We start from the raw sequence: 55326 nt of genomic DNA on the forward strand, positions 1-55326 counted from the left end.
CGCTTAAGTCGTCGCTGCTGTGTTCTGTCAAACCGCCGGTGCGTGAGTGCCGGCGGTTTTTTTTCGTCGGCAGGCGCGCGCTGCACGGGGGGGGCGCCACCGTTGCGTGGCAGATCGGCTGCAAGGTCGCCGCACGGCTGGGGAAATGTGAACGACTGCTGGATGATTTATTGGTTCGAGGCAATAATAGAGCCATGATCTTCGCCTCGTTCCGTCCAATGTCCGTGTTGCTCGCCGCTGCCTGTGGCGCCGCCTGGCCGCTTGCGCGCGCGGTCGATTTGAACGGGCTGGTCGATCTGCGCGCCAGCACCGTCAGCAGCGAGCGCAGCTGGTCCCACGGGGGCTTTGGCAAGCTGGGCGAGGATGGCGGTAGCGGGGTCGTGCTGGGGCAGGCAATCCTGGCCTTGCAAGGCGATGTCAGCCACAGCCTGGCCGCCACGGTGGTGTTCAATGCCGACAGCCAGCGTCGCCATCGCCTGGATCTGCAAGAGGCCACGCTGGCCTGGACGCCAGTGCCGACGGCCGCGTGGAAGTGGACGGCGCGGGTGGGCGCCTTCTTCCCCGAGATCAACCAGGAAATCGATTACGACCGCCACGAGTGGACGCCGACCCGCACCATTTCCGCATCGGCCATCAACAGCTGGATCGGCGAAGAGTTGCGCATCAAGGGCGCCGAACTGGGCCTGCGCCACCTCGGCCGCCTGGGCGGATCGCCGCACGATGTCGGGCTCACCGTCGCGCTGTTCGGCGGCAACGATCCGGCCGGCACCCTGCTGGCCTGGCGCGGCTGGGGCGTGGGCGATCGCATCAGCGGCCTGAGCGAAACGATCGTGCTGCCCGATTTGCCGGTCTACCGGGCCGGCGGCGCCATCGACAGGCAGACCCGGGCAACCCACTTCTTTCGCGAAATCGACGGCCGCGCGGGCTTTTATGGCAAGCTCGATTACAGCTGGGCCAGCACCCTGGCAGTGAGCGCCATGCATTATGACAATCGTGGCGATCCCCTGATCGTCAAGGCGGGGCAGTACAGCTGGCGTACCCGCTTCGATCACCTGGGCGTCCGGCTCGCCTTGCCGGCGCAATGGGAGCTGTTGGCGCAATGGATGAGCGGCAATACCGTGATGGGCCCGCATGCCGTCGACGTCGACTACCGCGCCGCCTATGTGCTGCTGGCCCATCGGCTGGGGGCCGGCAGGCTGGCGCTGCGCTACGACCGCTTTCGCACCAGCGCAGACGATATCCTGCCATCGGATCCGAATGACGAGCACGGCAACGCCCTCGCGCTGGCCTACAGCCATCCCCTGGGCGCCAGGCTGTCGCTGGTGGGCGAACTATTGTCGGTGCACAGTTGGCGTGGCGCCCGTCGTCAGCTCAGCCTGGCCGCCGGGCAGCGCAGCAGCAGTGCGACCGTCGCGCTGCGTTACCAGTTTTAACACGAAGGGCCCTGCGCGGCCAGTTGCCGCGCCAGCCGTACACCGAGCGCGAGCAGGGTGAGGGTGGGCGGCAAGCCCCACGGTCCCGGGATCACCGAGGCATCGCACACATACAGATTGTGCGCGCCCGCCCGCAGCGCGCTGTCGACGCCATCGCCGATGCGCACGCTGCCGCCCGGGTGCGCGGCGAAATGGTGGCTTTCGAAGATCTGCGTTGCGCCCGCGTGGCGCAGCACGGCGCGCGCCATCTCGACGCCACGCGCCAGTTTTGCGCGGTCGTTCGCGTGCAGACGCTTCGACACCCAGCGCGGGCCGATGGCGCCGCCCACCTGGTCGCCGATCTTGACCATCACCGACAGGGTGCGCGCGTGGGCGAACAGGCGGTCGACGCGGCCGGCCTGCAAGGTAAAACCCTGGTACATCGGCGCCGGCAGGGCCAGGTCGGCCAGCGAAATACCATCGTCGTCGAAGCGCACGCCGGCCGCCATCGGCACTTCGGCGCCGGCCACTTCATCCGCGTTCAGTGCGAGATCGTCGACCGTGCCCATGACAGCCACCACCGGGTCGCTGAAAAAGCCGCTGCGGGCCGCCCGCAGTCCCGACGCATGGAGCAGGCGCGGGCTGCCGATGCCGCCGCCGGCCAGCACCACCACGCCGGCATGGGCAAGGTGGCTGCGGCCGCCGCGCGTGAAGGCGACGCCGGTGGTGCGGCCGCGCTCGATCAGCACCCGCTGCACGGTGGCCTTGTCGCGCAACTCGGCGCCGGCCGCGATGGCCTGCTCGATAAAATCGCGTGCGGTCCACTTGGCGCCGAACGGGCAGCCGTAGACGCAGCGCCAGCAGCCGGCGCGGCACAGCGCGGGGCGGATCATCTTGTCGCTCTTGTGCCAGTCGAAGCCGGCGGCGCGGGCGCCGTCCATGATGCGGCGCGCCATCGGCCCGACCAGGGCATCGGGCAGGGGAGCGATCGGCAGTTCGGCGCGCAGGCACGCCAGGGCGTCGCTCAGGTCGATGCCATGGGCGGCGAACAGGGCGGCGGGCGGCGCGGCGGCGGTGGCGAAGTTGACGGCCGAACTGCCGCCCACGGTCACGCCCTGCACCAGCAGCGAAGCGTCGCGGTCAATGTACAGGCCGCGCCCGGGGATGGCGGCGATGGCGGCCATCTGCGCCAGGGTGCCCGCCAGCGGCGCCGCGCTGCCCTGTTCGAGCACCAGCACGCGCCAGCCGTGGCGCGCCAGTTCGCGCGCCACGGTGGCGCCGCCGGGGCCACTGCCGACGATGATGGCGTCATGGGTAGGAGGCGTCATGGCGGCAGTGTAGCAGGGATGCGCGCTGGCGCCTTCGATGCCGCGCCCATGAAAAAAGCCGGCCACGGGGCCGGCTTCGCAGGGGCGCGACGGTATTACTTGTCGCTGACCGTGAAGTCGCCGAACGCCTTCAACTGCTCGCCCACCTGCGCCTTGTCGCCGACGACGACAATCGACTGGTTCTCCGGCGCGAAGTATTTTTTGCCGATGCCGCGCACCTGCTCGGGCGTGACCTTCTGGATCAGCGGTACGTACTGGCCGAGGAACTCGGCCGGCAGGCCGATCAGCCAGTTGGTGGCCAGGGTGCTGGCGACGGCGCGCTGCATCTGGTTGCTCAGCAGGTAGCCGCCGGCGACGTAGCGCTTGTTCATCGCCATTTCCGCCTCCGGCACCAGTTCGGTGCCCAGCCGCTTGTACTCGTTGAAGAACTCCGTGAGCGCCGCGCCCGAGACGGCGTTGCGCACGTCGGCGCCGCCGATGATGCTGCCACCCTCGCGGTTGACACGGGCGCCCGCCGAGGCGCCGTAGGTGTAGCCCTTTTCCTCGCGCAGGTTGAGGTTGACACGGCTGCTGAAGCCGCCACCGACGATGGTGCTGGCCAGGCGCATTGGCACGAAGTCGGCGGTGCTGGCGGCGATCCCCGGGCTGCCCAGGCGGATCGTCGACTGCACGCTGCCGCCCCGTTCGAGCAGGATGCGCTGGGGCTTGGCGCTGGCGGGTGCCGCCGGCGTGGCTGGCAGCGGCGCGCCCTCGGATTTCCAGTCGCCGAAGGCCCGCTGCGCCAGCGCCATGGCGTCAGCCTGCTTGATGCGGCCGGTGATCACCAGCAGCGTCTGATCGGGACGGAAGCGGCGCGCATGTTCGGCGCGCAGCATGGTGTCGGTCGAGCTGCTGATCGATTCGACGGTCGGCTGCACGCGGCCATACGGATGGTCGCCGTAGACGGCCTTGGCGATGGCGCGCTCGGCGCGGAAGCCCGGCGTCGCTTCCTGTACCTTCAGCGATTGCAGGGCGTTGGCCTTGGCCAGTGCCACTTCCTTTTCGGGGAAGGCGGGCAGGCGTGTCACTTCGGCCAGCAGGCCCATCATGTCAGCGGCGCGCGAGGTGACCGCGTTGGCCAGCACCAGCATGCCGTCGACGTTGGTGGTGGCGGCCACCGAGCCGCCCATGCCCTGGGCCGCTTCGGCGATCGCGCGCGAATCGCGCCGGGTGCTGCCTTCGTTGAGCAGGCCCGCCATCAGGTTGGCAAAGCCGGGGTGGTCCTTGTCATCGGCGCTGTAACCGGCGCCGCGCACGGCCAGCACGTAGTCCACGCGGGGCACGCCGTCGCGTTCGACGACCCACACCTGCAGGCCGTTGGCCAGGGTTTTTTTGGCGATTTTCGGCGCCGGGATCGGCTTGTCCTTGCCGTAGGCCGGCATGGCGGCGGGCAGCTTGACGTCGGCCGCCTGGGCCGATGGCGCAAACGCGGTGGCAATGGCCAGGGTGATCAATAATGTTTTCATCGCGCTCTCCTTATTTCTTTTCGATGGCTGGGGCTGCGGACGGCGCGGCGGCCACTTTCGGCACCGGCTTGCGGTCGATGACGGTGCGGTTCGCCGCCGTCAGGTAGGTGGCGGCGGCGCGCTGCACGTCGCTCGAGCTGACTGCCTCGATCCAGCCGGGAATCTGGTTGACCACCTTGGCGTCGCCCCACAGGGTCTGCAGCTTGGCCAGGGTGTCGGCGCGGTTGATGAAGCTCTCGAGCTTGTTGTTCCAGTCCGCCAGCATGCGCGTCTTGGTGCGCTGCAGGGTGGCCGCGTCGATGCCGTTCTTGACGACCTTGGCGATTTCTTCGTCCATCGCCGCCAGCAGGGCGTCGGCGCTGCTGGTGGGCTTGTAGACGGCGAACACGGTGAACAGGGTGGGGCCATCGAATTCCCACGGGCCCGTCAGGCCGTACAGGTTGTCGAGGTTGAGGGCCAGTTCGCGGCCCTTGACCAGGCCCTGGTAGAACATCGAGGCGTCGCCGCCGGCCAGCACTTCACCCAGCACCGCCATGGCGGCCTGGTCGCGGCTGCCGCGCGCCGGCATTTTCCACGCCGCGGCAAGCGCCGGCGCCTGCGCCAGGGCATCGCTCTGCTCGATGCGCTTTTCCTTGGTGTTGAGGCCTTCGGTGAAATCGCTGCCGGGGGGCACCGGGCGCTTCGGGATGCCGGCGAAATATTTTTTGGCCAGTGCAAAACCCTGCGCCGGCGTGACGTCGCCGGCAATGGCCAGCACGGCGTTGTTGGGTCCATAGTAGTCGCGGTGGAAGGCGCGCACATCGTCCAGGCTGGCCCCCTCGAGGTCTTCGAAGCTGCCGTAGCCGTCGTGGTTGTTTTCCCACTTCTGGAACGCCTGCTGGCTGATGTCGATCCACATGAAGCCGCCGTAGGGCTGGTTTTTCACGTTGACGCGGATTTCTTCCTTGACCACGTCCTGCTGGTTCTTCAGCGAGGCGGGGCTGAAGTCGAGTGTTTTCATGCGGTCCGCTTCGAGCCACATGATCGAGTCGAGTGCCGACACGGGCGCCGTTTCGATGTAATTGGTGAAGTCCGGTCGGGTCGAGCCGTTGTTGCGCCCGCCGCCGCCCGTGATGGCCTTGTCGAACACGCCTTTCGGTGCGTTCGGCGTGCCCTGGAACATCAAGTGTTCAAACAGGTGGGCAAAGCCGGTGCGGTTTTTCGGCTCGAGCCGCATGCCCACGTGGTAGACCACGGAGACGCCGACGGTGGGCGAGCTGTGGTCTTCCGAGACGATCACGGTCAGGCCGTTGTCGAGCTTCTGCGTGGACACGGGCAGGGTCCACTGGTCGGGGGTGGCGGCGTAGGCCGACAGCGACAGGGACAGTGCCCCGAGCAGGGCGGGGATGGTGCGTTTGCGCATAATTAACATGATGACTGACCTCGTGACTGAGCTCGATTGATGTGTACCCATGGTCCGGCGCCGCCCTTGATGGCGGTCGGTGCCGCGTGGATGGCTGGCGGCGTCGGAGACACCCTCGCGCCAGCGCGGTTGCGCATTATCTTAGCGAAAAAATACGTCGCTGCGGTAATAGATTGATATGCATGTCTCTCCGCGCGCATACTTGATGCGCGCCGCATGGGCGCGGGCGGATCCTGGGGTGCGCGCCACTTTGGACGCGCCTGCGCCGCGCTGGTGCCCACCGCCGCTGGCAAGCGCCGGCGGCGCGCCACGGCGGTGCGAAACACGCGCCGTTCGCCGCTTTAAATATGGCACGAAATATGCACGCCTCAGCCCCATAACGAAGGAGACATCATGGCCGCCCAGCTCAGCATCGATTCCGTCCCCGTTCTTGCCAAGCCGGAGGCCGCCGCGCGGTGCGCGAGCGCCAGCACGGTGGCGGACCCGCCCGGCGTGGCCGGCGCCGGCGCTGAACTTTCGAGCGATGTGTTCGGCGCCCTCATCAACCTGTCCGGGCGCCGCCGTTTCACGTCGCAGCGGGTGGTGCTGTACGCGGTGCTGGCCTCGCTGGGCCATGAAGGCGCCGAGGCGACCGCACGCGCCACGCTGGCGCAACTGCGCGAGGCGCATACCACTTTGATGGAAGGCAAGGGCAGCCTGCCGGGGGTGTTCAGCGGCCAGTTGCACGACGCCTACTTCGGCACCTTGCAGGGCGACCGGAATATCCGCGCCTTCATCAGCCTGGCTGAACGCACCCTCGACGCCATCGCTGGCAGCGGCCTGGGGGCGCCCGTGCTGCTCGATCAACTGGTGCACAGTGCGACACCGCTGCTAAGCGTGCTCAACGGCCTGACCCTGGTCTACGAAGAGCAGGCCAAGCGCCACGCCCAGCTGCGCCGTCGCCAGTTGCACGAGGTGACGGCGCGCCTGGGCATCATCAGTCACCAGGCCCGCCAGTTGGCTTTCAATGCCCAGGTGGCGGCGGCGCGCGCGGGTGAGCAGGGGCGCGACTTCGGCGCCGTTGCCGCCAGCATGACAGAGGTGACGGCGGCGCTGGCCATCCTCGTGCAGGAGGCGTCGGGACGCTCGCTCTGAGCCCCGGGCGGCCAGCGCATGCGCCAATGCAGGCGGGCCGGCACCCGCTTTTGTGTCGTTGAGCAGGCGTTTTATGCAGTCCATCGCAATCCGGTGGAAATACCGGCATGCGGGAGCTACAGTTCCCTCATACCAACTCCACGCCGAAGGATCTGCGCCATGCATCTCGCCAAACATAGGGACACCGTGCTGCTCGCCGCCCTGGCCCTCGTTGCCGCCAGCGGCATCGCCACCGCCGCCGTGGCTGCGCGCCAGGCGCCCGTGAGCGCCAGCGCGGCAGTCATTGCCGCCCCCGTCAGCGGCCCGGTGCAGGTCGTCACCATCGTCGGCAAACGCCAGCGCCGCCTGTGAAGGCCGGCGCCTTGGCGCAACGCGGCAACGCCACACCAGACAATCGACAACAACAAGATCGGAAACAGCCCATGCAGCATTTGATTACCGTCGCCATGGCCCTGTGCCTGGTCGCCGGCGGCGCCCTCGGCGCCGACGAGCGCACGTCCGCCGACGCCAAGGCCGGCAACGAGGGCAGCATCAGCGAAGCGCGTCCCGTCGATGCACGGGTGGTACGCATCAAGCTCGACGGCATCATCGACCTCAAGGTGCGCCAGGGCGCCGTGGCCGAACTGGTGCTCATTGGCGAGCGCAAATTGGTCGTCAAGACCAGCACCGTGCAAAACGGCGACACCCTCGTCATCGACACCGAGAACCATCGCGTCAAGTTCGGTGGCCGCAAGCTGCTGCGGGCCGAGCTGACCCTGCCGCGCTTGCGCGAATTGCGCTCCGACAGTGTCGGTTCGACCGAAGTGTTCGGCTTTAGCGGCGACGAAATCGATCTCGTGCTCGATGGCGCCGGCGCCTTGAAAATGGTCGCAGACTACAAGGCCGTCAACGCTTCGCTGGGCGGCATCGGCAGCATGAACATCCAGAGCGGCAACAGTGAGCGCATCGACCTGAACCTGCACGGGGCCGGCATCATGACCTTGATCGGCCGCACCCGGTTGCTGAAGGCCTCGCTGGGCGGCCTGGGCAGATTGGACGCCGAGAAATTCCAGGCCGACACGGTCGAACTCGACATGAGTGGCCTGGGCAATGCGAGCGTGATGGCGCGTCAGAATGCGGTGCTCAACTTGTCAGGCATGGGCTCGGTGACGGTCTACGGCAAGCCGCAGCACCGCTCGGTCAGCATCGATGGGCTGGGCAAGGTCAGCTGGAAGTAAGGCAGGGGCAGTTTCGGCAAGAACAACAAAATGACGACGAAAAAAGCGCATCGAGGGACATGAAAAAACACTTATTGGCCGTCGCCCTGGCGTGCGGCCTGGGTCTGGGAATGCCAGCCCCGGCACTGGCCGGCTTTGCCGAGGGCGCCAGCGCTTACAACGGGGGCCGTTACGATGTCGCCCTGCGCGAAATTACCCCGCTGGCCCGGGCCGGCAACGCCGACGCCCAGCATTTGCTGGGCTTGATGTATTACATGGGACGGGGCGTCAAGCGCGACTACAAGCTGGCGCTGGAATGGCACCGCAAGGCCGCCCTGCAAGGCAAGGCCGATGCCCAGTACGTGGTGGGCGCCATGTACTACACGGGCAACGCCGTGCCCCAGGATCAGAAAGTGGCCGTGCAATGGTTTCGACGTGCCGCCGAGCAAGGTCACGCCGACGCCCAGTATGCGCTGGGCTTGATGGTCCGCTACCAGGTTGCCGGCATGCCGCAGGACATGGTCATCGCCTACATGTTGTGGAACCTGGCCTCGGCCGGTGGCAACAACAATGCCACGGCGCAGCGCGCCGCCGTGGCACGCCTGATGAGCCAGGAGCAGATCGAGGAGGCGCAGGCGCTGTCGCGCAACTGGAAGCCGGGCACCGCCTTGCCGGCAAACTCGCGCAGCGGCGTCGTGCCGGGCAATTGAGGGGCACGCGCGGGCGGTGCCCGGCCGTTTTATTGTTCCATGCCCACGACCGCCTGGCTGGCTTGTTCCATGCCCGTCACCGCTGCGCTCGTGCCGCCGAACCAGCTCAGTGGCAGGGCGTTGCCCATGGCTTGGTAACCGGCGTTGTTGGGATGCAGGTGGTCGGCGCTGTCGTAGCTGGGATTGAGGCGGCGCGGGTTGGCCGGGTCGCGCAGCAGTTGGTCGAAGTCGACCACACCGTCGAACTCGGCGCTGGCGCGGATCCAGTTGTTGGCCGCCTGGCGCACCAGCTCCTTGGCCGCCGTGTAGTAGCTGGCGCCTTCGAAGGGCGGCAGGGTGCCGGCGAACACGGCGATGCCGCGCGCATGGGCGCGGGCGATCAGCTGGCGGTAGCCGGCGATGAGCTCGTCGGCGCTGACGGGCGACGAGGTGGTGCTGTTGAGGATGTCGTTGGTGCCGCTCAGGACGAACAGGAAGCGCGCGCCGGCGGTGGCCAGCACATCGCGGTCGAACCGCTCGAGCGCGCTGCGGCCGCCCAGCGAGCCCGTCTGCAGATTGCTCAGCAGGTTGTTGCCTGCAATGCCGCGGTTGACCACGCCCAGCCGGCTGTTGCTGCCGCCCGCGCTTTGCAGGCGCCGCGCCAGCCAGTCGGGCCAGCGGTAGTTGTAGTTGCCCCAGCTGCGCAAGCCGTCGGTGATGGAGTCACCCAGTGCGATGAAGGCGCCGCCGTTGCTGACATCGACCTCGGTGAGGAAGGGCCATTGCTCGGTGGTGCTCTGGGTGGGGAAGCTGGTGGCATTGACAAAATTGCCCGGCGCCGAGATATAGCTGATTTGCGTCGCCGCCGCGTGCAAGGTGCTCACGCGCGCCGCACCCGGCAGATAGAGGCTCACGGCCAGGTCGGCCAGCGCCGGCACCGTCAGTGCGACGGGGTCTGACAGGGCCGCCGCGCCCGGCGCCAGCGCCACGCTGGTGGCGCCGCTGAAGGTGAGCGTGCGGTCGCTGCCGGCGGCGATGGCGGCGGCGCTGCCCGCGCGCAGGGCGATGTGGGCGCTGCCGACGCGCAGGATGGTGCTGCCCATTTCGTTGGACAGGCGGATGCGCACGCGGCTGCCGCCCACGCTGGTATGGACGATCAGGCGCAAGGTCTGGCTGTTCAGTACCGCGGTTGCACTGTCGAGCGGCGGGCCGGCCGGGCCGGCGCCCCAGGTGCCGGCCCACTGCTCGGTGCGCCAGTCGGGGATGGTCTGGGCTGTGGCGGGCGCCATCTGCAGGCAACCCAGCAGAAAAAGCAGCACGAGAAACAGCCGGGGCAGCGCGGCGAACGCCGGCAGGGCGGGGCGGCGCGCGCGCAATAGCCGGCGCGGCGTGAAAATAGACGACATCATTGCGGTCTCCCATGTGCTGGCGAACCCAGCGTTGACGTATGCACCATGCATACGCCGTGACAGCTTCAATGTACGGCCAGCGTTCGCCGTCGGCTAGACGGCACCGCACAATGTGTTGAGCCAGATCTAACGCAGGACCGAAGGACGGCAGGGGTTGCTTGCTGTAGGGCAGTACGGCAGGTGGTGCGCCTGCGTCCGGCGCAGACAAAAATCGCCCGCTCTCCCGCCTGGCGCCGCCGGATGCCGCCTGATGCCGCCTTACGCCGCCGCGGCGGCCCGACGGCGGCCCGACGGCGGCCCGATGGCGGTCGACTGGCACCGCGCCAACGTTTCATTTATTCAAAAGCAACCCACAAGGTTTGACCAGTTTCCTCGGCGGCGGTTAAAATAGCGGGTTATACCAAAACTGGACCCACCCCATGCGTCGCAAACTCGTTGTCGGTAACTGGAAAATGAATGGCAGCCTGGCCGCCAACGCCGCCTTGCTCGACGCCCTCAAGGCGGGGCTGGGCCAGCACGCCGCTGACAGCGCCGTGTGCGCGCCGGCGCCTTACCTGGCCCAGTGCCAGGCGGCGCTGGGCGGCACCCCGCTGGCGTGGGGCGCGCAGGACGTCTCGGCCCATGCCAGCGGCGCCTTCACGGGCGAAGTCGGCGCGGCCATGCTGGCCGACTTCGGCTGCAGCTACGTCATCGTCGGCCACTCGGAGCGGCGCGCCATGCACGCCGAATCGAGCGAACTGGTGGCGAAAAAAACCGTCGCGGCGCTGGCGGCAGGCCTGACGCCGATCGTTTGCGTGGGGGAAACCCTGGCCGAGCGGGACGCCGGGCAGACCTTTGCCGTGGTTGGCGAACAACTGGGCACCGTGCTCGGCCTGCTCAGCGACGCCGACGCGGCGCGCCTGGTGCTGGCCTATGAGCCCGTGTGGGCGATCGGCACGGGCCAGACCGCCACTCCCGCCATGGCGCAGGAGGTGCACGCGCAACTGCGGGCCCAACTGGAACAGAAGAGCGCCGGCAAGGTGCAGATTTTGTACGGTGGCAGCATGAAGCCGGACAATGCCCGCGAATTGATGGCGCAGGCCGACATCGACGGCGGCCTGATCGGTGGAGCCGCATTGAAGGCAGTCGATTTCCTGGCCATCATTGCCGCCGCCGGCTAAGAAATGAACGGCGCCGCTTCCATGGCGTCCGAACCAAATTTAAAACTCGCAGTCAAACTAGAAATGGAAACGCCATGAACACCTTGTTCAATCTTATCGTCGTCGTACAGGTTCTGTCGGCCCTGATCATCATCGGCCTGGTGCTGATGCAGCACGGCAAGGGTGCCGACATGGGCGCCGCCTTCGGTTCCGGCGCGTCGGGCAGCCTGTTCGGCGCCACAGGCTCGTCGAACTTCATGTCCAAGTCGACCGGCGTGGCGGCGGCCGTGTTTTTTGCGTCGACCCTGGCGTTGGCGTATTTCGGCACGCAGCGCGGTCCCATCGCCGGCGCCGGCGTCATGGAGCGGGTTGCCCCGGCCAAGCCGGTCACGGGTAGCGGGGCAATTCCTGCCACCACCACGGCGGCGCCAGCACCAGTCGCACCCGTCACCGGTTCGGCTGCCGTGCCCGCCACCGCGCCAGTGGCGCCGGCGGTCGTGCCAGCGGCCCCAGGTGGCGCCGTGCCGAAGTAATCATTATTGCGCGTCATGCTTGAAGGCCGTGTTTGCGCGGCATTGCAGTAAGGCCGCCCGCGGGGCGGCTGGCGGGGCGGACGGCCTGCAAGTGAGGCGCTGCGCCGGAAGTGCAGCAGTTCGGTAGTTTTGCAGCTTTGTAGTTTTGTAGGTTTGTAGTTTTGTCGTGCGGTGGTATCGGTGGCATGCCTGGCCTTTGCGGCGCCAGGCTGGTGTGAGCGCGTCAAGGGCGGTTCAGGGCGCTGCACCAGGGTGACTGTATTGACGAAAAAAGATATTATGCTTAGCAATTAGGCAGCCTGTCGTCAATCAGGCACGGTGCCCCAATAAGTTTTAAATATAAGCTGTTATTTCCCTGCGCTAGCGCAAGTTTGCCATTGAAAAATAGTGGTAACGCGGGTTAGAATAGCTGTCTCAACGCCGACGTGGTGAAATTGGTAGACACGCTATCTTGAGGGGGTAGTGGGAGAAATCCCTTGCGAGTTCGAGTCTCGCCGTCGGCACCAAGAAATACTAGAAGCCAGCAAGGGCTGTGCGCCTGAGCTGGCTTTTTTACGATGGTCAGTCGCTTTATCCTGCTTGCATTATGATCAGGGTCGGGCGACAGGGCACTGCAAGCGCGCAGTGGTTCATTAACCGATCAATCAACAAGGGCTCATCCACGTGAACCTCGAATCATATTTCCCCGTTCTTTTGTTTATCCTGGTCGGCATCGGCGTTGGTGTCGTGCCGCAGGTGCTGGGCAAGCTGCTCAGCAAGAGCGCGCCGGATGCCGCCAAGCTCTCGCCGTACGAATGCGGCTTCGAAGCGTTCGAGGACGCCCGCATGAAGTTCGACGTGCGCTACTACCTCGTTGCAATCCTGTTTATTTTGTTTGATCTGGAAACGGCGTTTTTCTTCCCGTGGGGCGTGTCGATGCGCGAACTGGGCTGGTCCGGTTTTGTGACGATGATGGTGTTCATCGCTGAATTCGTCGTCGGATTTTGGTACATCTGGAAGAAAGGTGCCCTTGATTGGGAATAAGCCATGGCTATTGAAGGCGTATTAAACGAAGGTTTCATTACCACCACAGCTGACAAGCTGATCAACTGGGCCCGCACCGGATCGATGTTTCCGATGACGTTTGGCCTGGCTTGCTGTGCGGTCGAGATGATGCACACGGGCGCGGCGCGCTACGACATGGACCGTTTCGGCGTCGTCTTCCGTCCCTCGCCCCGCCAGTCCGACGTCATGATCGTCGCCGGCACCCTGTGCAACAAGATGGCCCCGGCCCTGCGCAAGGTCTACGACCAGATGCCCGAGCCACGCTGGGTCATCTCGATGGGCTCGTGTGCCAACGGCGGCGGCTACTATCACTATTCGTACTCGGTGGTGCGCGGTTGCGACCGCATCGTGCCGGTCGATGTCTACGTGCCGGGCTGCCCGCCGACGGCCGAGGCCCTGCTCTACGGTATCTTGCAGTTGCAGAACAAGATCAAGCGCACCAACACCATCGCACGCTAAGAGGCGACTACCATGACAACCAAACTCGACCACCTGCAAGCGGCGCTGCGCGCGGCACTCGGTGACAACGCCGTCGTCACTGCCGCCCTGGGCGAAGTGACGGTCGTGCTCAAAGCGGCCGACTACCTGGCGGCCATGCTGACGCTGCGCGACGATCCGACCCTGCAGTTCGAGCAACTGCTCGACCTGTGCGGCGTCGATTACTCCACCTACGGCGAAGGCGCGTGGGATGGCTTGCGTTTCGCCGCCGTCTCGCACCTGCTGTCGATCGAACACAACTGGCGCGTGCGCGTGCGCGTGTTTGCCGAAGACGAAGACCTGCCCGTGCTGGCCTCGGTGGCCGGCATCTGGCGTTCGGCCAACTGGTACGAGCGCGAAGCGTTCGACCTGTACGGCATCCTGTTCGAAGGCCACAACGACCTGCGCCGGATTCTCACCGACTACGGTTTCATCGGCCACCCGTTCCGCAAGGACTTCCCCGTCACGGGCTATGTCGAAATGCGCTACGACCCCGAGCAGAAGCGTGTGATCTATCAACCCGTGACGATCGAGCCGCGTGAAATCATCCCGCGCGTGATCCGCGAAGAAACCTACGGTCTCAAATAATGGCTGAACTTAAGAATTACACCCTCAACTTCGGTCCCCAGCACCCTGCGGCCCACGGCGTGCTGCGCCTGGTCCTCGAGCTCGACGGCGAAGTGATCCAGCGCGCCGATCCGCACATCGGCCTGCTGCATCGCGCCACCGAAAAGCTGGCCGAAACCCGCACCTACCTGCAGTCGGTGCCGTACATGGACCGTCTCGACTATGTGTCGATGATGGCCAACGAGCACGCCTACGTGCTGGCGATCGAAAAGCTGCTGGGCATCGAAGCGCCCGTGCGCGCCCAGTACATCCGCGTAATGTTCGACGAGATCACGCGCCTGCTCAACCACCTGATGTGGCTGGGCGCGCACGCGCTCGACGTGGGCGCCATGGGCCCTTTCCTGTACGCGTTCCGCGACCGCGAAGACCTGTTCGACGTCTATGAAGCGGTGTCGGGCGCGCGCATGCACGCGGCCTACTACCGCCCGGGCGGGGTGTACCGCGATCTGCCGGACGCCATGCCCAAGCACAAGGCCTCGATCATCCGCAGTGCCAAGGCCATCGACGCGCTCAACGAAGCGCGCCAGGGCTCGCTGCTGGACTTCATCGACGACTTCTCCAAGCGTTTTGTCACCTACGTCGACGAATACGAAACCCTGCTCACCGACAACCGTATCTGGAAACAGCGTACCGTCGGCGTCGGCGTGGTCTCGCCCGAAGCGGCCAAGGCGATGGGCTTTACGGGCGCCATGCTGCGCGGCTCCGGCGTCGAGTGGGATCTGCGCAAGAAGCAGCCCTACGCCGTCTACGACAAGATGGAATTCGACGTGCCGGTCGGCACCAACGGCGACTGCTATGACCGTTACCTGGTGCGCGTGGAAGAAATGCGCCAGTCGAACCGCATCATCAAGCAGGCGTCCGCCTGGCTGCGCGCCAACCCGGGCCCGGTGATGATCGACAACCACAAGATCGCGCCGCCAAACCGGGTCGACATGAAGACCAACATGGAGTCGCTGATCCACCACTTCAAGCTGTTCACCGAAGGCATGCACGTGCCCGCCGGCGAAGCCTACGCGGCGGTGGAACATCCGAAGGGCGAGTTCGGCATCTACATCGTCTCCGACGGCGCCAACAAGCCCTACCGTTTGAAGATCCGCGCCCCCGACTACGCCCACCTGCAAAGTCTCGACGAGATGGCGCGCGGTCACATGATCGCCGACGCCGTCACCATCATCGGCACCCAGGATATCGTCTTCGGCAGTATCGACCGCTAAATAGTATTGACCAAGCAGGCACACACAATGTTGTTAACTGAGCATTCAATCAAGAAAATCGATCGCGAGGTCGCCAAGTACCCGCCGGACCACAAGGAATCGGCAGTGATGGCGGCATTGGCCATCGCCCAGGACCAGCACGGCTGGCTGCCACCGGAACTGATGGCGGAAATCGCCGACTACCTGGGCATGCCCGCCATCGCCGTGCAGGAAGTGGCCACGTTTTACAATATGTACAACGTCAAGCCCGTCGGCAAGCACAAGATTTCCGTGTGCACCAACTTGCCGTGCGCCCTGTCGGGCGGCGAATCGGCCGGCCAGTACCTGCAAAAGAAGCTCGGTATCGGCTACCGCGACACCACCGCTGACGGCCTGTTCACCCTGGTCGAAGGCGAGTGCATGGGCGCGTGCGGCGACGCACCGGTCATGCTGGTCAACAACAAGCGCATGTGCAGCTGGATGTCGCACGAAAAAATCGACGCGCTGCTCGAGGAACTGAAGAAATGACCTCCCTCCATAATCGTCACATCAAACCGCTGATTCTCGCTGGCCTCGATGGCAAGAACTGGCACTTGCAGGATTACGTCGCGCGCGGTGGCTACACGGCCCTGCGCCGCATCCTCGAAGAAAAAATCACGCCGGAACAGGTCATCGCCGAACTGAAAACCTCGTCCCTGCGAGGGCGCGGCGGCGCCGGTTTTCCTACCGGCCTGAAGTGGAGCTTCATGCCGCGCCAGTACCCGGGCCAGAAATACCTCGTCTGCAACACCGACGAAGGCGAGCCTGGGACCTTCAAGGACCGCGACATCATCCGTTACAACCCCCATGCACTGATCGAAGGCATGGCCATCGGCGCTTATGCGATGGGCATCACGGTGGGCTACAACTACATTCACGGTGAGATTTTCGCCGAGTACGACCGTTTCGAAGAAGCACTGGAAGAAGCGCGCGCCGCCGGCATGCTGGGCGACCGCATCATGGGCAGCGAGTTCACGTTCCAGTTGCACGCTTTCCACGGTTACGGCGCCTACATCTGCGGCGAAGAAACCGCGCTGCTCGAGTCGCTCGAAGGCAAGAAGGGCCAACCCCGCTTCAAGCCGCCATTCCCCGCCTCGTTCGGCCTGTACGGCAAGCCCACCACGATCAACAACACGGAAACGTTTGCTGCCGTGCCGTTCATCATGAACATGGGCGGCGAAGCGTACGCCGCACTGGGCAAGCCGAACAACGGCGGCTCGAAGATCTTTTCGATCTCGGGCGACGTCGAGCGTCCAGGCAACTACGAAGTCCCGATGGGCACGCCATTTGCCACCCTGATGGAACTCGCGGGCGGCATGCGCGGCGGCAAAAAGATCAAGGCCGTCATCCCCGGCGGTTCGTCGGCGCCCGTCGTGCGCGGCGACGTCATGATGGACACCGACCTCGACTACGATTCGATCGCCAAGGCCGGCTCCATGCTGGGCTCGGGCGCCGTCATCGTCATGGACGAGACGCGCTGCATGGTCAAGTCGCTGATGCGCCTGTCCTATTTTTATTACGAAGAATCGTGCGGCCAGTGCACGCCATGCCGCGAAGGCACGGGCTGGATGTACCGCATGGTCCACCGGATCGAGAACGGCCAGGGTCGTCCCGATGACCTGGACATGCTCAACTCGATCGCCGACAACATCCAGGGCCGCACCATTTGCGCGCTGGGCGATGCGGCTGCGATGCCGGTCCGTGCGTTCGTCAAGAATTTCCGCGAAGAATTTGAATATCACATCGAGCACAAGCACTGTCTGGTGCCTGCTTATATCTAAGGCCAGAGCACACTCATGGTTGAAATTGAAATTGACGGCAAGAAGGTAGAAGTCCCACCGGGTTCGATGGTGATGGACGCTGCCAACAAGTTGGGAACCTACATCCCGCACTTCTGCTACCACAAGAAATTGTCGATTGCGGCGAACTGCCGCATGTGCCTGGTCGAAGTGGAAAAGGCCCCCAAGCCATTGCCCGCTTGTGCCACGCCCGTATCGGCAGGCATGATCGTGCGCTCGAACAGCGCCAAGGCCGTGCAGGCACAGAAGTCGGTGATGGAATTCCTTCTCATCAATCACCCGCTCGACTGCCCCATCTGCGACCAGGGCGGCGAATGCCAGTTGCAGGATCTGGCGGTCGGTTACGGCAAGTCGAACTCGCGCTACGACGAAGAAAAACGCGTCGTACCGCCGAAAGACGCCGGCCCGCTGATCTCGATGGCGGAAATGACCCGTTGCATCCACTGCACCCGTTGTGTACGTTTCGGCCAGGAAGTGGCCGGCGTGATGGAACTGGGCATGCTGGGCCGCGGCGAACACGCTGAAATCACCTCCTTCGTCGGCAAGACCGTCGACTCCGAAGTGTCGGGCAATATGATCGACCTGTGCCCCGTGGGCGCGTTGACCTCGAAGCCGTTCCGCTACAGCGCCCGTACCTGGGAACTGTCGCGCCGCAAATCGGTCTCGCCGCACGACTCGCTGGGCTCGAACCTGATCGTGCAAGTCAAGGGTGGCGTCGTCATGCGCGTGCTGCCACTGGAAAACGACGCGATCAACGAATGCTGGCTGTCCGACAAGGACCGCTTCTCGTATGAAGCGCTCGATTCCGACGAACGCCTGACCAGCCCCATGATCAAGCAGGGCGGTCACTGGCAAACCACCGACTGGCAGACGGCCCTCGAGTACGTCGCCCACGGCCTGCGCAATATCAAGCACGAGCACGGCGCCGACGCCATCGCTGCCGTCGCCACGCCCCATTCCACGCTGGAAGAATTGCACCTGTTGCAAAAAGCCATGCGCGGTTTCGGCTCCGACAACGTCGACTTCCGCCTGCGCCAGACCGACTTCGCCCTCGATGGCAAAGTCATTCCCTGGCTGGGCGTGCCGATCGCTGAACTGAGCAGCGTCAAGCGGGCCCTGGTCATCGGCTCCTTCCTGCGCAAGGACCATCCGCTGGTCGCCACGCGCCTGCGCGCCGCCGTCAAGGCCGGCGCCAAGCTGTCGGTGATCCACGGTGCGGACGACGAGTTGCTCATTCCCGTTGCGAACAAGATCGTCGCCGCGCCGACCGACTGGCTCGCCGCCATCGCCGGCGTCGTCGCCGCCGTGGCCAAGGCCAAGGAAATCGCCGCGCCGGCTGGCTTTGAAGCCGTCAGCGCCGACGACAAGGCCGGCGCAATTGCCGCCAGCCTGCTGGGCGCCAATGCCGACACGCCTGCCGTGATTTTGCTGGGCAATGCGGCGCTGTACCACCCGCAAGCGTCGCAACTGCACGCCGCCGCCGAATGGCTGGCCACGGCCACCGGCGCCAAGCTGGGCTATCTGGTCGACGCCGCCAACGCGGTGGGCGGGCACATCGCCGGCGCCACCTCGCCAAACGCCGCCTCGCTGTTCGCAGCGCCGAAAAAAGCCTATCTGTTGCTCAACGCCGAGCCTGAGCTCGACGCTGCCAACCCGCAGCAAGCCGTGGCCGCCTTGCAGGGCGCCGAGATGGTCATCGCCATGAGCGCTTTCCGTCACGGCCTCGACTATGCCGACGTGCTGCTGCCGATCGCACCGTTCTCGGAAACCTCGGGCACCTTCGTCAATTGCGAAGGCCGCGCGCAAAGTTTCAACGGCACCGTCAAGCCGATGGGTGAAGCCCGTCCGGCCTGGAAAGTGCTGCGCGTGCTGGGCAACCTGCTGGGCCTGTCCGGTTTCGACTACGACACCTCGGAAGCGATCCGCGACGACGTGCTGGGCAAGGGCAACATGGACGTGTCCGCGAAACTGAGCAATAGCGCCAACATTGCGCCTGTCGCCGCCGCCTTTGGCAGCGTCGCTGGTCTGCAACGCCTCGCCGACGTGCCCATCTATTTCGCCGACGCCGTGTCGCGCCGTTCGCCGCCGCTGCTGCGCACGGCCGACGGGCAGGCGCCGCTGGCTTACCTGCCAGCCGCGCTGGCCGCATCGCTGGACGTCAAGTCGGGCGATACCGTCAAGGTCACGCAAGGCGCCGGTTCGGCCGTGCTGACTGCCAAGGTTGATGCCAGCCTGCCGGCCAACACGGTGCGCGTCGCTGCCGCGCACCCGTCGACCGCCATGCTGGGCGCCATGTTCGGCGCCATCGAGGTAGTCAAAGCCGGGGAGGGCAAATAATGGCGCTGTCAGACATGATTGTTACCGCCCAGGCCCACGGCACCGCTTTGCTGGGCGCCAATGGCTGGCTGTTCGTCTGGACCATGATCAAGATCCTGTGCGTGCTGTTGCCGCTGATGGGTCTGGTTGCTTACGCCACCCTGTGGGAGCGCAAGCTGATCGGCTGGATCCAGATCCGCGTCGGCCCCAACCGGGTCGGCCCTGCCGGCCTGCTGCAGCCGATCGCCGATGCGATCAAGCTCTTGTTCAAGGAAATCGTCGTGCCGGCCAAGGCCAGCAAGGCGCTGTTCATCCTCGGCCCCATCATGACGATCGCCCCGGCGCTGGCCGCCTGGGTGGTGGTGCCCTTCGGCCCCGAAGTGGCGCTGGCCAACGTCAACGCGGGCCTGCTGCTGCTGATGGCGATCACCTCGCTGGAAGTGTACGGCATCATCATCGCCGGCTGGGCCTCGAACTCGAAGTACTCGTTCATGGGTGCGATGCGCGCTTCGGCCCAGATGATCTCGTATGAAATCCCGATGGGTTTCGTGCTGGTCGTGGTGCTGATGGTGTCCGGTTCGCTGAACTTCTCCGATATCGTCGCCGGGCAACAGCACGGCATGATGGTCGACAAGGGCCTGTCCTTCCTGTCGTGGAACTGGCTGCCCTTGCTGCCGCTGCTGGTGGTGTACCTGACTTCCGGCCTGGCCGAGTGCAACCGTCACCCCTTCGACGTCGTCGAGGGCGAGTCCGAGATCGTCGCCGGTCACATGGTCGAATATTCGGGCATGTCCTACGCGATGTTCATGCTGGCCGAATACGCCAACATGATCCTGATCGGCGTGCTGGCCTCGATCATGTTCCTCGGCGGCTGGGCTGCGCCGTTCAGCTTCCTCGACATCGGTGGCGCCTTCGGCGGCTTCTTCTGGCTGTTCTTGAAGACCTTCCTGATCGTCTCCCTGTTCGTCTGGGTCCGCGGCACCTTCCCCCGCTACCGCTACGACCAGATCATGCGCCTGGGCTGGAAAGTGTTCATTCCGCTGACGCTGGTGTGGCTGGTCCTGGTCGCAGGCTGGATGCAGACATCCTGGAATATTTGGAAGTAAGGAAAAGCAATGGATCGCGTAAAAGATTTTTTCGGCAGCATGATGCTGACCGAGCTGTTCAAGGGCATGGCCCTGACCGGCAAGTACATGTTTTCTCGCAAGATCACGGTGCAATATCCGGAAGAGAAGACCCCCATGTCGCCCCGTTTCCGTGGCTTGCACGCACTGCGCCGTTATCCCAACGGTGAAGAGCGTTGCATCGCCTGCAAACTGTGCGAAGCGGTGTGCCCGGCGATGGCCATCACCATCGAGTCCGAGCAGCGGGATGACGGCTCGCGCCGTACCACCCGTTACGACATCGATCTGACCAAGTGCATCTTCTGCGGTTTCTGCGAAGAGTCGTGCCCCGTCGATTCGATCGTCGAAACCCACGTGCTGGAATACCACGGCGAAAAACGCGGCGATCTCTACTACACCAAAGAGATGCTGCTGGCCGTGGGCGACCGCTACGAAAACGACATCGCCGCCGCCCGCGCGGCCGATGCCAAGTACCGTTAATCAAAAGAGCCCGTACCTCATGGAATTTAAAACTGTTCTGTTCTACGCGTTCTCGGCCATCATGGTGCTGGCCGCCACGCGCGTCATCACCGCGCGCAACCCGGTCCACGCCGCACTGTTCCTGGTGCTGGCCTTCTTCAACGCGGCCGGCCTGTGGCTGCTGCTCAAGGCCGAGTTCCTGGCCATCGTGCTGGTGCTCGTGTATGTGGGCGCGGTCATGGTGCTGTTCCTGTTCGTCGTCATGATGCTCGACATCAACACCGACCGCATGCGCGAAGGCTTCTGGGGCTATCTGCCACTGGCCTCCGGTATCGGCGCCCTGATCGTGCTGGAAATGGCGGCCGTGTTGTGGCGCGGTTTCCTCGGTTCGGTGCAGGAGCCTGCCTCGGCCGGCCACATCGGCGGCACCAAGGAATTGGGCCTGCTGATCTACACGAAATATATTTATGGCTTTGAAATTGCCGCAGTGATCTTGCTTGTGGCGATCATTGCTGCCGTGGCACTGACCCTGCGCAAGCGCAAGGACACCAAGGCCATCGATCCCGGCGCCGCCGTGCGTGTCAAGCGCAACGACCGCCTGCGCATCGTCAAGATGGCCTCGGTCGACCAGCCGGCGCTCGACGCCGCCTCGACCGCTGCCGCCGCCGCTGCCGCCGACATCCCTGCCAAGGAGCCAAAATGACCTTATCGCTCGCACACTACCTGATCCTGGGGGCGATCATGTTCGCCATCTCGATCGTGGGGATTTTCCTCAACCGCAAAAACATCATCGTGCTGCTCATGGCGATCGAATTGATGCTGCTGGCGGTCAACCTGAACTTCGTCGCCTTCTCCCATTACCTGGGCGATCCGGCAGGGCAGATCTTTGTCTTCTTCATCCTGACCGTTGCTGCCGCTGAGTCGGCCATCGGCCTGGCGATCCTGGTCGTACTGTTCCGTAATCTGGACACGATCAACGTGGAAGACCTCGACAGCCTCAAGGGCTAAGGTTTGCATCGTTTTGCAACTTCATTCATATAAATAACGATTAAGGTTCAACATGGCGGGGCAAATTCTCAACCCTAACTTGCTGCTGGCAGTGCCACTGGCGCCGCTGGTCGGCTCGGCAATTGCCGGTCTGCTTGGCACGAAGTTCTTCGGCAACGTGGTCGGCCGCAAGGTTTCGACGGCAGCATGTATTCTTGGCGTGCTGATCGCATTGATCATCTCGGTGCATACCCTGTTGCTGGTCAACGACGGTTACTCCTTCAACCAGACCATCTACACGTGGATGACGGTGGGCGCGCTGAAAATGCAGGTCGGCTTCCAGATCGACGCCCTGTCGGCGATGATGATGTGCGTGGTGACCTTCGTGTCGCTGATGGTGCACATCTACACCATCGGCTACATGGCGGAAGACGAAGGCTACAACCGCTTCTTCTCGTACATCTCGCTGTTTACCTTCTCGATGCTGATGCTGGTCATGGCCAACAACTTCCTCCAGCTGTTTTTCGGCTGGGAAGCGGTGGGCCTGGTCTCGTACCTGCTGATCGGTTTCTGGTACACCCGTCCGACGGCAATTTTCGCCAACATGAAAGCCTTCCTGGTCAACCGCGTGGGCGACTTCGGCTTCATTCTCGGTATCGGCCTGCTGCTCGCTTACGGCGGTTCGCTGGATTACCAGGAAATCTTCGCCAAGCGCGAAGCGCTGGCGACGATGCAAGTGGCCGCCACTGGCTGGCCCCTGCTGACGGCGGCCTGCATCTGCCTGTTCATCGGCGCGATGGGCAAATCGGCCCAGTTCCCCCTGCACGTGTGGCTGCCTGACTCGATGGAAGGCCCGACCCCGATCTCGGCGCTGATCCACGCGGCGACGATGGTTACCGCCGGTATCTTCATGGTCTCGCGCATGTCGCCCCTGTTCGAACTGTCGGACACCGCCTTGTCGTTCGTGCTCGTGATCGGTTCCATCACGGCGCTGTTCATGGGTTTCCTGGGCATCATCCAGAACGACATCAAGCGCGTCGTCGCCTACTCGACCCTGTCGCAACTGGGCTACATGACGGTGGCACTGGGTTCGTCCGCCTACTCGATCGCCGTGTTCCACCTGATGACGCACGCCTTCTTCAAGGCGCTGCTGTTCCTGGGCGCCGGTTCTGTCATCATCGGCATGCACCACGACCAGGACATCCGCAACATGGGCGGCCTGCGCAAGTACATGCCGATCACCTGGATCACGTCGCTGCTCGGTTCGCTGGCCCTGATCGGCACGCCGTTCTTCTCCGGCTTCTACTCGAAAGATTCGATCATCGAAGCGGTCCACGAGACACACATCTGGGGCGCCGGCTTTGCCAATTTCGCCGTGCTGGCTGGTGTGTTCGTCACCGCCTTCTACTCGTTCCGCATGTATTTCCTGGTATTCCACGGTAAAGAGCGTTTCGGTCAGCCGCACGCCCATGACCATGGCCACGACGCCAAGCACGACGCCAAGCACGACGCCAAGCACGCTGACAAGCACGATGCCCACGACGCGCACGCCGAAGACGACCATGACGACCACGCCCACCATGGCCTGGCCCCGGGTCAGAAGCCGCACGAGTCGCCGTTCGTCGTCTGGTTCCCGCTCGTCATGCTGGCGATCCCGTCGGTCGTGATCGGTTACCTGACCATCGGTCCGATGCTGTTCGGCGACTTCTTCAAGGGCGTCATCTTTGTCGGTGAAAACCACAAGGCGGTCGAACTGCTGAAAGAGGAATACCACGGTCCGCTGGCCATGGCGATTCACTCGCTGACCAGTCTGCCGCTGTGGCTGGCCATCGGTGGCGTTGCCTCTGCTTACTACTGCTACATGATCAACCCGCGCGTTCCCGCCTGGTTCTTCAAGCACTTCCACGCCGTCCACACGCTGCTTGAGAACAAGTACTACATGGACAAGTTCAACGATGTCGTGTTCTCGGGCGGTGCCCGCCTGATCGGCAACGGTCTGTGGAACGTGGGCGACAAGGGCCTGATCGACGGCCTGATCGTCAACGGCAGCGCCAAACTGGTGGGCTGGTTCTCGTCGATCGTGCGCACTGCGCAGACCGGCTACATCTACCACTATGCGTTCGTGATGATTCTCGGTGTGCTCGCCACGCTGATGTATTTCTTCCCGTTCTGGCACGCTTAAACTAGATACGCAAAGATCAACAACATGATGTCTAACTACCCTCCGTACCTGAGCCTGGCGATCTGGCTCCCGATCCTGTTCGGCGCGATTGTTCTTGCAATCGGCCGCGACAGCAACCGCGGCCTGACCCGCTGGGTCACCATGCTGGGCTCGCTCGTGAGCCTGGCCGTGACGATCCCGCTCGTCATGCATTTCGACAATGCCGCGCACGGCATGCAGTTCGTCGAATCGACCCCGTGGATCGGCCGCTTCAACATCCTCTACAGCCTGGGCGTGGACGGCTTGTCGCTGTGGTTCGTGCCGCTGACCGCTTTCATCCAGTGCGTGGTGGTGGTGTCGGCCTGGCAAGTGATTGAAGAGCGCGTGGCCCAGTACATGGGCTCCTTCCTGATCCTGTCCGGCCTGATGATCGGCGTGTTCTGCGCGCTCGACGGCCTGCTGTTCTACTTCTTCTTCGAAGCGACCCTGATCCCGATGTTCATCATCATCGGCGTGTTCGGTGGCGCCAACCGCGTGTATGCGTCGTTCAAGTTCTTCCTGTACACCTTCTTCGGTTCGCTGCTGACCCTGATTGCCATCATCTACCTGTACAACAAGTCCGGTGGCAGCTTCAGCATCCTCGAGTGGCACGCCCTGAAGTTGAGCATGCGCGAGCAGATCTTCATCTTCCTCGCCTTCCTGATGGCGTTTGCCGTCAAGGTGCCGATGTGGCCCGTGCACACCTGGCTGCCGGACGCCCACGTGGAAGCGCCAACGGGCGGCTCCGTCGTGCTGGCCGCGATCATGTTGAAACTCGGTGCGTACGGCTTCCTGCGGTTTTCCTTGCCGATCGCCCCTGACGCCAGCCACTACCTGGCCAACTTCATCATCACCCTGTCGCTGATCGCCGTCATCTACATCGGCCTGGTGGCGCTGGTGCAGAAAGACATGAAAAAACTGGTCGCGTACTCGTCGATCGCCCACATGGGTTTCGTCACGCTGGGCTTTTTCGTCTTCAATGAAATGGCCATGCAGGGCGGCATCGTGCAAATGATTTCGCACGGCTTCGTCTCCGGCGCCATGTTCCTGTCGATCGGCGTGCTGTACGACCGCATGCACTCGCGCCAGATCGCCGACTACGGCGGGGTGGTCAACCGCATGCCGAAATTCGCCGCCTTCTTCGTGCTGTTCTCGATGGCCAACGCGGGCTTGCCTGCCACCTCCGGCTTCGTCGGCGAGTTCATGGTCATCCTGGGCGCCACCCAGTTCAATTTCTGGATCGGCCTGCTGGCCGCCACCGCCCTGATCCTGGGCGCGGCGTACTCGCTGTGGATGGTCAAGCGGGTGGTGTTCGGCCCGATCGGCAACAAGCACGTGGACGAATTGACCGACATGAACGGCCGCGAATTCGGCCTGTTCCTGGTGCTGGCCATTGCCGTGATCGCAATGGGTCTGTACCCGGCGCCGTTCACCGATACGATGCAAACCTCGGTGGCCGACCTGCTCAAGCATGTCGCCATCAGCAAACTGCCATAAATCAAAATGATCCACACCACAAATCCCAATCTGGTCCCGCTGTACGCGGAAATCTTTCTGACGGTGGCCGCGTCGGCGATCCTGCTGATCGACATGTTCCTGTCGAAGCGCGCGGTCGCCTACTACCTGTCGCTGCTGACGCTGGCCGTCTGCGCCATGTTCAGCTGGGCCGACTACAGCGCCGGCACCACCGTGTACACCTTCGGCACGATGTTCGTGTCGGACCCGATGTCGAACCTGCTCAAGCTGTTCACCTACCTGACGGTGGGCATGACCTTGATCTATTCGCGCCAGTACGCCGGCGAGCGGGGCATGTTGTCCGGTAACCTGGGCGGCGAGTTCTACGTGCTGGCCCTGTTTTCGATGCTGGGCCAGATGGTGATGATTTCGGCCAATAACATGCTGATCATCTACCTGGGCCTGGAGTTGATGTCGCTGTCGCTGTACGCGCTGGTGGCCCTGCGCCGCGATCATGCGGTCTCGACCGAAGCGGCGATGAAGTACTTTATTTTGGGCGCGCTTGCTTCCGGCTTCCTGCTGTATGGCATTTCGATGATCTACGGCGCCACCGGTTTCCTCGACATCAGCGAGATTTCCAAGATCATCGGCAGCGGCACCGTCAACAAGACCATCCTCACGTTCGGCATCGTCTTCATTGTTGCCGGCCTGGCCTTCAAACTGGGCGCCGTGCCCTTCCACATGTGGGTGCCCGATGTCTATCAGGGCGCACCAACGGCGGTGACCTTGCTGCTGGGCGGCGCGCCCAAGCTGGCCACTTTTGCCATCGTGATCCGCCTGCTGGTCGAAGGCTTGCTGCCGCTGGCCATCGAGTGGCAGCAGATGCTGCTGGTGCTGGCCGTGCTGTCGCTGGCAGTGGGTAACCTGACCGCCATCGCGCAGACCAACCTCAAGCGCATGCTGGCTTATTCGACCATCGCGCAGATGGGCTTCGTGCTGCTGGGCCTGATGACGGGCGTGGTGGGCACCAGTTCGCTCAACATGAACACCGCCTACAGCGCCGCCATGTATTACGCCATCACCTACGTGCTGACGACGGTGGGCACCTTCGGCCTGATCATGATGCTGGCGCGCGCTGGTTTTGAAGCGGAAGAAATTGCCGACTTCAAGGGCCTGGGCAAGCGCAGCCCATGGTTCGCCATCGTCATGACCGTGTTGATGTTCTCGCTGGCCGGCGTGCCGCCGATGATGGGCTTCATGGCCAAGTGGGCCGTGCTGCAATCTGTCGTCAACACCGGCATGGTGTGGCTGTCGGTGGTGGCGGTGATGTTCTCGCTGATCGGCGCCTTCTACTACCTGCGCATCGTCAAGACCATCTGGTTCGACGAAGCGGTCGACAGTTCGCCCATCGCCGTGCCGGCCGACATGCGTGCCATGCTCTCGCTCAATGGCCTGGGCGTGGTGGTGCTGGGCGTGGTGCCAGGCTCGCTGCTGACGGCGTGCCTGCACAGCATCAGCAAGACCTTGAGCAGCTAAGTTGATGATTGCAAGCGCATGAGTATCACCCTGGCGAGCTGGCTGCTGATCGCAGTGGCCGTGCTGCTCGCCAATTTGCCCTTTCTCACTGACAATCTGTTCGGTGTGATTCCCCGTCGCAGCCCCAAGCCCTTGTGGCTGCGCATGGTGGAACTGGCGCTGTTTTATGTGCTGGTGGGCTTGTTGGCGCGCCTGCTCGAAGGCCGCATCGGCAGCGTGTTCGCGCAGTCCAAAGAGTTTTACATGCTCACCGTGCCCCTGTTCGTCACCCTCGCTTTTCCCGGCTTCGTGCTACGCTACCTGAGCAAACGTTCACGCTGAACGTTTTTCACTGTTTATTCCAGGAGCCTGCATGAGCGACCGCCTTTCCGAAACCCGCATCGATGGGGCCTTGGCCTACGACGGCCACTTCCTCAAAGTCAACCGCGACCGCGTGCGCCTGCCCGATGGCGCCGAGACCCACCGCGAGTACATCCGTCATCCGGGCGCGGTGGTCATTTTGCCCCTGTTCGACGATGGCAGCGTGCTGCTGGAACGGCAATTTCGCTATCCGAACGCGCGCATTTTCACCGAATTCCCCGCTGGTAAAATTGATCCCGGTGAAGATCCGCTGGCCTGCGCCAAGCGCGAACTGGAAGAAGAGACCGGTTACACGGCATCGCGCTGGGATTTTGTCTGCACCATCCACAACGCCATTGCCTACTCGGACGAGCATCTCGACCTGTACCTGGCGCGCGACTTGCGCGCCGGTGTGGCGCGGCTCGACGAGGGCGAGTTCCTGGAAACGTATACCGTCACCGTGCCGGCCCTGCTCGAGATGGTCAAACGCGGTGAAGTCAGTGACGTCAAGACCATCATCGGCGCCTTCTGGCTCGAAAAAATCCTCGCCGGCACCTGGCAAGCTGGCTGATCGCCGGCGCACCCACGATGCCACCTGACGCCATGCTGGCACGATGGACGGGCGCGGCCTTTATCCTGGCGCTGGCGACATCGGCGCAGGCCGCCACCGCTTTTCAGACCCGCTGTGAAAACAGCATCGGCGCCACCGTCGCCACACTCGAATCGGGCAACAAGGGCTGGTCGATCGACAATAGCCTGACCTTGCGTACCTTGACGGCGATGAAAGGGCAGGGCACGGCCAGCGGTTTTGTGCTGGGCTTGACGCGGGCCGAATCACGCATCGCCATCGGCCTTGAAGGCAAACTGCTGCTCGATCCGACCAGCGGCTACGAGTGCGTGGCGCCGAAGGTGCTGGTGAAACTGTTTTACCTGCCGATCGTGATTTACGTGGGCAGCGAGTTCGTGCCCGGCACCTGCGCGTACGAGGAAATACTTTCCCACGAGATGAGGCATCTCAAGGTCTACCTCGCCCATCTGCCGAAAGTGGAAGCAGCGGTGCGCGCGGCGCTGGACCAGCGCTTTATCGCCAAGCCCTTGTATGCGCCGGCGGGGCAGGCCAAGGCGCTGCTGCAGCAGGAAATGGACCGCCGCTGGATGCCCTTCATCAAGGCATCGCTGGCGCAAGTGGAACCGCTGCAGGCGGTCATCGACTCGCCGCAAGAATATGCCCGCCTTAGCAAAGTTTGCAAAGGTGAGGTACAGTCCCTTTTGAGCCGCAAACGATCGTAAAGAACAGCAGCATGCACAGTCTCTCCCCGCGTTATTTCGCCTTGATCCCGGCAGCCGGCGTGGGCGCCCGCATGCAGGCCAGCGGCCCCAAGCAATATCTGCCCCTCGCCGGCAAGGCCATGCTCTCGCACACCCTCGGCGCCTTCGCCGGCGCCGCCTCCATCGCCCACAGCTTCGTCGTCGTCAGCGCCGACGATGGCCTGATCGACGCGGTGGTGGCGCCATTCGATGCGCACGCCTCCGTGTTGCGCTGCGGCGGCGTCACCCGCATGGATTCAATTTTAAACGGCTTGCAGGCGATGGCGGGCACGGTGTCGGATGATGACTGGATCCTGGTCCACGACGCCGCCCGGCCCGGCCTGACGCCCGCCCTGATCGAACAGCTGATCGACACCGTCGGCGCGCACCCGGTGGGCGGCCTGCTGGCCCTGCCCGTGGTCGATACCGTCAAGCATGCGGGCAACGGTGACGGCGGGGCAGCGTCCTTGCGCACGGTGCCGCGCGATGGCCTGTGGCTGGCGCAGACCCCGCAGATGTTCCGCTTTGCGCTGCTGCGCGAGGCCTTGACCAGCGCCCGCGAAGGCGGCGCGGCCGACGCCATCACCGACGACGCCAGCGCCATCGAAGCGATCGGCCTGGTCCCCGTGCTGGTCGAAGGCCATCCCTGCAATTTGAAAGTGACGCTGCCACGCGACATCGAGATCGCCTCGATGTACCTGGCGGCAGCGGCATCCACCCCCACCCAACCGTGAACTGACATGGCACTCGCATCCTACAACCCCGCCCCCCCGTTTCGCATTGGCACCGGCTATGACTGTCACGCCCTGGTCGCCGGCCGCAAGCTCATTATTGGCGGCGTCACCATCCCGCACCGGGTGGGCCTGTTCGGCCATTCCGACGCCGACGTGCTGCTGCACGCCATCATCGACGCCATGCTGGGCGCCGCCGCGCTGGGCGACATCGGCAAGCATTTCCCCGACACGGACCCGATGTTCGCCGGCGCCGACTCGCGCACGCTGCTGCGCGAAGTGGCGCACCGCGTCGTCGCCACCGGCTACACCATCGGCAATATCGACGCCACCATCATCGCCCAGGCGCCGAAGATGGCGCCGCACATCGCCCAGATGGTCTCGCGCATCGCCGAGGATATTGGCGTGTCGCCCCAGCAAGTCAACATCAAGGCCAAGACGAACGAAAAACTCGGTTACCTGGGCCGCGAAGAGGGCATGGCGGCCGAGGCGATCTGCCTGCTGATCAAGGCGCCGGCCCTGTAGCGGGCGCCGCGGCGGTCGGCCTGCGCGTGAGCGTGCTGCCCGCGCAGGCGGCCGAGACGCAGGCGATGCCAGCGCATTGCAGCGCGCTCAACACTTCGCCCAGGATCAGCCAGCCGGCCACGGCGCTGACCGCCGGCGAAGCACTGAGCAGCACGCCGAACACATTGGCCGGCAAGTGGCGCATGGCAAACATGTCGAGCACATACGGCAACATGCTCGATAAAATGGCGATACCGAGCCCCACCGCCAGTACCGCCGGCGCCAAGAGCAAGGTGCCCGCCTGCACGGCGCCCAGCGGCACGATGAACAGGGCGGCGACGAGCATGCCGGCGGCCACCGCCTGGTTGCCGTGCCGCGCCACGCGGGCGCCGGCGAAAATGTACAGTCCCCAGCACAGGGCCGCGCCCAGCGCGTAGGCGACCCCGGCCGGATCGAGGCGGCCGTGCACGGCCCCCAGCGGCAGCAGCGCCAGCCCCAGCAACGACAAGCCGATCCACAGGAAATCGATGGCGCGGCGCGAGCTCACCAGCGCCGCGCCCAGCGGACCGATCACTTCGATGGAAACGGCGATGCTGACGGGAATGGTGGAAAAGGCGCGGTAGATGAGCAGGTTCATCAGGCCCATGGTGAGGCCATAGGCGAGCAGATCGCGCCAGCTGGCGCGGCCCCACAGTTGCCATGGGCGGAACACCAGCGCCAGCACCAGCGCCGACAGCCCCAGCCGCAGCGCCGCCACCCCCTCGGCGCCCACCAGCGGAAACAGCGATTTGCCAATCGCCGCCCCGGTCTGTACCGATACCAGTCCCAGCAGCGCCGCCAGGGTGGGGGCCGCTGCGCCTTGCTGCCAGCCTGAATGGTTCCCTCGATCGCTGTCACGCACTGTCGTCATTCTCCAAAGGAACAGTGCGCCAGCTTACACGGGCGCGGCCTAACGGTCGAGTCTGGTTAGATTGGAAACACCAGGCAGGTGGTGGTGGCATACGCGAGCAGCTTGCCGGCGGCATCGAGCAGGCGCCCTTCGGCGATCGCCGTCTGGCCACCCAGGTGGATGACCTTGCCTTCGGCGCGCACGGGCCCCGTGTTCACGGTGATGGCGCGCACATAATTGATTTTCAGTTCCAGCGTGGTGTAGCCGCGGCCGGCCGGCAGCAGGCTGTGGATGGCGCAGCCCACCGCCGTGTCGAGCAGGGTGGCGGCATAGCCGCCATGGACGGCGCCCAGGGGATTGTAGTGTTCGGGACCGGGGGTGCCCTGGAACACGGCATGGCCGTCGACCGCCTTGAGCGGCGTCATGCCCATCAATTCGCCGATGGGGGGCGCCGGCAACTCGCCCCGGCTGATGCCGGCGAGGAAATCCTCGCCGCTGCGCCCGCTCAGCGCCTCGCGCCCGGCCACGCCGGGCGGCGCCAGCCGGGCGCGCATCAGCGCAGCCTCATCGATCCACGCCTGCTTGACGCTGTCCGTATCGTTCATGGTCCGCTCCTTCAATTATCAGTGTAGCTACACTATAGCCGAAGAAGCGGCCGCCGATTAGAAGCGCAGCCGCACGCCCATCACCAGGTTGCGGCCCGGCAGCGGCACCACGTCTTTCAGCACCGAGGTGGAAAAGCGGATGTCTTCATCGAGCAGGTTCTTCACCAGCGCAAAATAAGTGACGTCGTTCTGGCCCACTTTCTGGGTGTACGACACGTTCAGGTCGAGCTGCGTGTAGGCGTCGGTGGGCGTACGCTCATACGCGGCCAGCCGCTCCTGCTTGAGGGCGTGCAGCACTGACACGCCCGCGCGCCACGGACCCTGGCGGTAGCCGACATCGCCGCCGAGGCGGGTGGCCGGTTGCAGGGGCAGGCTGCCGGCGCCGTCCAGGCTGCCGCGGGAGCGGTCGACAAAACTGTGCCAGGAGACGCCGTCGTGGCCCAGGTTGTAGCTCAGTTCAGCCTCGGCGCCGCGGATGGTGGCATTGGCCTGGCGGAACTGGCGGCGCCGCAATGCGTCGCCGGGATTGCCTTCATCGTCGAGCAGGGTGCCGTCGATTTCGCCGTAGACGAAGTTTTTCACCTTGTTCTGGAACAGGTTGGCCTTCCAGCGCCACAGGCCGGCGGTTTTCTGCAGCGACAGTTCGAGGTTGCGCGAGGTTTCCTTGGCGAAGTTGGCATTGCCGATATCGAAGGTGTTGGTCGAATCGTGCGGGCCGCCCGCGTACAGCTCGTCGGCGGTGGGGGCGCGCTGCGCCACCGACGCCGTCAGTCCCGTCGAATAGCCGGCCGTGAACGGCCACAGCGCGCCCACCGAATACGAGCTCAGATTGAAGCGGCGGCCGATATTGCCCTGCGGGCTGCGCTCGACCTTCTCGTAGCGGGCGCCGGCATTGATGTCGAGCGGACCGACCCGGCGTTCTTCCACCAGGAACAGGGCCTGCGACGTCGACCGGGTGGCCGGCACCGTGTTGGGCGAACCGTCGCTGGCGTTGAGCGCGGCAAAATTGGTGTTTTCCGTTTGCATGCCGAAGGTGCCGTGCCAGAGCGCCACCGGCTGGTGCGTGAGCTCCCAGCGGGTTTCCACGGCGCGGTTGGTAAATTTGGTCTGCGGCACGCCTTCGAGGTCGAGCTCACTGTGGCGGTAGTCGGTGTAGCCGCTCTTGAACTTGAACGTTTCAAAGCCGGGCAGGGGATTTTTGACCAGGCTGTCGATGTCGTAGCGGCGCTGCTTCATGGTAATTTGCGACGCCTCCAGGGTGGGAATGCCGTAGTCGTTGCCGATGGCGCTGACGGAGGCGCCCACGAAGCCCCAGTCGGCAATATAGCTGCCGCCCAGGCCCAGGCTATGCTGGCGGTTGAACGAGTTGCGCAGGGTGCCGGCATCCGCGTCGGGCGCGCCGTCGGCGTAGCGCGAGCCGGGAATGCGGTAGTCGCGCGCGTCGCGCGCGCTGGCGTCGACGTGGACGGCGAACGGTCCCTGGCCCGCGTCGACCGACAGCGAACCCGTGCCGGAACGGTCGACCGCGCCGTAGCGGCCTTCGATTTCGCCGGTCGGCGCGCTTGAAACGGTGGTGGGAATGCGGTCGTTGACGACATTGACCAGGCCGCCGATGGCGCCGGAGCCGTACAGCAGGGCTGCGGGGCCGCGCAGGATTTCGATCTGGCGCGCGGTGGGGCCGTCGGTGGCCACCGCGTGGTCGTTCGACAGGCCCGAGATATCGGACACCGCCATGCCGTTTTCCAGCACCTTGACACGCGAGCCTTCCAGGCCGCGGATGATGGGGCGCGAGGCGCCGGCGCCGAACGCCGAGGCCGACACACCGAGTTCGTGCGACAGCGTCTCGCCCAGCGAGCCGCCCACCTTGTTGTGCAAGTCTTCACCGGACAACACCTTGGCGGGGCTGAGGATCTGGTCCCCTTCGGCGCTGCCGAAGGGGGTGGCGGTGACGATCACGGTGGTGATCTTGCCGGCCGTCTGGGCCAGGACGAGCGAAGACAGAGCGGACAGGACGGCGCCTGCCACGAGATTGCGTGGGAAATTTTGAAATGACACGGTAGATCCTTGAGAAAGCATTGAACACGCCGGGCGCGGGCCGCAAGGGGCCGCGCCGGGACACGGTAGATCGTTGCGAAGCTCAGGATTGCGGTGGCGCCCGCGAAGAAAAATGCGCGGTGAACGGCGTCTGGTAGGAGATGAAGGCCAGCCACTGGGCCATCAGGGGCGCATGGGGCGGCACGGCGATGACGAAGGGCGCGCTGCCCAGGCAGGCGCCGACGGTGGCGGCGTCGAAGGCCAGGCAGGAGTGACCCGCATCGAGGTGCCGGGGGGCCGCGTCGTCGGCGGCGATGGGCGTGGCCACCGCCAGCGCGTTGGCGACCTGCGCCGCCGTCTCGACCCCGTCGAGCATGCGCGAGGCATGGTTGATCCGGTGCGCCAGGCCTTGCCAGTGCGAGCACAGCAAGGCCGCGATCAGGATCGCAACGAAGAAGGCGTGCAGACGGGCGGGTGGGCGGTGAAACACGTGCATGGGGCCTGGCGCATCAAAAATGAAGGGTGAAAACGCCATGATTGTAGCGCACGCGGGCCAGCTTGCCCAAGCGCGGCCCGGCAAATCCCCGGCGGCGCCGAAATGGCTGGAATAACAGGTGTAGTTGCACTATAATTTTAAGCAACGATTTTATCTCTCCGCCATGACCGACCAACTGCACCTGCCGCTTGGCTGCACCTGCTTCAAATTGCGCAAGCTTACGCGCGCCATGTCGCGCCTGTACGACCAGCACCTGGCCACGGTCGGCCTGAAAAGCACCCAGTACGTGCTGCTCAATTTCGTCGCCGCCGAAGCGATGCCGGTGGCGCTGCTGGCCGAGCGCTTCGGCGCCGAGCGCACCACCATGACGCGCAATCTGAAGCCCCTGATCGAGGCCGGCTGGGTCACGCTCGAAGCGGGCGCCGACAGCCGCCAGCGCATCGTCACCATCAGCGCCGCCGGCCGCGCCAAAACGGCGCTGGCTTACGATGCCTGGCGCGCCGCCCAGGACGCCGTCGAGGCGCTGCTGGGCGCGGCCGGGGTGGCGGCGCTGCACCGCCAGATCGACAGCACCTATTTACAACTTTCCCATTTGACAGAGGACGTGCGCCATGCCGACCCAGACTGACATGACGCCACGCGCCGCCTGGCTGTTAATCCTTGCCTCCTCGGCAATTTTAATGATCACGATGGGGGCACGCCTGACGACGGGCTTGTTCATGTCGCCGATTAACACTTCGACGGGGCTGGGTATCGCCTCGATCAGCTTCGCGCTGGCGGTGGGCCAGTTCATGTGGGGCGCGGCGCAGCCGGTGTTCGGCGCGATTGCCGACAAATACGGTTCCGTCAAGGTGGTGGTGGCCGGCGCCCTGATGCTGGCGGCCGGCCTGGCGCTGACCCCGCTGGTGAGCGCGCAATGGGGCTTGCTGCTGACCATGGGCTTTCTCAGTGCCGCCGGCGCCGGCGCCGGCAGTTTTTCCATCCTGATCGGCGCCACCGCCCAGCGCCTGCCGGCCGCGCGCCGGCCGTTCGCCGCCGGCTTCATCAATGCCGGCGGCTCCTTCGGCCAGTTCGTGTTCGCCCCCCTGATGCAGGCGATCATCAGCAGCGCCGGCTGGATCGCCGCCATGCTGACCATGGCCGCCACCACCTTGCTCACCATTCCCCTGGCCTGGCAGTTGCGCGACCCGAAAGGCGAGGGCGCCGCCGCCCGCGCCGCCCACCTGGCTGCCACCACCGTCGCCAGCGCGCCCGATCCGCTGGCGCCGCCGCCGATGACCTTGCGCCGCCAGGTCGGCATCGCCCTGCGCGACCGCAGCTACCTGCTGCTGCACCTGGGCTTTTTCACCTGCGGCTTTCACATCGCCTTCCTGGTCACCCACCTGCCTGGCGAAGTGGCGCTGTGCAACCTGTCGGCCAGCGTGTCGGCCACGGCGCTGGGCCTGATCGGCTTGTTCAACATCGCCGGCAGCCTGACGGCGGGCTACCTGGCCACGCGCTACCGCATGAAGTCGCTGCTGGCGCTGATGTACGCCAGCCGCGCCGTCATCGTCGGCCTGTACCTGGTGGCGCCGAAAACCCCGCTGACCTTCTATGTGTTCGCCGCCGCGCTGGGCTTTACGTGGCTGGCCACGGTGCCGCCCACGGCCGGCCTGGTGGGCAAGCTGTTCGGCATGCGCTACCTGTCGACCCTGTTCGGCCTGACCCTGCTGTCGCACCAGGTGGGCGGCTTCCTGGGCGCCTGGCTGGGTGGCCTGTCCTTCGTCCATTTTGGCGACTACACCTGGATGTGGTACGCCGACATCGTGCTGGCGCTGGGCGCGGCCGTGCTCAATCTGCCCATCCGCGAGGCCCACGTGGCGCCACGCGGCACGCCGGCGACGGCCTGAGATGGCGCGCGACAGCTGGGCGTACCGGGAAGTGGCGGTCGAGTCGGTGGCCGATCCCCGCAGCGGCGTGCTGCGCCTGCGGCCGATGGCGGGACAGGCTTTCGCCCCCACGCTGCCGGTGCGGGCGGCGCGCGCGCTGACCGATGCGGCCGTGTATCCGGCCGGCAGCCGGTTTTTGCTCAACGCCAAGCTGACCGACCGCCTGGGCGGCCCGCAATTTCTGTACAGCTACCACGGCGACGCCGTGACAGTGCTCAGCGCCGCCGCCGCCCGCCGCTTCCTGCTGGCGTTCCGGCGCGGCCGCATTTAGTGCCTATCCCAGTAGTCTGGAGTCGCTGCTGCCGCGCCTGGCAAGCGGGGGCGGGCCGTCATGCATGACTTGCCTCGTCGTTGCATGGCTAGCCATGCTGCCTCCTCGCGCCTAGCCCGCGCTTGCCAGTCATCGCCTACGCGCATGTCGCCATCCGCTTCCCCCAGACTACCGGGATAGGCACTTAGTCGAGCGCGCGCTGGCGCGACGCCAGCAGCGCCCCCACCAGCAAAGCCAGCGCCGAATAGATCAATCCCCGTTGCAGCCCGCCGGGGCCGTCGGCAATCTTGCCGATCACTGCCGGTCCGATGATCTGGCCGAACGCGAACACGGTGGTAAAGGCGCTGATGCCGCCCGACCAGGCGTGCGCGGGCAGGTTGTGGCGCACCAGCGCGGTGGTCGAGGCCACCACCGACAGGAAGATGGCGCCGAACATCATCCCCGACAGGAACACCAGCGGCGGCCACGCGGTCAGCGCCGGCAAGATGGTGGCCAGCCCCAGCAGGGCGTTCAGGATGGCCATCGACTGGCCGCCCTTGAAGCGGTCGAGCATGCCGGCCCAGATGCGCGACGAGGCCATCACGGCCATCCCGAGGGCGGCGTAAAACCAGGTGATGGTGGCCGCGCCCATGCCTTGCTCTTTCAGCAGCGCGATCACGAAGGTCATGTAGGCGATGTAGCCGACGCCGAACATCAGGTAGCCGGCCAGGCCGAAGGCGAACGGGCCGATGCGGAACTGGCCATGCGCGCCCGGCGCGGCCGGCGCGCCGTCGATGCGCGCGGCCACCAGCGCCATGGCGACGGTGGCCGCCAGGCACAGCGCGCCCAGCGCCACCCACGCCCATTGCCACGGGTGGGCGGCGCCCGCGGCGCTGGCAAGCACGCGCGGCACCAGCAGGGCGGCGACGCTGATGCCGGCCCCCGTGCCCCCGTAATAGATGCCGATCAGCAGGCCGGCACGGTCCGGATGCAGCGCACCGAGGCGCGCCGCCAGCACCCCGCCGGCGATGAAGATGCAGGCGCTGGCGATGCCGGCCAGCACCCGCAGCAGCAGCAGCACGGTGGCGTCGACGACCAGCCCGGACAGCATCAACACCACGCCGGCCAGCAGCGCCCCGCCCACCAGCGGGGTTTGCGCGCGCCAGCGCCGCATCAGCGCCGGCATCGACAGGGCACCGATGAAGTAGCCGAGCGCGTTAGCGGTATTCATCGAGCCGGCCAGAAAATAACTCCAGTCCAGGTCGAGCCGCATGGGCGGCAGCAGCAGGGCATAGGAAAAGCGCGCCAGGCCCAGCGAAATGGCGGCGCCCAGCGCCAGCGCCAGCGCCACCAGGTAGGGCCGGCGTGCGGCCAGCGCGGCGCTGGCGGGCGGCTCGCCGGTGGCGGTTTTATAGGCTTGCGTCACTGCTCGCTCCCGTTTGCGCGTGCGCGCTTCATACCCATTGTGCCCGATGTTGGCCGGCTGCCTGGCAGGTCCGAATAATAGAAGCAAGGGGTTGACATTTCTTCCATGTTATTTGGGGGACTGCACTTGCCTGATGTGAGCAGCCGTGCGCGCAAACGGGGCGAAAGATGTGAAAATGGACACTCGCACTTCCCTCACTTTCCAAAGGACACACCATGGCATCTCGTAAAATCGCCGTTATCGTCGGCAGCCTGCGCAAGGAATCGTTCAATTGCAAGGTGGCCAGGACCCTGATGCTGCTGGCGGGGCCGGAGCTGGACATGGAAATTGTCGAGATCGGTAAGTTGCCGTTGTATAACGAGGACGACGATGCCAATCCACCGCCCGTCTACACCGAATTTCGCGATCGCATCAAGGGCTACGACGGCGTGCTGTTCGTCACGCCCGAGTACAACCGCTCGGTGCCGGGGTGCCTGAAAAACGCCATCGACGTCGGTTCGCGCCCGTACGGCCACAGCGCCTGGAGCGGCAAGCCGGCCGGCGTGGTGACGGTGTCGCCCGGCGCGGTGGGCGGCTTCGGCGCCAACCACCACTTGCGGCAGATGCTGGTGTTCTTGAACATGCCCGCCATGGCGCAGCCGGAAGCGTATATCGGCGGCGTCGGCAAGATGTTCGACGGCGACACCCTCAGCAACGACGCCACCCGGGCTTTCCTGCAAACCTTTATCGATGCCTACGCCGCCTGGGTCGAACGCCACGCCGACTGAAACCATGCCCCTGACCCTGGCCCGTATCGACCACATCGTCCTGCGCGTGATACAGCTTGACGTGATGTTGCATTTTTACTGTCAAGTGCTCGGCTGCCGTATCGAACGACGCCAGGACGACATCGGCCTGGTGCAACTGCGCGCCGGCGCCTCGCTGCTCGACCTGGTCCCCGTCGATGGCGTGCTGGGCCGACAGGGCGGGGCGGCGCCTGGCGCCGGGGGCAGAAACGTCGATCACATCTGCTTCCGGGTCGACAGTTTCGACGCCGGCGCCATCGCCGCCCACCTGGCCGCCGCCGGCATCGCGGCCGGCCCGGTGGCATCGCGCTACGGCGCCGAAGGACAAGGACCGTCCATGTACGTACAAGACCCCGAAGGCAATACCATCGAACTCAAGGGCCCGCCCAGTCCCCTGCAATGAGGCCGTCACCATGAACGCCGCGCCCGTGCCCGCCGCCGCCAACACCTTCGGCAAGCCGCCCGACGGCTGGCGCCGCCGTCTCTACAACATCATTTTCGAGGCCGACACCAAGGCCGGGCGCAGCTTCGACATCGTGCTGGTGGGGGTGATCGTGCTGAGCATCCTGGTGGTGGTGCTCGACAGTGTGCCGGGGCTGCACGGCCCCCACAAGAGCGCCATGAACGGCCTCGAATGGTTTTTCACCGTCCTGTTCAGCCTCGAGTACCTGGCCCGGCTCGCCTGCGTCAAGCGCCCCTGGCGCTATGCCACCAGTTTCTTTGGCATCATCGACCTGCTGTCCGTGCTGCCCACGTATTTTTCCCTGTTCGTGCCGGAAGCGTCGGCCCTGCTCGACATTCGCATCCTGCGCCTGCTGCGGGTGTTCCGCATTTTCAAGCTGACCCTGTACATCAACGAATACACCATGCTGGGCGCGGCGCTGCGCGCCAGCGGCCGCAAGATCCTGGTGTTCCTGTCGGTGGTACTGATGGCGGTGCTCATTCTCGGCACCGTCATGTACGTCGTCGAGGGGCCGCAGCACGGCTACACCAGCATCCCGGTGGCGATGTACTGGGCCACCGTCACCATGACCACCGTCGGCTACGGCGACATCACCCCGCAGACGGGGCTGGGCAAGCTGATCGCCTCGTTCATGATGCTGCTGGGCTGGGGCATCCTGGCCGTGCCCACCGGCATCGTGACGGCGGAAATGACCTCGCTGCGCTTTCGCCAGGCCGACCAGGCTGCCCGCCGTGAAGAGGCCCGCCGCTGCGGCGCCTGTGGCAGCGGCGGCCATGGCCTTGACGCGCATTTTTGCAAGGATTGTGGGGCGGAATTAACGGGGAAACAAACAAGTCGCGATGCCCCGCACGTTTGATTTATATCAAACGTCGGGGATGATGAAAGCCTAACCTTATTACTTGAGTCACCCACGAAAGCAGTAGCAAACCGGGGTGGCCATTCCAATGCCAAGCAAACTTCCCGGCCTTGCTGCCGTGGGCAAGCTATTGCGTGGCAGTTCGTTAGCTCATCCATAAATTCGCAAAGAGGACTAAAAATGTTTCCATTCTCCCAAGCTGTTACCCCTGCTGTCCGCACGCACCTGGACGCCCAGGTGTCCTTCATGAACGATCTGTCGAAATCGATGTTCAAATCGTTCCAGCAAATGTGCGACCTCAACATCCAGCTGGCGCAGACCATGCTGGAAGAAACCACGACGGCGGCCCAGCACATCTCCACCCACACCCGTCCTACCGAAGCGATTAGCGCCGCCAGCGCACGCGCCCAGCCCACCGCGGAAAAACTGCGTGCCTACCAGCAGCACCTGTCGCGCGTGGCGGCCGACGCCCAGGTCGAACTGGCCCGCGTCACCGAGCAGCACGTGCAGGAAACGAGCCGTACCGCCAAGGCCCTGGCCGACGAGGTGCAGCGCGTGGCCTCCGAAGAAACCGAGCGGGGCATGCGCAACCAGCAGGACGCCATGCGCAACTTCACCGACCCGTTCAAGGAAATCACCCAGCAGCGCGGTGACAGTGCCCGCGGCCAGAGCGACGGCGCCGATGGCAATGTCGGCACGGCCAGCAGCACCGGCAAGCAGCCGCCGACCACGCCTGCCAGCGCAGGGACGGGTCGCAGCGGCGGCGCTGCCGCCCACTAAAGCGGCGCCGCACTGAGGCGAGCAGGGGGGGGCGGGCACCACACGTGCCGGTCCCATTTACAAGCACCTGCGAGGGACTGGCGTTGGACGCCGGTCCTTGTCTCATGACATGGCTGACCAGCCTACCGGTCAGCCAGAGCGCGACGATTGCCTCCCCCGCGCCATCGCGCTCACGCGGCCAGCGTCCGCCCGCCAGGGGCAGCTTCGACCCTGTCCGCCGCCGCCCGCGGCCCCAGCCCGAACAGCGGCCGCAACACGCCCACCCGCCTGACGATCTCGAAAACCGCAAAGCTGCCGCACACGGTGAGCACCACCAGGATGGACCCTTCCGTCAGCGGCGCCAGTCGCACCGGTTTCAGGTAATGGGCCATCAGCACGATCAGGGTCTGGTGCACGATGTACACGGGGAACACCGCCTCGGCCAGGTAGCGCCGCCTGGCACTGTCGCCATTCAAGTGGCGATACGCAAAGCCGCAGGCCGCGACGATCGCCGTCCACTGTCCCAGCGCATACACGAGCCGCTGCACGGGCTGCAGCCAGGCCATGGTGGCGGCCGGGACCAGCTCATCGGGCAGCGAAAAATAGACCTTTAACATGGCCCACACCGCCAGCGCCAGGCCCAGCGCGACGAAGCGCTGGCGCGCCATCGATGCCCACACGGCGCCCTGGCGGGCCAGCAGCGCGCCCGTGAGGAAAATGCTGAGGTAGACGGCGTGATTGAACCAGTCGTCGAACAAGGCGTGGGTCACGGGGAAACGGTCGAGCAGGCCGAGGCGGATCGCCGCCAGCAGCGCGCTGGGCAGCACCAGCAGGCGCCACCCGCTGAGCAGGCGGCCGAACCCCGCCGACCAGCGCTCCCAGTGCTGGCCGCTGACGGCGAACAGCGCCGCCAGCAGCATGCTGTAGGCCCATAAATACACCACGAACCACAGGTGATTCCAGGTCGGCATCACCAGGTGGGTGCCGGGGCCCGTCACGAAGCGGCGGTCATTGTGCAGGTACAGGCCGAGGAAGTCGCCGTAGCTGCCGGTGTAGCCGAATTTTTCGATCACCTCGCAAAACGGCTGGGGCGGCACGATCACCAGCATGCCAAATACCAGCGGCAGCAGCAGGCGCCAGCTGCGCCGGCGCACAAAGCCGGCCGGCCCGGTGCTGCCCAGCATCAGCCGCGAGGCGACCCCCGCCACCAGGAACAGCAGCGCCAGCCGCCACGGCCCCGACAGCATCATCAAACCCTCGATGGCGTCGCTGGCGTACGGGCTCTTGACGTGCCAGTCCCACTTCACGTAATACATGCCGACGTGGTACAGGATCAGGACAAAGAATGCGACGATGCGCACCCAGTCAAGAAAATACAGGCGGCCGCCGGCGGACGGCGCGACGGTGTTGGAAGGGGCTGGCATGGCGCTGGACTCCATAAGAAGGATCGAGCAGCCAAGGTAGGGCCAGCGGCGCGCGCGCGCCAGCGCAATGGGGAGAACGGGGCGCAGGGCGGGGTGAAGCGGCGCGCTGACGCTACCCTGGCGCGCCCGGTCGCACGATCAGGCGAGCTCGTCGTCGCCGCCGGCCAGCCGCGCCAGCAGGGCGGCGCGGTACTGGCGGCTCAACGGCACCCGCGCGCCGCCGCGCAGCACCAGTTCGCCATCACCCTTGTCGCCGCTGACGACGTGCTCAATCCACGCCAGCTGCACGGCGGCGCGCCGGTGGCAGCGGACGAAGCGGGGGCCCAGGCCCGCCACCAGCGTCGCCAGCGCTTGCCGCAGCAGGGGCTGCGCGTCGGCGCAGTGCAGCACCACATAGTTGTCGGCCGTTTCGATCCAGCCGATCTGTTCGACCCGCACCACCCGCGTCACCCCCCGTTCGCTCACCAGCAACTGGCGCAGCGGCAGGCCATGCGGCGGCGCCGGCGCTGGCGTGGCCGCGCGCAGTTGCTGGCGCACCCGCCCCAGCGCGCGCTCGAGCCGCGCCAGGTCGTAGGGTTTCAACAGGTAGTCGATGGCGTTGGCGTCGAAGGCCGGCACGGCGTACTGGTCGTAGGCGGTGACGAACACCACCAGCGGCGCCGGCGCCGGCAGCGACGCCGCCACTTCCAGGCCGCTCGCCTCGGGCATCTCGATGTCGAGGAAGATCACATCGGGCCGCGCCAGCGCGCTCAGCGCCAGCGCCTCGACGCCATCGCGCGCCTCGTCGATGTGCAGCGCGGCGCCGTCGGCGCACTGGCCGAGCAGGCGGCGCAGCCTGGCGCGCGCCGGCTGTTCGTCGTCGACGATGAGAATGCGCATCAGGGCGGGCAGGGCAGCAGCAGGGTGGCGCGCACGCCGGCCGGCGCCAGTTGCTCGAGCGTCAGGCTGGCGCGCGCCCCGTGCAGCATCGCCAGGCGCGCGCGCAGATTGGCCAGGCCGATGCCGCTGCCCGCTGCGGGACCTGCCGCATTGGCCGCCGCCAGCACACCGGCATCGTCCTCGAGCACCACCCGCAGCACGCCCTCGCTGGCGTCGAGCGTGGCCGTCACGTCGATGCGGGTGAGGCCGCGGCGCCGCTCCACCGTGTGTTTGAAAATATTCTCCAGCAGCGGCTGCAAGCTCAGCACCGGCAGCGGGCAGGCCAGCGCGCGCGCGGCGATGGCGTCGGTGTTCCAGTTGATGCTGGCGCGTTCGCCGAAGCGGGCCAGCATCAACTGGCCGTAGCCGCGCAGCAGCCGCAGCTCGCTCGACAGGGGCGCCTCGTGCCGCTCGCCCGCCTCGAGCGTGGCGCGCAGCACGGCGGCCAGTTCGATCAGGGTGGCGTCGGCCTGCTCGACGTCGCTGTGCATCTGCGCCGCGATGGTGTTGAGGGCATTGAACAGGAAATGCGGCTGCATCTGCTGGGCCAGTCGGTGCAACTGGGCCTGGCGCAGCAGGACGTTGGCCTGTTCGGCGCGCAGCTTGGCCGCCAGCAGCTCACGGTAGGACAGCATGCCAAAGCGTACCGCCGTGAACAGGCCGATGAACACCGTCAGTTTGAGCGACTCGTAGAACAACAGTTCGGCGGGCGGGCGGTGCGAATATGCCTGGCCCATCTCCGCGTACACGGCGTGGCGGATGCCGAACACCAGTGGGGTAAACAACAGCCAGAAATACGGCAGCCACAAGGCCTGCTGGCCGAACCAGCGCCACGGCGTCGCCAGCAGCGCCTGCGAGCGCCGGGTCAGCCGCAATTGCAGCAGCATCAGGGCGGTCCCCACCAGCATCGACGAGCACTCCCACAACAGCGGCTGCCAGTACTGGCTGCCGGCCCCGCTGCGGGCGTAATCCTGCACGCTCACCGCCATCATCAATGTGGCGAACAGCAGCCAGGCCAGCACGAAGCCGAGCAGGGCGCGCCGGCTCCAGGCGGGCGCGCCCTGCTCGCTGTCCTCAGTCGTCATCGTCGTCGGCGCCGACGGCGTCCTTGATCTTTTTCGCCCGCTCGGCGTCGAGCCCGGCGCGCATGGCGCCCACCTCGCCCATGAACGCGTCGACGCTGTGATCGCGCGCGATGCGGGTGGCCGGCGGCAGAATCACCGACATGTACAGTTCGTCGCCGGCGCGCCCGCTGCGCTGCTCGTTGCCGATCACCGTCAGGCCCGAGCCGAGCAGGCCCAGCAGAGCGCATACGATGGCGAAATGGCGGACGCTGTTCGGCTTGACCGTCACCAGGTGGTAGAACAGCATCAGCGCGCTGATCGCCACCGCCACGTGGGCGCCGTAGCGGGTGATCGCTTCGAACGACAGGCTGAACGCCACCAGCGACGAGAGCAGCTTGTAGGCGGTGATGGCGGCCACGCCGCAGCCGAACACGAACAGGTGGCGGCCCAGGCGCGCATGGCGGCCGAACAGGCGGTTGGCGAAGGCCCAGCCGCCGCACCAGACCAGGGCGGCGCCGATGCCGTAGGCGAGCGCCTGCAGGTAGCGGATCAGCTGGAATGGCTGGGTGTCGCTGAGCCAGACCGTCAACAGCGAGGTCAGGCCGATCAGCAGCAAGCCGACCAGGCCGGGCAGGCCGCCTTCCCAGCTGTGGCGGGTGCGGTCGATCTGCTCGGGCGGCACGGGAAAATCGGCGCCGCGCACGCGCAAGCTGGTGTGACCCAGCCGCACCACGGTGTCGCCCGTCAGGGTCAGCGCGACACAGCGCTTGCCGCGATGGATCACGCCATTGGTGCTGCCCAGGTCGCGCAGCACCAGGGCGCCGCCGGCGTCGCGTTCAATGATGGCGTGGCGCGGCGCGCAGTGGGCGTCGTCGACGATGACGTCGTTGTCGTAGCCGCGGCCCAGCCGGATCGGCGTCGTCGCCACCTGCTGGCGCTGCAGCACGTCGCCGTTTCTGGCCAGCGTCTCGACGAAATACGGCGCGTTCATGGCGCTCCCGCGCGGTAGTGCGTGCGCGGGCGCTGGCTGGGCGTGCGCCTGCATGGTGTGCTCATCGTTCATCGCTTGCCGGCGCGGCCGAGCGCCTCCAGGAAGGCGCGCGTGCTGCGCATGCCGTTTTCGAACGACACGCCGGTCACGTCGATGCGGCTTTGCAGGCTGGCGCGGGCGTCGTCGACGCTGGCGGTGAGCAGGGTGAAGTTGTACAGACCGGGGAATTTGCGGTAGGCGCGCACGCAGGTGACGGCGCGCAGCGGCAGGCTGCGGGTGCGGACGAACTGCTCGGTGCAGCGCGGCCCCGTCAGGCGGGGATCCTTGCTGCGCCCCAGCTTATCGACCTTGAACAGGGTGCTGGCCAGCACCGCGAAGCGCAACTTGTCGAGCGAGCTCGAATGCACATACTGGTGGCTCATCGACACCTGGCCCGTCTGCTGCGAATCGGAGACGAATATCGCCGACTCCATCTGGCAGCTGATGGTGTCGGCCGTAAAACTCGCTTCCGCCTTGACGTTCGAACTGCCCCAGCAGCGCACCTGCTCGGACTCGCGCACCGGCACCTGGTAGGGGCCCATGGCCTTGAGCGACAGCGGCTGCTCGAGCAGCGTGTCGATCATGGCCTTCTGGTGCGCCAGCAGCTGCTGGCCGATCAGCGGATTGAAATCCTTCGGCACGCTCCGTTGCGCCGCCACCGTCTTTAACAGTTCTTGCGCGTAGCGGGCCGGCACCAGGAAGCTGACCAACTCGCCGTCGCGCCGCTTCGACACGTTCACGCCGGCCACAGCGCCCGTGCCGGTGATGCTGGGGCCACCGCTCATGCCGGCGTTGATCGGCCCCGTAAACATCAGCTGGTCGTAAAAGCTGCGGGTGATCACGCCGTTGTAGGCGCCCTCGGAAATGGCGAAGCCCAGGTCAAGTGGATTGCCCAGCGAGTACAGGTACTGGCCCTGGCTGAGCCTGGCAAGCTTGTCGGGGATGGTAAAAAAGCCCGTGCCGGTGCGGTTCACGCGCACCACCGCCAGGTCGTGCAGCACGTCCACCGCCAGCAGTTCGACGGGGCCCCGCTTGCCGTCGGTGCCGACGTATTCGGCCGTGTAGACATCCGGGTCGAGCGCCATTTGCGACACCACGTGGTAATTGGTCAGCACCAGGTCGCTGGTGCCGACCATGAAGCCCGAGCCCACCGTCGACTGGCTGCGGCCGTTTTTGAGCAGCATGCGAATTTGCAGCAGGTCGCCCCGGGCCTTCGAATACAGGTTTTGCGCGGCCGAGGAGGGCGGCGGCAGGGCCGCCGTGTTGTCCACTTCGGGCGGCGCTTGCGGGGTGGCGGCGGGCGCACTGCCGGGCGCTTGCAACTGGCCCGGCGGCGGCGCGGCCACCTGCGCCGCGGCCGGCGCGGCCGCCGGCGCGGCCGCCGGCATGGCGGACGCACCGCCGGGGCAGCACAGCGCGCCGCACAGGGCGGCACTGACACTAATCTGTTGGAAATTCATGCAACCCCAGCGCAAACACGACAAGCCGGACAAGCCAGGCAAACAAGACAAAGTGGACACATTGCTTGCAGCTTAACGTATTTTTGTCGCCATGGGCAGGGCGCCCGGCCTGGCTGTCGCCTACAGTTCGCCGTCCTGGGCGACCGTTTCGGCCAGCGGGGTCATCAGATGGCCCAGCTTGGCCGCCTTGGTGTCGAGGTAGCCCGTATTGAAGGCATTCCGGTTCACCAGCAGCGGCACGCGCTCCGTCACGGCGATGCCGACCTGCTCGAGGGCGGCGATCTTGCGCGGATTGTTGGTCATCAGGCGCACGCGCTCGATGCCGAACTGCGCCAGCATCGGCTGGCACAGGGCGTAGTTGCGCGCATCCGCGTGAAAGCCCAGCTGCAGATTGGCTTCGACGGTATCGGCGCCCGCTTCCTGCAGGCGATAGGCGCGGATTTTATTGACCAGGCCTATGCCCCGACCTTCCTGGCGCAGGTACAGCAGCACGCCGCGGCCTTCCTCGGCGATCTTGCGCAGCGCGCCCTCGAGCTGGGCGCCACAATCGCAGCGCTGCGAAAACAGCACGTCGCCGGTCAGGCACTCCGAATGCACGCGCGCCAGCACCGGCTCGCCATCGTCGACCGCGCCCAGCACCATGGCCAGGTGCTCCTTGCCGGTGGCATGCTCAATAAAAGCATGCAGGGTAAATTGCGCCCATGGCGTTGGCAGGGCGCAGGAGGTGACGTAATCCATTAAATTGGCAGGTGCGGCGACGGTCATTGCGGATCTCTGAATCTGTTTCTGTAGGCGCAAGTGTAGCGGAAATCGCCGTCGTCCGTGGCCGAGCGGCCGGCCCTGGCGGGGATTAATGAAAGTTCAACGGCGCGGTGGCGCGGTTTTGTTCATATCAACAACATTAAGAACAATTCCAATGGACATCAGCCTAAAATGTTGGCGTACATCAACAAATCCGGGGTAACATAAGCATCACCCTGATCATTTCGGCAAGCAGATGACCCAAACAATGCCCGTTGCCTTGCTGTTCTTTCGCGTTCTCGCCGACCGCAGCGGTCGCCCCGCCGCCCTGCTGCTCGATGGCGGCGCGGGCGCGCTCGCCACGCTGGCCGAACTGACGACGGCCGACCATTTCGTCGCGCTGTCGGAGACCATGCCGTGCCTGTTCCGCGCCGGGATGGCGGGCGAGGCGCTGGCCGCCGCGCTGCAGGCGCGCCGCTGGCGGGCGCTGGCGCCGGGCACCCTGTGCCGGGTCGACGAGCGCCTGGTCGCCGAATTTTTGCCGGCCGGCGCCGCCTGGATCGATGGCAACTGGTGCATGGCGCCGCCGCCGAAATCGACCGGCGCGCAGGCCGCCTCGCGCGTGACGGCCCTGCAGATGGTGCAACTGGTGGCGGTCGACGCCGACACCCATGAAATCGAAGCGCTGCTGCGGCGCGACCCGACCCTGTCGTATAACCTGCTGCGGCTGGTCAATTCGCTGGGGGTGGGGGGCGGGCGCCGCATCACCAGCTTTTCGCAGGCGCTGCTGCTGCTGGGCCGCCAGCAATTGCGGCGCTGGCTCAACCTGATGCTGTTTGCCGCCCGCCAGGGCGACATGCGCTCGAACATGCTGCTGGCGCGGGTGGCCATGCGGGCGCGGGCGCTGGAACTGCTGGCGCGCGCGCGCGGCCTGGACAAGACCAACCAGGAGCAGGCTTTCATGGCCGGCATGTTCTCGCTGCTGGGCGTGTTGTTCGGCATGCCGCTGGCCGAAGTGCTGGCGCCGCTGACGCTGGGCGAAGCGGTGCACGCGGCCCTGCTGCGCCGCGAAGGCGAACTGGGGGTCCTGCTCACGCTCTATGAAATGGTGGAGATGGGCGACTTCGACGGCGCCGCCGCCCGCCTTGACGGCTTGCAGATCGCCCCCGCCGACTGCAACGATGCGATGGTCGATGCCGCCTTGTGGATGCAGGGCGCACTGCGCGAAACCCAGGCCACCCATGGCTGACAGGCAGCTCGAGCGTTGTCTGCGCCTGGCGCGCACGGCGCGTGCGCTGGCCCGGCAGGTCGGCGCGCTGGTCGACACCGCCGACGGCGACGACGCCCACCTCGACGACAGCGCCGGCCGCCTGGGCGCCACCCTGGCCGAACTGGAAGCGGCGCTGGCGCTGGCCTGCGCCGCCACGCCGCCCGCGGCCGTCGTTGAGCCGGCCGGCCTGTCGCTCGACCTGGCCGGCTACCTGACCGGCTGGAACGACGCCGCCGTCGCCCTGTTCGGCTACACGCGCGCCGAGGCGATCGGGCAGCACGCGTTCTTCCTCGACGCCGACGAGGCCGACGAGGCCGACCTGACGGACCTGCTGCTGGGGCACGGCGAAGCGGTGGTCAATGTCCTGCGGCGCACCAAGGGCGGCGCCACCATCCGCGTCGCCATGCGCGTGACCGCCATCGCCGACGAGGGCGGCGAGGTGGCCGGCATGCTGGTGACGATGACGCCGGTGCTACCCGCGTCCGCGCTGGCGCCGGCGCCAGCAGGCGCCGACCCCTGCCGCCAGCTGGTGTTGAGCGACTCCGACAAGATCCGCCTGCACGCGCGCATCATCGAAGACAGCGACCAGGGTGTGCTGATCGCCGACGCCGACGAACGGATCGTCTCCTCGAACGCCGCCTTCACCCGCATCACCGGTTACAGCGCCGCTGAACTGATCGGCAAGACTCCCGAGATGCTCCGTTCGGGCGTGCACGACGCCGCGTTCGGCGCGCGCGTGCGCGCCGCCATCCACGGCGAGGGCAGCTGGCGCGGCGAAATCGTCGGCAAGCGCAAGAACGGCGAGCTGTTTCCCCAGTCGGTGAGCATCAGCGTGGTGCGCGATGGTGACGGCGCCATCACCCACACGTTTTCGTTTTTTTCCGATATCAGCGTGCACAAGGACGCCGAAGCGCGCATGCAGCGCATGGCCAACTACGACAGCCTGACGGGGCTGCCCAACCGCAGCCTGTTCAACCACCTGGTCGACCAGATGCTCAGCGAGGCGCGCCGCGCCACCGAGTACGGCGCCGTGCTGGTGGTGGAAATCGACCGCATCGCCGCCGTCACCGACTCGCTCGGCCATGCGGTGGGCGACCAGGTGCTGGCCGAGGCGGGGCGGCGCCTGCGCGCGGTGCTGCGCGACGCCGATATCCTGGCGCGCCTGGACGGCGCCAAGTTCGGCATCGCGCTGCCGTTCATCGAAAAGCGCGAGCACGCCGGCCTGGTGGCGCAAAAGCTGCTGCAGGCGCTGGCCGCGCCGATCGATGTCGGCGGCCAGCGGGTGCGGGTGGGCGCCCACATCGGCATCGCCGTCTACATCGAGGACAGCACCGACACCGCCTCGCTGATGCGCTACGCCGAGGTGGCGGTGGCCAAGGTCGACCTGAACGGCGCCGAGCGCTTCCTGTTTTACAGCGAAGAGATGGACCAGCGCGCTAAGGACCGCATCCGGCTGGAAAACGAGCTGCGCGCGGGACTGGCCAGCGGCCAGCTCGAGCTGCACTACCAGCCCAAGGTGAGCCTGCGCAGCGGCCGCATCGTCGGTGCCGAAGCCCTGATTCGCTGGCGCCACCCGGAGCGCGGCATGGTGCGCCCGGACGAATTCATTCCACTGGCCGAAGAGACGGGGCTGATCCTGGAAATCGGCGAGTGGGTGCTCGACGAGGCCTGCCGCCAGATCCGCGCCTGGCGCGACGCCGGCCTGGCCATGCCGCCGGTGGCAGTGAACCTGTCGGCACGCCAGTTCGACCGCAAGCTGCCCGCCTTCGTCCAGCAGGTGCTCGAGCGCCACGGCGTGCAGCCCGAGCAGATCATGCTGGAAATTACCGAGAGCCTGCTGGTGGGCGGCGCCGACAATGTAATCGCCATCATGAACGAGCTCGTGGCGATGGGCCTGGCGCTGGCGCTCGACGATTTCGGCACTGGCTATTCGAGCCTGGCCTACCTGAAAAAATTCCCCATCAGCACTCTGAAAATCGACCGCTCCTTCGTGATCGGCCTGCCGTACGAGGAAAACGACTGCGCCATCGCGCGCGCGATCGTCACCATGGCCCAGCAGTTGCGCCAGGAAATCGTCGCCGAAGGGGTGGAAACGCCCGAGCAGATGCAGTTTTTACGGGAGCTGGGCTGTGACCAGCTGCAGGGCTGGCTGTTCAGTCCAGCGGTGCCGGCGGCCGATTTCGCCGCCATGCTGGGCGACGGCGCGCGGCTCGAACTGGCGCGCCAGCCGTGATGGCTGACGCTGGGGCGCTCTAGCGCCGCAGCGGGTCGAGCAGGGACCGCAAATCGTTGTGATCGAGCTCATACATGATCGCCAGCAGCTCGCCCAATTCCCCTTTGGGCATGCCCTGGCTGGCGAACCAGCCCAGGTAGTGGCCGGGCAAATCGGCAATCTTGCGCCCCTTGTATTTACCGTACGGCATTTCTCGGGTCAGCAGCAGTTGCAAATGTTCGGGTTTCATGCGCGCCACTCTACCATCCCGCGCTAGAATAGTCGGTGGAGGACTCCCGTATGAACAACCATTTTGATCTCGAACGTTTCGTTCAGGCGCAAGATCCCGTCTACGCCAGCGTGCTCGCAGAGCTCGAGTCGGGCCACAAGCGCACGCACTGGATGTGGTTTATCTTTCCCCAGATTGCCGGCCTCGGCAGTAGCGCCATGGCGCGCAAGTACGCCATCGCCTCGACCGACGAAGCGGCCGCCTACCTGGCCCACCCCGTGCTGGGCAAGCGCCTGCGCGAGTGCGGTGCGCTGGTGCTGGCGCTGCACGGCAAGGATATCGGCACCATTTTCGCCAGTCCCGACGACCGTAAATTCCATTCCTCGATGACGCTGTTTTCCGAAGTGGCGCCCGACGAGGCGGTGTTTCAGGACTGCATCAACGAATTTTTTGACGGCTTGTCGGACGAAGCCACGCTCGACCGGCTGTAGGGGAAGGGCGCAGCGGCAGCAAGCGGACGGTGCGGGGTGGCAACATGCGTATAATCGCTGGCTTGTCCGACCCTACATTGCATGGAAAATTTCCCCTATGGCTTCAACTCCCGATAACATCAGCATGGCGGTGTTCTGCGATTTCGAAAACGTCGCCCTGGGCGTCCGCGACGCCAACTACGAAAAATTCGACATCAAACCGGTGCTCGAGCGCCTGCTGCTCAAGGGCAGCATCGTCGTCAAAAAAGCCTATTGTGACTGGGAGCGCTACAAGGGCTTCAAGGCGACCATGCACGAAGCGAACTTCGAGCTCATTGAAATTCCCCACGTGCGCCAGTCGGGCAAGAACTCGGCCGACATCCGCCTGGTCGTCGATGCCCTCGATCTGTGCTACACCAAGTCGCACGTGAACACCTTCGTGATCATTTCGGGCGACTCCGATTTCTCTCCGCTGGTGTCGAAACTGCGCGAAAACAACAAGCAGGTGATCGGCGTGGGCGTCAAGCAGTCGACCTCGGACCTGCTGGTGGCCAACTGCGACGAATTCATTTTCTACGACGACCTCGTCCGTGAAGTCAAACGCGCCGCCGCCAAGCGCGACGAGCGCAAGTCGCAGCCGGCGCAGGTGTCGTCGTCCGGTTCGGGCCGCCGCGCCCCCGACGACAAGAACGACAAGCGCAAGGAAGAACTCGAATCGCGCAAGGCCCAGGCGATCGACATGGTGGTCGAAATGTTCGACGCCCTCGTCTCCGAGCGTGGCGACAGCGGCAAGATCTGGGCATCGCTGCTCAAGGACACGCTCAAGCGCCGCCGTCCTGAATTTAACGAAACGTATTTCGGCTTTCGCACCTTCGGCAACCTGCTCGAAGAAGCGCAGGCGCGCGGCATGCTCGAATTTGGCCGCGATGAAAAATCCGGCGCCTACGTCTACCGCAGCGCCGCCGGCCAGGCCGTGCGCAGCGCCGACGCCCGCGTCGAACTCGAAGCGGACAACGACATCGATGGCGAGCAGGTCGACCTGAACGGCGGCGGCACTGCCAACGACAGCGATGCCATTTCGCCGGAAATGGCCGCCTTGCTGCATCCGACCGCGCCGCTCGACAGCACCGATGCCGTGGAAGCAGCCGCACCGGTGACGGCGGGCGATACGGCGCGCCGTCCGGCCCGCCCTGAGCCGGCCCGTGGCCGTGGTCGCGGCCGTGGCCGCACCGATTTCCGCGCGCCCGTCTCGCCGCAAGCGCAGACGGACGAGGCCCCGTTCGAGGCGGCCGAGGCAGCTGTGAGCGCGGCGCCCGTGGCGGTGGCCGAGGTGCTCGACGATGCCGTGACCGAGGTGGTGGCCGATTCGGTAGCCGATTCGGTAGCCGATGCAGTGTCCCGTGAAGCGGCCTATGAAGCGGCCGAGCAGGCCGCCGATGAGGCTGCCGAGCACGCTGCCGGTCAGACCATCGACCCGGCCTCGGCGCACAGCGACTCGGCCGAATGGAACGAGGATTCGCCGTTCCCGCCACCGGCTGCGGAAAAGCGCCGCAACGCGCGCGCGCCGGCACGCAAGGGGGCCGCCAGCAAGGGCGCCACCGGCAAGCCAGGCGCCAGCAAGCCAGGCACCAGCAAGGGCGCCACCAGCAAGCCAGGCACGAGCAAGCCAGGCACGAGCAAGGGACGCGGCGCGTCCGCGCCAAAGCAGCAGGACGACAACATCGGCAATGTGGCCGCGTCGGCCGAGCGCTTGCAGGTCGATGGCAACATCGACCCGGCGCCAGTTGCCGCCACCCCCGCCCGCAAGGCGCCCGCGCGCAGCCGTCGTCCGGCCAAGCCGAAGGCCGACCAGTAAGAACCTATCCCGGTAGGTAGGAGGAAGCGGATTGCGACGCATGGCAGCCGAGGGCAAGGCGCGAGGATGACGCATGGCGAGCCATGCGAAGACGAGCAACGCCGCCATCGGTTGCCAGGCACGCAAGCAGCGACTCCAACCTACCAGGATAGGTTCTAAGCGCCAGCGTCGTCTCTCTTGCCGCCTGGCAGGGGGGCGACGTGCCGGCGAAATCGGCGCACACTGGGGGCGTCCAGCCAATCGCGCTGTCGCCACCTTTCGAAGGAGCGCGCCGTGCCGCAATCTGTTCGCCCCGCTTCGCCGCGCCCGCTGGCGCTGTTTGCGCTCGCGCTCGCCGCTGCCCTGGTATTGCCGGGGCACGCCGCCGACCGGGCCGATACGCCCGCCCCGAACCATCCCCTGATCGGCGTCTGGCGCCTGAGCCTCGACGCTGGCCGCTGCGCCGAAACTTACCGGTTTCGGCAGGACGGCAGCAGCCTCGTCACCAGTGCCGGCGAAGTCTCCGAAAGTGCCTATGCGATCGGCGCCAAGCCCAGCGCACGCGGCTTTTACAAGCTGGAAGACCGCATCGTGCGCGACAACGGCAAGCCCGATTGTTCCGGCGAAGTCATGCGGGTGGGCGCTCGCACCACCAACTACCTGCAGTTTCATCCGGGCGGCGACATGTTCCTGATGTGCGCCTCCGAGACGCTCGATGTGTGCATCGGGCCGTTCGAGCGCATCCGCGGCGAAAAAATATAGGCGGGCGCCAGCGCGGCCCGGCGGCGCCAGTGCCGCCACCGGGGCAGTTCAGTGTATATTGCTGCCGACCACTTTAATACCAGCCTCCCATGTCGCCAGTTCTCCTGTTTTGCATCCTGCTCGCCTATTTCGCCTTGCTGCTGGGGGTCGCCTGGGCCACCTCCCGCAACGCCACCAATGACAGTTTTTTTATCGGCAACAAGTCGAGCAACTGGATGCTGGTGGCCTTTGGCATGGTCGGCACCACCCTGTCGGGCGCCACCTTCATCAGCGTGCCCGGCGCCGTCGGCCGCGACGGCTTCGGCTATGGGCAGATCCTGATCGGCTACGTGCTCGGCTACATTGCCGTCGTCGCCATCCTGCTGCCCCTGTACTACCGGCTCAAACTGACCTCGATCTACAGCTACCTCGACCTGCGCCTGGGCCGCCGCGCCTACCAGAGCGGGGCCGGCTTCTTTATCCTGTCGCGCCTGCTGGGCGCCACCGCGCGCCTGTACCTCGTGGTCAACATCCTGCAAGTGATCATTCTCGACCGCCTGGGCGTGCCGTTCTGGCTGACCACCCTGGTGATTCTCGGCATGATCCTCGTCTACACCTACCAGGGCGGGGTCAAGACCATCGTCTGGACCGACACGCTGCAAACGACCTGCATGCTGATCGGCCTGGTGGCCTGCGTCGGCTTCCTGCTGCACCAGCTCGACCTGAGCGTGGGCCAGTCGCTGGTGCAGATGGATGCGCGCGGCCTGTCGCGGGTGTTCACGGCCAGCCCGGACAGCCCCAGCTTCTGGCTCAAGCAAATCGTCGCCGGCATGTTTATCGTCATCACCATGACGGGCCTGGACCAGGAGATGATGCAGAAAACCATCTCCGTCAAGACCCTGGCCGACTCCCAAAAAAATCTCCTCGCACTCACCGTGGTGCTCACCGTCGTGCTGTCGCTGTTCCTGTTCCTGGGCGGCTTGCTGCACCTGTACGCGCCGCTGGTGGGGGTGACGGCCACGGGCGACCAGTTGTTCCCCGCCATCGTCACCGGCCACTTGCCGCCGACGGTGCAGGTGATTTTCCTGATTGCCCTCGTGTCGGCCCTGTTCCCCAGCGCCGACGGCGCCATTACGGCGCTGACCTCGAGCACCTGCATCGATCTGCTGGGCCTGCAGCGCGCCGACAGCGCCTGCGGCGCACTGGGCGAGGCGGCCAAGGTGCGCCTGCGCAAGGCCATCCACCTAGGCTACGCCGGCCTGTTCCTGCTGCTGGTGCTGGTGTTCAAGGCCATCGACAGCCCCAGCATGATCGGCGTGATCCTCAAGCTGGCCGCCTACACCTACGGACCGTTGCTGGGTCTGTTCGCTTTCGGGCTGCTCACGCGCCGCAGCGTGGCCGACCGGCTGGTGCCTGTCGTCGCCATCGGCGCGCCGATTCTGTGCGCTGTGCTTGAGTTTAATCAAGCGCACGTGTTCGCCAGTTACCGGTTCGGCCTTGAACTCCTGATACTCAACGGTATATTCGTGTTTGCGGGTTTGTGGATGATTTCTCGCC

At 65.5% G+C, this 55326-nt stretch carries 56 protein-coding genes and 1 tRNA gene (2 of these 57 running past the window's edge); 41 read left to right on the top strand and 16 right to left on the bottom strand.

Annotation, left to right across the window (positions count from 1 at the left end):
• Together pnp and ACP7EY_RS04370 are read left to right on the top strand one after the other, a co-directional pair.
• A protein-coding gene (pnp, locus tag ACP7EY_RS04365) for a polyribonucleotide nucleotidyltransferase (RefSeq protein WP_426190855.1) crosses the window boundary here: on the top strand, positions 1 to 7 show its 3' portion. It extends 2108 nt beyond the left edge of the window; 7 of the gene's 2115 nt are visible here — the last part of the coding sequence; its start codon lies off the left edge, out of view; its stop codon occupies positions 5 to 7.
• A gap of 187 nt (positions 8 to 194) precedes the next feature.
• The gene (locus tag ACP7EY_RS04370) at positions 195 to 1433 is read left to right on the top strand and encodes a hypothetical protein (RefSeq protein WP_426190857.1); all 1239 of its coding nucleotides are present in this window, start codon (positions 195 to 197) and stop codon (positions 1431 to 1433) included.
• Here the strand turns inward: ACP7EY_RS04370 and ACP7EY_RS04375 are convergent.
• Genes ACP7EY_RS04375 through ACP7EY_RS04385 form a run of 3 tightly spaced genes read right to left on the bottom strand, consistent with a single transcriptional unit; the run spans position 1430 to position 5656 of the window.
• On the bottom strand, positions 1430 to 2806 hold the full coding sequence (locus ACP7EY_RS04375; protein WP_426190859.1) for a GMC family oxidoreductase N-terminal domain-containing protein: 1377 nt from the start codon (positions 2804 to 2806) through the stop codon (positions 1430 to 1432). The two genes, ACP7EY_RS04370 and ACP7EY_RS04375, sit on opposite strands and share 4 nt — an antisense overlap.
• Positions 2807 to 2835: 29 nt before the next feature.
• Complete coding sequence (locus ACP7EY_RS04380) at positions 2836 to 4245, bottom strand: M16 family metallopeptidase (RefSeq protein WP_426190861.1); 1410 nt, start codon at positions 4243 to 4245, stop codon at positions 2836 to 2838.
• Between the two features lie 10 nt (positions 4246 to 4255).
• Complete coding sequence (locus tag ACP7EY_RS04385; protein ID WP_426190863.1) at positions 4256 to 5656, bottom strand: M16 family metallopeptidase; 1401 nt, start codon at positions 5654 to 5656, stop codon at positions 4256 to 4258.
• A gap of 384 nt (positions 5657 to 6040) precedes the next feature.
• Between ACP7EY_RS04385 and ACP7EY_RS04390 the strand changes: the two genes are divergently transcribed.
• The 4 genes from ACP7EY_RS04390 (at position 6041) to ACP7EY_RS04405 (ending at position 8687) form a co-directional block, all read left to right on the top strand.
• Positions 6041 to 6781 (top strand): methyl-accepting chemotaxis protein, encoded by a 741-nt coding sequence (locus tag ACP7EY_RS04390; protein ID WP_426190865.1) that lies wholly within the window; start codon positions 6041 to 6043, stop codon positions 6779 to 6781.
• A gap of 159 nt (positions 6782 to 6940) precedes the next feature.
• The gene (locus ACP7EY_RS04395; RefSeq protein WP_426190867.1) at positions 6941 to 7132 is read left to right on the top strand and encodes a hypothetical protein; all 192 of its coding nucleotides are present in this window, start codon (positions 6941 to 6943) and stop codon (positions 7130 to 7132) included.
• A gap of 71 nt (positions 7133 to 7203) precedes the next feature.
• The gene (locus tag ACP7EY_RS04400) at positions 7204 to 7998 is read left to right on the top strand and encodes a GIN domain-containing protein (RefSeq protein WP_426190869.1); all 795 of its coding nucleotides are present in this window, start codon (positions 7204 to 7206) and stop codon (positions 7996 to 7998) included.
• Positions 7999 to 8057: 59 nt separating this feature from the next.
• Positions 8058 to 8687, top strand: coding sequence for a tetratricopeptide repeat protein (locus ACP7EY_RS04405; RefSeq protein ID WP_426190871.1), 630 nt, complete (start codon positions 8058 to 8060; stop codon positions 8685 to 8687).
• A 29-nt stretch (positions 8688 to 8716) separates the two neighbouring features.
• Here the strand turns inward: ACP7EY_RS04405 and ACP7EY_RS04410 are convergent, their stop codons facing one another.
• Positions 8717 to 10075, bottom strand: coding sequence for an SGNH/GDSL hydrolase family protein (locus ACP7EY_RS04410; protein ID WP_426190873.1), 1359 nt, complete (start codon positions 10073 to 10075; stop codon positions 8717 to 8719).
• A 419-nt stretch (positions 10076 to 10494) separates the two neighbouring features.
• Here ACP7EY_RS04410 and tpiA point away from each other — a divergent pair, with 419 nt between their 5' ends.
• From tpiA to ispF, 22 genes are all read left to right on the top strand, one after another.
• The gene (gene tpiA / locus ACP7EY_RS04415; RefSeq protein WP_426190875.1) at positions 10495 to 11235 is read left to right on the top strand and encodes a triose-phosphate isomerase; all 741 of its coding nucleotides are present in this window, start codon (positions 10495 to 10497) and stop codon (positions 11233 to 11235) included.
• Positions 11236 to 11309: 74 nt separating this feature from the next.
• Entirely contained in the window at positions 11310 to 11747 is a 438-nt protein-coding gene (gene secG / locus ACP7EY_RS04420) for a preprotein translocase subunit SecG (RefSeq protein ID WP_426190877.1), read from the top strand.
• Between the two features lie 419 nt (positions 11748 to 12166).
• Positions 12167 to 12253, top strand: a tRNA-Leu gene (locus ACP7EY_RS04425).
• A 157-nt stretch (positions 12254 to 12410) separates the two neighbouring features.
• Positions 12411 to 12770, top strand: a complete 360-nt coding sequence (locus ACP7EY_RS04430) for an NADH-quinone oxidoreductase subunit A (RefSeq protein ID WP_426110490.1) — start codon at positions 12411 to 12413, stop codon at positions 12768 to 12770.
• 3 nt (positions 12771 to 12773) lie between these two features.
• Positions 12774 to 13250, top strand: a complete 477-nt coding sequence (locus tag ACP7EY_RS04435; protein WP_305504525.1) for a NuoB/complex I 20 kDa subunit family protein — start codon at positions 12774 to 12776, stop codon at positions 13248 to 13250.
• 12 nt (positions 13251 to 13262) lie between these two features.
• Positions 13263 to 13856, top strand: a complete 594-nt coding sequence (locus ACP7EY_RS04440; RefSeq protein ID WP_426190879.1) for an NADH-quinone oxidoreductase subunit C — start codon at positions 13263 to 13265, stop codon at positions 13854 to 13856.
• Entirely contained in the window at positions 13856 to 15109 is a 1254-nt protein-coding gene (locus tag ACP7EY_RS04445; RefSeq protein ID WP_426190881.1) for an NADH-quinone oxidoreductase subunit D, read from the top strand. The genes ACP7EY_RS04440 and ACP7EY_RS04445 overlap by 1 nt, the downstream gene beginning before the upstream one ends.
• Positions 15110 to 15136: 27 nt before the next feature.
• On the top strand, positions 15137 to 15616 hold the full coding sequence (gene nuoE / locus ACP7EY_RS04450; RefSeq protein ID WP_426190882.1) for an NADH-quinone oxidoreductase subunit NuoE: 480 nt from the start codon (positions 15137 to 15139) through the stop codon (positions 15614 to 15616).
• Positions 15613 to 16908, top strand: coding sequence for an NADH-quinone oxidoreductase subunit NuoF (gene nuoF / locus ACP7EY_RS04455; protein ID WP_426190884.1), 1296 nt, complete (start codon positions 15613 to 15615; stop codon positions 16906 to 16908). Before nuoE ends, nuoF begins: the two co-directional genes overlap by 4 nt.
• A gap of 15 nt (positions 16909 to 16923) precedes the next feature.
• Positions 16924 to 19263, top strand: a complete 2340-nt coding sequence (gene nuoG, locus ACP7EY_RS04460; RefSeq protein WP_426190886.1) for an NADH-quinone oxidoreductase subunit NuoG — start codon at positions 16924 to 16926, stop codon at positions 19261 to 19263.
• A 14-nt stretch (positions 19264 to 19277) separates the two neighbouring features.
• On the top strand, positions 19278 to 20348 hold the full coding sequence (nuoH, locus tag ACP7EY_RS04465; RefSeq protein WP_426190888.1) for an NADH-quinone oxidoreductase subunit NuoH: 1071 nt from the start codon (positions 19278 to 19280) through the stop codon (positions 20346 to 20348).
• Positions 20349 to 20357: 9 nt separating this feature from the next.
• A complete protein-coding gene (nuoI, locus tag ACP7EY_RS04470; protein WP_426109751.1) occupies positions 20358 to 20846 on the top strand; it encodes an NADH-quinone oxidoreductase subunit NuoI in 489 nt (162 codons plus the stop codon).
• Positions 20847 to 20865: 19 nt separating this feature from the next.
• Positions 20866 to 21528, top strand: a complete 663-nt coding sequence (locus ACP7EY_RS04475) for an NADH-quinone oxidoreductase subunit J (protein WP_426190890.1) — start codon at positions 20866 to 20868, stop codon at positions 21526 to 21528.
• A complete protein-coding gene (gene nuoK / locus ACP7EY_RS04480) occupies positions 21525 to 21833 on the top strand; it encodes an NADH-quinone oxidoreductase subunit NuoK (protein WP_426190892.1) in 309 nt (102 codons plus the stop codon). Before ACP7EY_RS04475 ends, nuoK begins: the two co-directional genes overlap by 4 nt.
• 52 nt (positions 21834 to 21885) lie before the next feature.
• Positions 21886 to 23994: an NADH-quinone oxidoreductase subunit L gene (gene nuoL / locus ACP7EY_RS04485; protein WP_426190894.1), complete on the top strand. Its 2109-nt coding sequence runs from the start codon at positions 21886 to 21888 to the stop codon at positions 23992 to 23994.
• Positions 23995 to 24018: 24 nt separating this feature from the next.
• The gene (locus ACP7EY_RS04490; protein WP_426190896.1) at positions 24019 to 25509 is read left to right on the top strand and encodes an NADH-quinone oxidoreductase subunit M; all 1491 of its coding nucleotides are present in this window, start codon (positions 24019 to 24021) and stop codon (positions 25507 to 25509) included.
• Positions 25510 to 25515: 6 nt separating this feature from the next.
• Positions 25516 to 27003 carry an NADH-quinone oxidoreductase subunit NuoN gene (gene nuoN, locus ACP7EY_RS04495; RefSeq protein WP_426190898.1) on the top strand — a complete coding sequence of 496 codons (1488 nt, stop codon included), beginning with the start codon at positions 25516 to 25518 and terminating at the stop codon, positions 27001 to 27003.
• Between the two features lie 18 nt (positions 27004 to 27021).
• Positions 27022 to 27324: a DUF2818 family protein gene (locus tag ACP7EY_RS04500; RefSeq protein WP_426190900.1), complete on the top strand. Its 303-nt coding sequence runs from the start codon at positions 27022 to 27024 to the stop codon at positions 27322 to 27324.
• Positions 27325 to 27355: 31 nt separating this feature from the next.
• Positions 27356 to 27913: an NUDIX domain-containing protein gene (locus tag ACP7EY_RS04505; protein ID WP_426190902.1), complete on the top strand. Its 558-nt coding sequence runs from the start codon at positions 27356 to 27358 to the stop codon at positions 27911 to 27913.
• 17 nt (positions 27914 to 27930) lie between these two features.
• On the top strand, positions 27931 to 28632 hold the full coding sequence (locus ACP7EY_RS04510; protein ID WP_426190904.1) for a hypothetical protein: 702 nt from the start codon (positions 27931 to 27933) through the stop codon (positions 28630 to 28632).
• 11 nt (positions 28633 to 28643) lie between these two features.
• The gene (gene ispD / locus ACP7EY_RS04515; RefSeq protein WP_426190905.1) at positions 28644 to 29384 is read left to right on the top strand and encodes a 2-C-methyl-D-erythritol 4-phosphate cytidylyltransferase; all 741 of its coding nucleotides are present in this window, start codon (positions 28644 to 28646) and stop codon (positions 29382 to 29384) included.
• 6 nt (positions 29385 to 29390) lie between these two features.
• Positions 29391 to 29906, top strand: a complete 516-nt coding sequence (gene ispF, locus ACP7EY_RS04520; protein ID WP_426190907.1) for a 2-C-methyl-D-erythritol 2,4-cyclodiphosphate synthase — start codon at positions 29391 to 29393, stop codon at positions 29904 to 29906.
• On the opposite strand, the gene ACP7EY_RS04525 is transcribed toward ispF, so the two are convergent.
• From ACP7EY_RS04525 to ACP7EY_RS04540, 4 genes are all read right to left on the bottom strand, one after another.
• Positions 29887 to 30795, bottom strand: a complete 909-nt coding sequence (locus tag ACP7EY_RS04525) for an EamA family transporter (RefSeq protein ID WP_426190909.1) — start codon at positions 30793 to 30795, stop codon at positions 29887 to 29889. The genes ispF and ACP7EY_RS04525 overlap by 20 nt on opposite strands.
• Before the next feature lie 56 nt (positions 30796 to 30851).
• The gene (locus tag ACP7EY_RS04530; RefSeq protein ID WP_426190911.1) at positions 30852 to 31379 is read right to left on the bottom strand and encodes a PaaI family thioesterase; all 528 of its coding nucleotides are present in this window, start codon (positions 31377 to 31379) and stop codon (positions 30852 to 30854) included.
• Positions 31380 to 31436: 57 nt separating this feature from the next.
• Entirely contained in the window at positions 31437 to 33434 is a 1998-nt protein-coding gene (locus ACP7EY_RS04535; RefSeq protein WP_426190913.1) for a TonB-dependent receptor, read from the bottom strand.
• Positions 33435 to 33516: 82 nt separating this feature from the next.
• Positions 33517 to 33909 carry a hypothetical protein gene (locus tag ACP7EY_RS04540; RefSeq protein ID WP_426190915.1) on the bottom strand — a complete coding sequence of 131 codons (393 nt, stop codon included), beginning with the start codon at positions 33907 to 33909 and terminating at the stop codon, positions 33517 to 33519.
• 163 nt (positions 33910 to 34072) lie between these two features.
• On the opposite strand from ACP7EY_RS04540, the gene ACP7EY_RS04545 reads away from it, so the two are divergent.
• The 3 genes from ACP7EY_RS04545 to ACP7EY_RS04555 are packed head-to-tail and all read left to right on the top strand — an operon-like array spanning position 34073 to position 36108.
• Positions 34073 to 34537, top strand: coding sequence for a MarR family winged helix-turn-helix transcriptional regulator (locus ACP7EY_RS04545; protein ID WP_426190917.1), 465 nt, complete (start codon positions 34073 to 34075; stop codon positions 34535 to 34537).
• Positions 34521 to 35798 (top strand): MFS transporter, encoded by a 1278-nt coding sequence (locus ACP7EY_RS04550; protein WP_426190919.1) that lies wholly within the window; start codon positions 34521 to 34523, stop codon positions 35796 to 35798. Before ACP7EY_RS04545 ends, ACP7EY_RS04550 begins: the two co-directional genes overlap by 17 nt.
• Before the next feature lies 1 nt (position 35799).
• Entirely contained in the window at positions 35800 to 36108 is a 309-nt protein-coding gene (locus ACP7EY_RS04555; RefSeq protein ID WP_426190921.1) for a hypothetical protein, read from the top strand.
• 184 nt (positions 36109 to 36292) lie between these two features.
• On the opposite strand, the gene ACP7EY_RS04560 is transcribed toward ACP7EY_RS04555, so the two are convergent.
• A complete protein-coding gene (locus ACP7EY_RS04560; protein ID WP_426190923.1) occupies positions 36293 to 37513 on the bottom strand; it encodes a YbfB/YjiJ family MFS transporter in 1221 nt (406 codons plus the stop codon).
• Between the two features lie 215 nt (positions 37514 to 37728).
• On the opposite strand from ACP7EY_RS04560, the gene ACP7EY_RS04565 reads away from it, so the two are divergent.
• From ACP7EY_RS04565 to ACP7EY_RS04580, 4 genes are all read left to right on the top strand, one after another.
• A complete protein-coding gene (locus ACP7EY_RS04565; protein WP_426190925.1) occupies positions 37729 to 38280 on the top strand; it encodes an NADPH-dependent FMN reductase in 552 nt (183 codons plus the stop codon).
• Between the two features lie 4 nt (positions 38281 to 38284).
• Positions 38285 to 38701, top strand: coding sequence for a VOC family protein (locus tag ACP7EY_RS04570; protein WP_426190927.1), 417 nt, complete (start codon positions 38285 to 38287; stop codon positions 38699 to 38701).
• Between the two features lie 10 nt (positions 38702 to 38711).
• Positions 38712 to 39617, top strand: a complete 906-nt coding sequence (locus ACP7EY_RS04575; RefSeq protein WP_426190929.1) for an ion transporter — start codon at positions 38712 to 38714, stop codon at positions 39615 to 39617.
• A gap of 180 nt (positions 39618 to 39797) precedes the next feature.
• The gene (locus ACP7EY_RS04580; protein ID WP_426190931.1) at positions 39798 to 40397 is read left to right on the top strand and encodes a phasin family protein; all 600 of its coding nucleotides are present in this window, start codon (positions 39798 to 39800) and stop codon (positions 40395 to 40397) included.
• A 170-nt stretch (positions 40398 to 40567) separates the two neighbouring features.
• Here the strand turns inward: ACP7EY_RS04580 and ACP7EY_RS04585 are convergent, their stop codons facing one another.
• From ACP7EY_RS04585 to ribA, 6 genes are all read right to left on the bottom strand, one after another.
• Positions 40568 to 41800: an acyltransferase family protein gene (locus ACP7EY_RS04585; RefSeq protein ID WP_426190933.1), complete on the bottom strand. Its 1233-nt coding sequence runs from the start codon at positions 41798 to 41800 to the stop codon at positions 40568 to 40570.
• Positions 41801 to 41938: 138 nt separating this feature from the next.
• On the bottom strand, positions 41939 to 42679 hold the full coding sequence (locus tag ACP7EY_RS04590; RefSeq protein ID WP_426190935.1) for a LytR/AlgR family response regulator transcription factor: 741 nt from the start codon (positions 42677 to 42679) through the stop codon (positions 41939 to 41941).
• On the bottom strand, positions 42679 to 43803 hold the full coding sequence (locus ACP7EY_RS04595) for a sensor histidine kinase (RefSeq protein WP_426190937.1): 1125 nt from the start codon (positions 43801 to 43803) through the stop codon (positions 42679 to 42681). Before ACP7EY_RS04595 ends, ACP7EY_RS04590 begins: the two co-directional genes overlap by 1 nt.
• Positions 43793 to 44845 (bottom strand): FHA domain-containing protein, encoded by a 1053-nt coding sequence (locus ACP7EY_RS04600; protein WP_426190939.1) that lies wholly within the window; start codon positions 44843 to 44845, stop codon positions 43793 to 43795. The genes ACP7EY_RS04595 and ACP7EY_RS04600 overlap by 11 nt, the downstream gene beginning before the upstream one ends.
• Entirely contained in the window at positions 44842 to 46272 is a 1431-nt protein-coding gene (locus ACP7EY_RS04605; RefSeq protein WP_426190941.1) for a S1 family peptidase, read from the bottom strand. Before ACP7EY_RS04605 ends, ACP7EY_RS04600 begins: the two co-directional genes overlap by 4 nt.
• Positions 46273 to 46392: 120 nt before the next feature.
• Complete coding sequence (ribA, locus tag ACP7EY_RS04610; RefSeq protein ID WP_426190943.1) at positions 46393 to 47037, bottom strand: GTP cyclohydrolase II; 645 nt, start codon at positions 47035 to 47037, stop codon at positions 46393 to 46395.
• 232 nt (positions 47038 to 47269) lie between these two features.
• Here ribA and ACP7EY_RS04615 point away from each other — a divergent pair, with 232 nt between their 5' ends.
• Both ACP7EY_RS04615 and ACP7EY_RS04620 read left to right on the top strand, forming a co-directional pair.
• Positions 47270 to 48262 (top strand): EAL and HDOD domain-containing protein, encoded by a 993-nt coding sequence (locus tag ACP7EY_RS04615; protein WP_426190945.1) that lies wholly within the window; start codon positions 47270 to 47272, stop codon positions 48260 to 48262.
• Positions 48255 to 50516, top strand: a complete 2262-nt coding sequence (locus tag ACP7EY_RS04620; protein ID WP_426190947.1) for a putative bifunctional diguanylate cyclase/phosphodiesterase — start codon at positions 48255 to 48257, stop codon at positions 50514 to 50516. Before ACP7EY_RS04615 ends, ACP7EY_RS04620 begins: the two co-directional genes overlap by 8 nt.
• 19 nt (positions 50517 to 50535) lie before the next feature.
• Here the strand turns inward: ACP7EY_RS04620 and ACP7EY_RS04625 are convergent, their stop codons facing one another.
• Positions 50536 to 50745 carry a DUF3820 family protein gene (locus tag ACP7EY_RS04625; protein WP_426190949.1) on the bottom strand — a complete coding sequence of 70 codons (210 nt, stop codon included), beginning with the start codon at positions 50743 to 50745 and terminating at the stop codon, positions 50536 to 50538.
• Between the two features lie 50 nt (positions 50746 to 50795).
• On the opposite strand from ACP7EY_RS04625, the gene ACP7EY_RS04630 reads away from it, so the two are divergent.
• The 4 genes from ACP7EY_RS04630 to ACP7EY_RS04645 form a co-directional block, all read left to right on the top strand.
• Complete coding sequence (locus ACP7EY_RS04630) at positions 50796 to 51215, top strand: DUF1810 domain-containing protein (protein WP_426190951.1); 420 nt, start codon at positions 50796 to 50798, stop codon at positions 51213 to 51215.
• 97 nt (positions 51216 to 51312) lie between these two features.
• Positions 51313 to 53049: an NYN domain-containing protein gene (locus ACP7EY_RS04635; protein ID WP_426190953.1), complete on the top strand. Its 1737-nt coding sequence runs from the start codon at positions 51313 to 51315 to the stop codon at positions 53047 to 53049.
• A gap of 273 nt (positions 53050 to 53322) precedes the next feature.
• Positions 53323 to 53790, top strand: a complete 468-nt coding sequence (locus ACP7EY_RS04640; RefSeq protein WP_426190955.1) for a hypothetical protein — start codon at positions 53323 to 53325, stop codon at positions 53788 to 53790.
• Positions 53791 to 53879: 89 nt separating this feature from the next.
• Positions 53880 to 55326: the 5' portion of a sodium:solute symporter gene (locus tag ACP7EY_RS04645; protein ID WP_426190957.1), read on the top strand. It continues 35 nt past the right edge of the window; the window shows 1447 of its 1482 coding nt (coding positions 1–1447); its start codon is at positions 53880 to 53882; the stop codon falls past the right edge of the window.

This window comes from Massilia sp. DWR3-1-1, from assembly GCF_049898325.1.
GTDB lineage: Bacteria > Pseudomonadota > Gammaproteobacteria > Burkholderiales > Burkholderiaceae_D > JAFCUW01.

What these genes read in the sequence shown, in the direction of transcription:
- ACP7EY_RS04370 (WP_426190857.1), top strand. Translation starts at nt 195, where the DNA reads ATGATCTTCGCCTCGTTCCGTCCAATGTCCGTGTTGCTCGCCGCTGCC.
- ACP7EY_RS04380 (WP_426190861.1), bottom strand. Translation starts at nt 4,245, where the DNA reads ATGAAAACATTATTGATCACCCTGGCCATTGCCACCGCGTTTGCGCCA.
- ACP7EY_RS04385 (WP_426190863.1), bottom strand. Translation starts at nt 5,656, where the DNA reads ATGTTAATTATGCGCAAACGCACCATCCCCGCCCTGCTCGGGGCACTG.
- ACP7EY_RS04390 (WP_426190865.1), top strand. Translation starts at nt 6,041, where the DNA reads ATGGCCGCCCAGCTCAGCATCGATTCCGTCCCCGTTCTTGCCAAGCCG.
- ACP7EY_RS04395 (WP_426190867.1), top strand. Translation starts at nt 6,941, where the DNA reads ATGCATCTCGCCAAACATAGGGACACCGTGCTGCTCGCCGCCCTGGCC.
- ACP7EY_RS04400 (WP_426190869.1), top strand. Translation starts at nt 7,204, where the DNA reads ATGCAGCATTTGATTACCGTCGCCATGGCCCTGTGCCTGGTCGCCGGC.
- ACP7EY_RS04405 (WP_426190871.1), top strand. Translation starts at nt 8,058, where the DNA reads ATGAAAAAACACTTATTGGCCGTCGCCCTGGCGTGCGGCCTGGGTCTG.
- ACP7EY_RS04410 (WP_426190873.1), bottom strand. Translation starts at nt 10,075, where the DNA reads ATGATGTCGTCTATTTTCACGCCGCGCCGGCTATTGCGCGCGCGCCGC.
- tpiA (WP_426190875.1), top strand. Translation starts at nt 10,495, where the DNA reads ATGCGTCGCAAACTCGTTGTCGGTAACTGGAAAATGAATGGCAGCCTG.
- secG (WP_426190877.1), top strand. Translation starts at nt 11,310, where the DNA reads ATGAACACCTTGTTCAATCTTATCGTCGTCGTACAGGTTCTGTCGGCC.
- ACP7EY_RS04435 (WP_305504525.1), top strand. Translation starts at nt 12,774, where the DNA reads ATGGCTATTGAAGGCGTATTAAACGAAGGTTTCATTACCACCACAGCT.
- ACP7EY_RS04440 (WP_426190879.1), top strand. Translation starts at nt 13,263, where the DNA reads ATGACAACCAAACTCGACCACCTGCAAGCGGCGCTGCGCGCGGCACTC.
- ACP7EY_RS04445 (WP_426190881.1), top strand. Translation starts at nt 13,856, where the DNA reads ATGGCTGAACTTAAGAATTACACCCTCAACTTCGGTCCCCAGCACCCT.
- nuoE (WP_426190882.1), top strand. Translation starts at nt 15,137, where the DNA reads ATGTTGTTAACTGAGCATTCAATCAAGAAAATCGATCGCGAGGTCGCC.
- nuoF (WP_426190884.1), top strand. Translation starts at nt 15,613, where the DNA reads ATGACCTCCCTCCATAATCGTCACATCAAACCGCTGATTCTCGCTGGC.
- nuoG (WP_426190886.1), top strand. Translation starts at nt 16,924, where the DNA reads ATGGTTGAAATTGAAATTGACGGCAAGAAGGTAGAAGTCCCACCGGGT.
- nuoH (WP_426190888.1), top strand. Translation starts at nt 19,278, where the DNA reads ATGATTGTTACCGCCCAGGCCCACGGCACCGCTTTGCTGGGCGCCAAT.
- nuoI (WP_426109751.1), top strand. Translation starts at nt 20,358, where the DNA reads ATGGATCGCGTAAAAGATTTTTTCGGCAGCATGATGCTGACCGAGCTG.
- ACP7EY_RS04475 (WP_426190890.1), top strand. Translation starts at nt 20,866, where the DNA reads ATGGAATTTAAAACTGTTCTGTTCTACGCGTTCTCGGCCATCATGGTG.
- nuoK (WP_426190892.1), top strand. Translation starts at nt 21,525, where the DNA reads ATGACCTTATCGCTCGCACACTACCTGATCCTGGGGGCGATCATGTTC.
- nuoL (WP_426190894.1), top strand. Translation starts at nt 21,886, where the DNA reads ATGGCGGGGCAAATTCTCAACCCTAACTTGCTGCTGGCAGTGCCACTG.
- ACP7EY_RS04490 (WP_426190896.1), top strand. Translation starts at nt 24,019, where the DNA reads ATGATGTCTAACTACCCTCCGTACCTGAGCCTGGCGATCTGGCTCCCG.
- nuoN (WP_426190898.1), top strand. Translation starts at nt 25,516, where the DNA reads ATGATCCACACCACAAATCCCAATCTGGTCCCGCTGTACGCGGAAATC.
- ACP7EY_RS04500 (WP_426190900.1), top strand. Translation starts at nt 27,022, where the DNA reads ATGAGTATCACCCTGGCGAGCTGGCTGCTGATCGCAGTGGCCGTGCTG.
- ACP7EY_RS04505 (WP_426190902.1), top strand. Translation starts at nt 27,356, where the DNA reads ATGAGCGACCGCCTTTCCGAAACCCGCATCGATGGGGCCTTGGCCTAC.
- ACP7EY_RS04510 (WP_426190904.1), top strand. Translation starts at nt 27,931, where the DNA reads ATGCCACCTGACGCCATGCTGGCACGATGGACGGGCGCGGCCTTTATC.
- ispD (WP_426190905.1), top strand. Translation starts at nt 28,644, where the DNA reads ATGCACAGTCTCTCCCCGCGTTATTTCGCCTTGATCCCGGCAGCCGGC.
- ispF (WP_426190907.1), top strand. Translation starts at nt 29,391, where the DNA reads ATGGCACTCGCATCCTACAACCCCGCCCCCCCGTTTCGCATTGGCACC.
- ACP7EY_RS04525 (WP_426190909.1), bottom strand. Translation starts at nt 30,795, where the DNA reads ATGACGACAGTGCGTGACAGCGATCGAGGGAACCATTCAGGCTGGCAG.
- ACP7EY_RS04530 (WP_426190911.1), bottom strand. Translation starts at nt 31,379, where the DNA reads ATGAACGATACGGACAGCGTCAAGCAGGCGTGGATCGATGAGGCTGCG.
- ACP7EY_RS04540 (WP_426190915.1), bottom strand. Translation starts at nt 33,909, where the DNA reads ATGCACGTGTTTCACCGCCCACCCGCCCGTCTGCACGCCTTCTTCGTT.
- ACP7EY_RS04545 (WP_426190917.1), top strand. Translation starts at nt 34,073, where the DNA reads ATGACCGACCAACTGCACCTGCCGCTTGGCTGCACCTGCTTCAAATTG.
- ACP7EY_RS04550 (WP_426190919.1), top strand. Translation starts at nt 34,521, where the DNA reads ATGCCGACCCAGACTGACATGACGCCACGCGCCGCCTGGCTGTTAATC.
- ACP7EY_RS04555 (WP_426190921.1), top strand. Translation starts at nt 35,800, where the DNA reads ATGGCGCGCGACAGCTGGGCGTACCGGGAAGTGGCGGTCGAGTCGGTG.
- ACP7EY_RS04565 (WP_426190925.1), top strand. Translation starts at nt 37,729, where the DNA reads ATGGCATCTCGTAAAATCGCCGTTATCGTCGGCAGCCTGCGCAAGGAA.
- ACP7EY_RS04570 (WP_426190927.1), top strand. Translation starts at nt 38,285, where the DNA reads ATGCCCCTGACCCTGGCCCGTATCGACCACATCGTCCTGCGCGTGATA.
- ACP7EY_RS04575 (WP_426190929.1), top strand. Translation starts at nt 38,712, where the DNA reads ATGAACGCCGCGCCCGTGCCCGCCGCCGCCAACACCTTCGGCAAGCCG.
- ACP7EY_RS04580 (WP_426190931.1), top strand. Translation starts at nt 39,798, where the DNA reads ATGTTTCCATTCTCCCAAGCTGTTACCCCTGCTGTCCGCACGCACCTG.
- ACP7EY_RS04585 (WP_426190933.1), bottom strand. Translation starts at nt 41,800, where the DNA reads ATGCCAGCCCCTTCCAACACCGTCGCGCCGTCCGCCGGCGGCCGCCTG.
- ACP7EY_RS04590 (WP_426190935.1), bottom strand. Translation starts at nt 42,679, where the DNA reads ATGCGCATTCTCATCGTCGACGACGAACAGCCGGCGCGCGCCAGGCTG.
- ACP7EY_RS04595 (WP_426190937.1), bottom strand. Translation starts at nt 43,803, where the DNA reads ATGACGACTGAGGACAGCGAGCAGGGCGCGCCCGCCTGGAGCCGGCGC.
- ACP7EY_RS04600 (WP_426190939.1), bottom strand. Translation starts at nt 44,845, where the DNA reads ATGAACGATGAGCACACCATGCAGGCGCACGCCCAGCCAGCGCCCGCG.
- ACP7EY_RS04605 (WP_426190941.1), bottom strand. Translation starts at nt 46,272, where the DNA reads ATGAATTTCCAACAGATTAGTGTCAGTGCCGCCCTGTGCGGCGCGCTG.
- ribA (WP_426190943.1), bottom strand. Translation starts at nt 47,037, where the DNA reads ATGACCGTCGCCGCACCTGCCAATTTAATGGATTACGTCACCTCCTGC.
- ACP7EY_RS04615 (WP_426190945.1), top strand. Translation starts at nt 47,270, where the DNA reads ATGACCCAAACAATGCCCGTTGCCTTGCTGTTCTTTCGCGTTCTCGCC.
- ACP7EY_RS04620 (WP_426190947.1), top strand. Translation starts at nt 48,255, where the DNA reads ATGGCTGACAGGCAGCTCGAGCGTTGTCTGCGCCTGGCGCGCACGGCG.
- ACP7EY_RS04625 (WP_426190949.1), bottom strand. Translation starts at nt 50,745, where the DNA reads ATGAAACCCGAACATTTGCAACTGCTGCTGACCCGAGAAATGCCGTAC.
- ACP7EY_RS04630 (WP_426190951.1), top strand. Translation starts at nt 50,796, where the DNA reads ATGAACAACCATTTTGATCTCGAACGTTTCGTTCAGGCGCAAGATCCC.
- ACP7EY_RS04635 (WP_426190953.1), top strand. Translation starts at nt 51,313, where the DNA reads ATGGCTTCAACTCCCGATAACATCAGCATGGCGGTGTTCTGCGATTTC.